The sequence below is a fragment of the Ruegeria sp. CH11 genome (assembly GCF_056537105.1).
The window spans coordinates 55252-111108 of sequence record NZ_JBQFQX010000003.1 but is presented as its reverse complement, the minus strand read 5'-3'; the positions used below and the strand labels follow the sequence as shown (position 1 = coordinate 111108).

The window sequence follows — 55857 nt, the reverse complement described above, 5'->3', positions numbered from 1 at the left end:
CTGATGGCTGTGGGTGAGGCCGGATGCGCCTCGGTCCATGGTGCGAACCGTTTGGGATCGAACTCGTTGATCGACCTTGTGGTCTTTGGCCGTGCGGCAGCGATCAAGGCGGGCAAGGTTGTGGATGCGGATGCACCGAACCCGGTGCTGAACCAGGCATCGGTCGATAAAGCGTTCGATCGCTTTGACGTGGTGCGCAATGCCAGCGGCGCGATTCCAACTGCCGATCTACGGCTTGAGATGCAGCGCACCATGCAGGAAGACGCAGCCGTGTTCCGGACCGCCAAGACTATGGCGGAAGGTGTCGAGAAAATGACTGCGATCGCCGCCAAGATGGACGATCTGAAAGTCTCGGACCGCAGCCTCGTCTGGAACAGCGACCTGATGGAGTCGCTGGAGCTGACCAACTTGATGCCAAGCGCGCTGGCTACCATCGTCGGGGCCGAGGCGCGCAAAGAATCGCGCGGCGCGCACGCGCATGAGGACTTCACCGAGCGTGACGATGAAAACTGGCGGGTCCACACTGTCAGCCGCGTCGAGGGCAACAAGGTAGACCTCAGCTATCGCCCTGTGATCGTTGATCCGCTGACCACCGAAGACGAAGGTGGCATCAGCCTCAAGAAGATCGCGCCCAAGGCGCGGACGTTCTAAGGAGAGGAACTTATGGTACAACTGACCCTCCCCAAAAATTCCCGGATCACAACGGGCAAGACATGGCCCAAGCCAGAAGGCGCGACCAACGTGCGCAAGTTCCAGATCTATCGCTGGAACCCGGATGACGGCCAGAACCCGCGCGTCGATACCTATTTCGTCGATATGGATAGCTGCGGCCCGATGGTTCTGGATGCGCTGATAAAGATCAAGAACGAGATCGACCCGACTCTGACCTTCCGCCGGTCCTGCCGCGAAGGCATCTGCGGCTCCTGCGCGATGAATATCGACGGGATCAACACGCTGGCCTGTATCTACGGCATGGATGAGATCAAGGGCGACGTGAAAATCTATCCGTTGCCGCATATGCCGGTGGTCAAGGACCTGATCCCGGACCTGACGCATTTCTATGCGCAGCACGCCTCGATCATGCCGTGGCTGGAAACCAAGACCAACCGCCCCGCAAAAGAGTGGAGACAGTCCATCGAAGACCGCAAAAAGCTGGATGGTCTGTATGAATGTGTGATGTGTGCCAGCTGCTCAACCTCGTGCCCCAGCTATTGGTGGAACGGCGACCGCTATCTCGGCCCCGCCGCGTTGTTGCATGCCTATCGCTGGATCATCGACAGCCGGGATGAAGCCACAGGCGAGCGTTTGGACGAGCTTGAGGACCCCTTTAAGCTGTATCGTTGCCACACCATCATGAACTGCGCCAAGACCTGTCCCAAAGGTCTGAACCCGGCCAAGGCGATCGCCGAAATCAAAAAGATGATGGTCGACCGCGCAGTTTGATCACAGTGCCAGAAAATTCTAAACCCGGGGTGGAAACGCCTCGGGTTTTTTCGTGTTCTGCGAGCATTGAATAATCGGAGACCTTCAATGACTCAAAAATCAATCTTCGTCCTTTGCGCCATCGCAATCACTTTTCTTGCGGCTTGTGGTGGAACGAGCAGCAATCGGGCAGATCTTGTATTCAAACAAGTGGACTGCGCCGCGCAGGCGGGGATCAACGGCTCATTTACCACGCAGTACGAATTGCGGGACGGCAAACAAACCGAAGTATTTGTGCCCGGTAATGGCGTAACCGAAGCACAAGCGGCCAAGGCAAACGCCTGCATGGCGGCATAAGCGCGGCAACAAACGGGGCTGGCACAAACAACTGCCAGCCTCTTGCGTTCTGATCATATCAAGACTGCAAAAAGATGCGGTGAACTCGGCGGATTTCCGGCTTACCATTCAAACAGGGAGGGGTGACTGGTTTAGAACAGGAACTCTTCGATGGAAAAGAAAGACAGCAAATCCGAGGCGCTTGAGGCGCTGGAACAGGCTTGGGCTTATTATATGCCAGAACCGGCGCCAGCAACAAACGAACGTACGCCCGACCTGTTCGAATACGCCAACGCAGCCTGACACTTGAACTTGGTCGACGAATGGGCAAAGCATAAGCATGCCCATTCTGCTGCTGATACTGGCCGCTGGTGTATTTGCCTATTTCGTCTGGCGATCCAGAACGACATCCCTGACCCGCGATTGCCGCTGGCGGCAACACCGACAGGAGGGTGTCTGGACCTGCGCCTATTGCGGGGCGCAGCAGGCCGGGTCGGATGCCCCAACTGCCTGTCTGCGCGGCGCGCCAAAGTGAAAGGGCGGCGTTTCGCCCTGTCCTTGGTCTAGGCGTTCGGAAAGGCCGCCTGTAGAGCAATCTCAACCATGTCGCCAAAGCTACGCTCACGCTCGGACGCGGGCAGGGCTTCGCCGGTAAGCAAATGATCCGATACGGTCAGAACCGCCAGTGCACGGCAGTTGTGGCGCGCGGCAAGGATGTAAAGCTCGGCGGCTTCCATTTCGACCCCAAGGATGCCGTGGCGCACCATCTGTTCGTTCAGGTCGGGCCGTTCATCGTAGAACACGTCCGACGAATAAATCCCGCCAACATGGGTCGGCGTACCTTTGGCACGTGCGGCGGCGACGGCCGCCTCAAGTAAATCGAAATCGGCACAGGGCGCGAAATTCAGCTCTTTCATGATCCCGCGCGACGGGGTGCTGAGCGTTGTCGAGGTCATCGCCACAATCACGTCCCGCACTTTGACGTTTTCCTGCATTCCACCGCAGGACCCGATACGGATCAGCGTTTTGGCGCCATAATCGCGAATCAATTCGTTGGCATAAATCGACAGCGAGGGCATTCCCATTCCGCTGCCCTGAATAGTGACAGGGTTTCCCTTCCAGCTACCGGTAAAGCCAAGCATGCCCCGCACGTCGTTAATTTGCCGAACATCGTCAAGAAATGTTTCTGCCGCCCATTTCGCGCGATATGGGTCGCCCGGCAGCAAAACTGTTTCTGCGATTTCGCCTTTTTCAGCGCCAATATGAATTGTCATTTCAAATCCGCCCGTCAGATTTCTAGATCAGAGATATCGGCGCCGGATTGCAAAGCGTCATGAATCCATTGCGGTTTCCGGCCACGGCCGGTCCAGGTTTGCACTGGATTTTCCGGATTGCGGTACTTCGCTTTCGCCTTGGTGCCTTTTGCAGAGAATTGCGAATCGGGCGAAAGCTCTGACAGGGAAAACCCAAATTCGGCGGCAGCCTTTTCAGCCGCTTTCAAGGCCGCTTTCCGTTCGCGGACTTCGGCGTTTTTTATTGCTTTTTCAACTTGCGCGCCTAATTCCAGCAGTTCTTTGCGCGACATGTTTTCCAGATTGATCCCCATCATTCCCTCCGTGTGTCAGGGTTGCCCAATGCAAAACCGCTTGGACAAAACCGCATTCGCCCAAGTTGTCTATCCCTTTCAAGGGGGAATTAGAATCGAAAAAGATCAGCGCGGATTTTCCGCCTATTCAGCGGCAAGAGTTTGCGGATCAACCAGTGTAACGATATCGCCCATAATTGCGTTCAATTCGAAATTCTTGGGCGTGTACACTTTTGCGACGCCCATGGATTTCAACTGCTCGGCATCCTCGTCCGGGATGATGCCGCCGACGACCACTGGGATATGGTCCAGCCCCTCTTGCGCCAGACGTGTCATGACATCCTTGACCAATGGCAGATGGCTGCCGGACAGGATCGACAGGCCGATTACATGTGCGTCGTCCGCTGCTGCTGCCGCGACGATTTCCTCGGGGGTAAGGCGGATGCCCTCATAGCTGACGTCCATGCCGCAGTCACGCGCGCGGAATGCGATCTGTTCGGCGCCATTGGAATGGCCGTCCAATCCGGGTTTGCCGACCAGGAACTTCAACCGGCGGCCCAGCTTGTCGCTGACTGCGTCGACCGAGGCGCGCAGGTCCTCCAGCCCTTCGGTCTTGTTCGATACCGACCCAGACACGCCGGTCGGGCCGCGATAGGTGCCGTAAGCCTTGCGCATTTCCTCGGCCCATTCCCCGGTTGTCACGCCAGCCTTTGCTGCCGCAATGGACGGCTCCATGACATTGGCACCGGTTTTCGCCGCATTGCGCAGGTCCGCCAGCGCCCGGTTCACAGCAGCTTCGTCCCGTTTGGCGCGCCAATCGCTCAGGCGCGAGATCTGTTCCTGTTCGACCGCCGGGTCGACTACCATGATGCCGCCATCTTCGGTTTGCAGGGGCGAGGGCTCGCCCTGTGTCCACTTGTTCACGCCGACAACAACCGTTTCATTGCGTTCGATCCGGTTGAGACGCTCGGCGTTGGAATCCACCAGCCGCGACTTCATGTATTCGATGGAGGCGACAGCGCCGCCCATCGAGTCCAGATTGGCCAGTACCGCGCGGGCCCCGGTCTTGAGCTCCTCGACCTTGGTATCCACCGTCGGGTTGCCGTCAAACAGGTCTCCGAATTCCAGCAGGTCGGTCTCATAGGCCAGGATCTGCTGCATCCGCATCGACCATTGCTGATCCCATGGGCGCGGCAGGCCAAGCGCTTCATTCCAGGCGGGCAATTGCACCGCACGGGCGCGGGCCTTTTTCGACAGAGTCACGGCCAGCATCTCGATCAGAATGCGATAGACGTTGTTTTCGGGCTGTTGTTCGGTCAGGCCCAGCGAGTTCACCTGAACGCCATAGCGGAAACGGCGGAACTTGGGGTCTTCGACACCATAACGATCTTGCAGAATTTCATCCCAAAGATCGACAAACGCCCGCATCTTGCACATTTCGGTGACAAAGCGGATGCCGGCATTCACAAAGAATGAAATCCGCCCGCAGAGTGCAGGGAAGTCTTCCGCCGGGACACGCGGGCGCAGTTCGTCCAACACCGCGATGGCAGTGGCCAACGCATAGGCCAACTCCTGCTCGGGTGTCGCGCCCGCCTCTTGCAAGTGATAGGAACACACATTCATCGGGTTCCATTTCGGCACGTTGGTATAGCAATACTCGGCCACATCCGCGATCATCTTCAGCGATGGTTTCGGCGGGCAGACATAGGTTCCACGGCTCAGATACTCTTTGATCAGATCGTTCTGAACGGTGCCTTGCAGTTTCGAGATATCCGCGCCCTGTTCCTCGGCCACGGCAATGTATAACGCCAGCAACCAAGGCGCTGTGGCGTTGATTGTCATCGAGGTGTTCATCTGTTCCAGCGGTATCTGATCGAACAGCACGCGCATGTCGCCCAGATGGCAGACCGGAACACCAACCTTGCCGACCTCGCCGCGCGCCAGGGTATGATCGCTGTCGTACCCGGTCTGGGTCGGCAGGTCGAACGCCACAGAAAGTCCGGTTTGACCCTTTGCCAGATTGTTCCGGTAGAGCGCGTTTGACGCCCGAGCGGTCGAGTGACCGGCATAGGTGCGGATAAGCCAGGGGCGATCTTTCTGCGTCTGCGTCATGGTGCAATCCTAGTGAGTCCAAGGGTAACAAAATTACGTACTCAGGTTCTAAAGCGCAATTTTTGGGATATGTCAATTCGCTGCATTGCGGCATTCTCCGGTTTCTTCAGATTGTGGGCGATGCAGATTAGTGGCACTGTGCGCCCATGACGCAGAGCGTGGAAATTCCGTTATGGCTGTTTGTGCTGATCGTGGTGTTTGCCACGGTCACCTTTGCCTCGCATTTCCTGTTCCCTTCGGTGCGCTGGTTCTTTCGTCGGCGACTGGAACGCGCAGTGGCGCGGCTGAACCAGCGCCTGCAACGTCCGATCCAGCCATTCAAGCTGGCCGGGCGTCACGACATGATCCAACGGCTGATCTATGACCCTCAGGTCAGCAAGGCGGCACAGGAATACGCGCGAGATACCGGCGTGCCCGAGGCCGTCGCCTCAGAGCAGGTGCGGCGCTATGCGCGCGAAATCGTGCCATCCTTTTCCGCATTCGCCTATTTCGGTTTGGCCATCCGTCTGGCCCGGTTGCTGAGCAATTCGCTCTATACGGTAAGGCTCGGCTATGAGGATGAGGCAGCGATCAACGAGATCGACCCCGATGCAACGGTGGTCTTTGTCATGAACCACCGCAGCAACATGGACTACGTTCTGGTGACCTACCTTGCGGCCAGCCGGTCGGCCTTGTCATACGCGGTTGGCGAATGGGCCCGGGTCTGGCCCCTCAGCCGTCTGATCCGTGCGATGGGCGCGTATTTTATCCGGCGCAGGTCGGGCAACGATCTGTACCGACAGGTTCTGGCCAGCTATGTGCGCCACGCGACCGAGGCCGGGGTAACGCAAGCGATGTTTCCCGAGGGCGGGTTGAGCGTGACCGGTCATCTGGGTCGCCCGAAGCTGGGTCTTCTGAAATACATTATCGATGGGGCAGGGGCGAGTGATCGGGATGTGGTGTTCGTCCCCGTGGCATTGAACTACGACCGTGTCCTCGAAGACACCATTCTGACCGCCGCTGCTCAGGACAGCGAAAGGCGTTTCAGGGCCCGGATTGGTGTGGTCACGCGATGGACGCTCAAACAGATCTGGCGGCGGTTGATTGGTCGGTACAAGCGTTTTGGTCTGGCTTCGGTCCGATATGCCAAGCCGATTTCGCTGAACGCGTTCCGACAGAAGCATGAGCGCGATCTGACAACCGATCTTGCGCGAGAGCTTATGCGGCGCATTGGCGGTGGGATTCCCTATGCTCCGTTGCCCGAAGCGTGTCGCATCCTGTTACAGGATGGTCCGCTTTCGGAAGGGGAATTGAAAGCCCGGCTGTTAGAGCGCGCCAGGCCCGAAATGGCGGACGACGCCGAGCAGGCCATTTCGGATGCCATTGATCAACTTGTTGATCGCCGCTTGCTGGCCCGCAAAGACGGACTGCTGATGCCGACCGGGGATAGATCCGACTTGTTGACATACTACGCTGCCTCGTCGTCGCAGGGATCTGTGGTGGATGCTGCGAGTGCGAAAGGCATTTCTGCACCTGCTGGGTCATAAAATTACAAAAACGACACCAAAAACGGTTGCATTATTTCTCAGCCGTCAATATTCCATCTTTCAGAAACCGCGATTCTGCATCGCGGCAAGACAGTCAGCATAAGGAGGCCAGCATGGCTTTGGACACCGACAGCGGTATCGCGTCATACGAGGCGCCGGAAAAGGACCTCTACGAGATGGGCGAGATCCCTCCGATGGGATATGTGCCGAAACAGATGTACGCCTGGGCGATCCGCAAGGAGCGTCATGGCGAACCGAACACCGCAATGCAGCTGGAAGTCGTCGATGTTCCGAAGCTGGACAGCCACGAAGTGCTGGTTCTGGTGATGGCTGCAGGCGTCAACTATAACGGTGTCTGGGCCTCGCTGGGCAAACCGATCAGCCCGTTTGACGGTCACGGTCAGCCTTTCCACATCGCTGGTTCGGATGCCTCGGGCATCGTCTGGGCCGTTGGCGACAAGGTCAAGCGTTGGAAAGTGGGCGACGAGGTCGTGATCCACTGCAACCAGGATGATGGCGACGACGAAGCGTGTAACGGTGGTGACCCGATGTATTCGGACAGCCAGCGCATCTGGGGTTACGAGACGCCGGACGGTTCGTTTGCACAGTTCACCAACGTGCAGGCTCAGCAGTTGATGCCGCGCCCCAAGCACCTGACCTGGGAAGAAAGCGCCTGCTATACGCTGACGCTGGCCACCGCATATCGCATGCTGTTCGGCCATGAACCGCATGACCTGAAACCGGGTCAGAACGTTCTGGTTTGGGGCGCTTCGGGTGGTCTGGGGTCTTATGCGATCCAGCTGATCAACACTGCTGGTGCCAATGCGATTGGTGTGATCTCGGACGAAAGCAAACGTGATTTCGTCATGGGCCTTGGCGCGAAAGGCGTGATCAATCGCAAAGACTTCAACTGCTGGGGGCAACTGCCTACCGTCAACACGCCGGAATATGCCGATTGGTTCAAAGAAGCCCGCAAGTTCGGCAAAGCCATCTGGGACATCACCGGCAAGGGTGTGAACGTCGACATGGTGTTCGAACACCCCGGCGAAAGCACGTTCCCGGTTTCGACCTTCGTGGTGAAGAAGGGTGGCATGGTCGTGATCTGCGCCGGAACCACCGGTTATAACCTGACCTTCGACGTGCGTTACATGTGGATGCACCAGAAGCGTCTGCAGGGCTCGCACTTTGCGCATCTGAAACAGGCGTCCGCCGCGAACCAGTTGATGGTCGAACGCCGCCTGGACCCTTGCATGTCCGAAGTGTTCTCGTGGGATGATCTGCCCGAGGCGCATATGAAGATGATGCGTAACGAGCACAAGCCCGGCAACATGTCGGTTCTCGTTCAGGCACCCCGTACGGGTATGCGAACGCTGGAAGAAGTTCTGGCTGCGCGCGACTGATACCGTTCAAATTGAACCGAAGCATCCGCAAGGCGTTACAGCGCTTTGCGGGTGCTTTTGCGTACAAAATACCGAAGTGCGCAAATTCAAAGACTTGTGCGTTCGCCCTCCGCTATTTCTGGGGAGTAGAAAGCGGTGAATAGGCCACACTGGCGCATACATGTTATGGTTGTGTTAACCCTTCGTTAACTATTTCGGGGACACCTTTGATGGCGAAAAATGAGTGGATATTGGACGTTTTGTCGGATCTCAACGCCTTTGCGGTGGCGAACGGGATGAGCGCGCTGGCCGAGCAGCTGGATGACACCCGGCTGATCGCAGCGGCCGAGATTGCGTCCAAGCAGGATGAGGCACGGTCGCCAGCGAATGGGAACAAAATTCGATTTGAGCCAGGTCCCGGAGGATTTGGAAAACACCAGCACGCTTGACGAGCTGACAGATGTCGCGGTCCGGATGCGCGACAATCTGGAACTGGACCACATCACATATCATTGGGTCGATGGGGCAGGTGATCAGTACGGCTTTACGACCTATTCTGACGCCTGGAACGATCAGTACCGAGACAGAAACTATCACCGGATCGACCCGGTTATCCTAGGCTGCTTCCAGCGGTTTCACCCGGTGGATTGGAAACAGCTTGACTGGTCCTCGAAATCCGTTCGCGCCTTTTTGCAAGATGCCCGCGACCATGGTGTCGGAAATCAGGGCTATTCGATCCCGCTGCGCGGTCCTGGTGGTCAGTTCGCCCTGCTAACCGTCAACCACACCTGTGACGACGACCAATGGCAATTTTTCATTTCGACCTATGGCCGCGATCTGATCCTGATCGCACATTACCTGAATCGTAAGGCTCTGGAATTTGCACGTGACCGCCAGCCTGAACATCAACGTGCCCTGTCGCCGCGTGAAATTGACGCCATGACCCTGCTGGCGCTGGGATACAGCCGGGCGCAGGTGGCGCATTCCCTGTCGATCTCGGAACATACGTTACGCGCCTATATCGAAAGCGCCCGGGCCAAGCTGGGCGCGCAGAACACAACTCATGCCATCGCAACCGCACTCAGCAGAGGTTTAATAGTCGTTTAACGACCGCGCGTTGCTCATACGCATAATTAACCACGTGTCCGTACTCCCTTTGTTCCAAGCATGGACGACAAGGGGAACAAGTCATGTTGCGTTATCTGTATGCCGACGAGTTGCATAAATTCCCGGCTCTGGCCGAAGGCATGTTTCGGGACCGCGCCGATCAGTTCAAAATCCGGCTGGGTTGGGACGTGACAGTGGATGAAAACGGTGAGGAGCGGGATCAGTATGACGCCATGAACCCGCTCTATGTCATCTGGGAAGAGGAAGACGGCAGCCACGGTGGATCCATGCGGGTCATGCCAACAACCGGGCCGGTGATGGTAAACGAGGTTTTCGGGCACTTGAACGGTGGCGCGCCGATCCACAGCCCGCTGATCTGGGAGGTGACGCGCTTTTGCCTGTCACGCACAGCCAGTCCGCACACGGCCGGAGCGATCATGCTGAGCGGTGGCGAGATGATGGAGGGGTTTGGCCTGACCCATATCGCCGGTGTGTTCGATGCGCGGATGATCCGGATCTATCGTCTGATTGGATCCTCGCCAATTGTGCTGGGATCACAAGGCAAGGGACGCGATCAAATCTCGGTGGGTTTGTGGCCTTATTCTGCCGATGACTGCAACCGTGTCGCCGAGCGGGCCGGTATCCCGCGCGAGCTGTCGCGCCTGTGGTTCAAGACCGCGTTTGGCCATGTTGCACGACACCGGTTTGCGTTGTCGGCCTAGCATATCGAAAAACGAATTCCGCATCTGGCCGAGGGTGGCGCGGCCCTGTAGGGTCGCGCCATGTCCTTGCCCCAAGTCACCTTTTCCGAAGATCAGGCCGCCGCATTCGACAGCATTGCCGAAATGCTGCGCACGGCTGGCGTAGACCTTGAAGACGACGCTTTGTTGAAGCTTCCGGGAAACGGAAAATCGGGTGTCATGGCCGTTATCGGCAAAGCGGGCTCGGGGAAAACCCTTTTACTGGCAGAGCTTTACAAGGCTTTGGCGGAAACAGGCGTCAATCTTGTGTCCGGCGACTTTGAAAGCCGCAAGTCGCGTGATAAGCGCAGCCTCGCGATACTGGCCCCGACCAACAAGGCCGCCAGCGTTTTGCGTCTGCGCGGCGTACCCGCAACCACAATTCACCGCATTCTCTATACCCCGGTCTACGACCCGGAATATGAACGCATCGCCGAATGGCTGGCCGGAAATGACGAACGCCCCGAGATCGAAGGCCTCACGGATGAAGCGCTGGACCGCGCTGCGGCGTTTTATGCCAACAACAAGTCTATTCCTGGGGCTTTGGCGGCGGCGGGGCTTCGGGGATCGGACTTTATCACTGGCTGGAAACGACGGGATGAGCCGCTGGATATCGGCTTTGTCGATGAGTCGTCGATGCTGGACGACCGGCAGTTCGAAGATTTGCAAGAGATCTTTCCGACCCTGCTGTTGTTTGGCGACCCCGCGCAGTTGGCACCGGTGAACCAGTCCGGCTCGATGGTGTTTGACGGTCTGCCCGAGCCACGCAAGCTGGAATTGCACAGGGTACACCGGCAAACGGCAGACAATCCGATCCTCGACCTCGCACATGCGCTGGCTGATCCGGCCTTGGGGTTCGAGGATTTCGAACGTTTGGTCGAAGACACCGCCCGGCGGGATGATCGAGTGGTCTGGGGGCAGCGGGTCGAGGTCGATCTGATGGCACGCAGTCCCGTGCTGGTCTGGCGCAACGCAACACGTATTCGCCTGATTCAGGCGTTTCGGAATGTGCATGGCGCGCCCGAAACCGAATTGCTGGAAGGCGAACCGCTGATCTGCGACGGCATCGAATTGCCACTTAAGCACCGCAAGAAACGACTGGATCTTGAGGCGCGCGGCCTGATCAAGGGGGCTCAGGTGATCTATCTCGGCCCTGGCCGCAAGCCCGGGTTTTCGCGTCTTCATGTGATGGGGGCAGAGGACCCGCAAGTCAGCGCCGCCTCGATCGTGCAGATCGAAAAGCCTGACGAAGAAGAGCCTTTCATCCCCTACGCCGCCCGGATGGGGGCAACGTTTCTGCACGGTGCGGCGGTGACCATTCACAAGGCACAGGGCTCGCAATGGGATACGGTGCAGGTGTTTGCACCGGATATCTATGCCGCAGCCCGCATGGGCCGAACCGAGGCCGGGCAACCGTTATGGAAACGGCTGGCCTATGTGGCCATCACGCGCGCACAAGAGCGGTTGATCTGGGTGGTTCGGAACCGCCTGTCCAAGCCGACCCACCCGTTGCGTGTGGATGACCTGCGGGCGGTTCCGGCCGCATCCCTGACATTGGAGGCAGAAGAGCCATGAAAACAATCATCGTAACCGGCGCAAGCTCGGGCATTGGCCGCGCAACGGCCGAATTGTTTCTGGACGAAGGGTGGACTGTCGGCATTCTGGCCCGCAGCGCCGATACGCTCAAGGACATGGCAGCGCAGAACGGGAACGCAATCCCCTTGGTTGCGGACGTCACCGATCCAATCGCGGTTGCGCGGGCCTTTCGGTCGTTTCTGAACGAGGTCGACCGGCTGGACGTTCTGTTCAACAACGCGGGCATTTTCGCACCGGGTGGCACGATTGATGAGATCGCGCTGGAGTCCTGGTTTCAGACGGTAAATGTCAATCTCAACGGCATGTTCCTGTGTGCACGCGAGGCGTTCCGGATCATGCGAAACCAATCTCCACAAGGTGGGCGCATTATCAACAATGGCTCGATCGCGGCCTATGTGCCGCGCCCGAAATCGGTGCACTATACGGCAACGAAACACGCCATCACCGGGCTGACGCGCAGCCTGTCGCTGGATGGGCGCGATCTTGGGATCGCTTGTGGCCAGATTGATATCGGCAACGCCAATACGCCAATGGTTCAGGAGCTTGTGAATAACGCCAAAGCCGAGGGGCGCACACCCGATCCGACGATGCCAGTCGAAGACGCTGCCCGGTCGGTGCTGCATATGGCAAATCTTCCGCCCGAGGCGAATGTTCAGTTCATGACCGTGATGGCCACCACGATGCAGTATATCGGCAGGGGTTAGGTCTACTTCTCGCGCAGCAGGCGGAAGGCTGTCGAGGCACCCCAACCGGCGGCAATCGCGATGACCAGCGACATCAGCCCGTACCAGATCGGTTGCTGGCGCGACATGTTGTACAGGAACCGCTCCAACCCGACCTTGCGGACGTCAATTGCCGTCTCGAACTGAGAAACAACGCGCCCGCCCCGTGTCAGGAAGATGCGCGCCTGATAGTCGCCTTCGGTCAGATCGGCGGGCATGTCGATCGAGGTACGGAATAGGGTCTGTTCATCGACAGCAACGGTGTTCTCGCGTACGGAATACAGGCCCTCGTGCTCGCGAATGCGGATGACTGCGGCGGCGAACTCCTGTGCGCCTTCGACGTCCATATCTGCACCAACGGACCGAATGGCGCGTTCGATCGAGACGCGGTGTCGCAGGTCTTCGGTGCTCGACAGAACTTCGCGAAACGGCGCACTTGTGGCCACTGCATAAAAGCTGGGGGCCAGATCGACCTCGATACTGTCGGTGTTCACCCAGATGCCGAACTTTCGTTCCTTGCGCCGCACGGTGACGGGCTCGGACGGGCCGACGACCGAAACGATCACCTCAAGCGGCGGGCCATCGGGAATGGGGGCTTCGCGTTTCACCGCGCCGAAGATCAGGATCTCGGATCCGTCGAAATTGGCGGTGATCGAAACCCGGTCCTGGCTGAGACCAAGCACGACCTGTTCCTGCGCCGCATGCGCTGGCAGGCACAACAGGAAGAGTGCGAAGATCATGCGGATCATGATCAGTGCCCTCCTGCAGCGCCAAGCGAATACAGCTCGGTCGGTTGTAGCAGAAGATCCAGTGCAAGCTTGCCGCAGACCACCAAGACAAGCGCTGCCAGAAGGACGCGCAATTGTTCGGCAGGCATACGTGCACCGATCACGGTGCCGATCTGGGCGCCAACCACACCGCCGACAAGCAGCAGAACCGCCAGAACAACATCTACCGTATAGTTCGTGGTGGCGTGCAGCATGGTGGTAAAGGCGGTCACGAAGATGATTTGGAACAGCGAAGTTCCAACCACGACCTTGGTCGGCATACCTAGCAGATAGATCATTGCGGGCACCATGATGAACCCGCCTCCCACACCCATGATGGCGGACAGGATGCCGACGAATACGCCCACGATCAGCGGTGGAATGACCGAGATGTAAAGGCCCGAGGTGCGAAACCGCATCTTGAACGGCATCGCATGCACCCAGCCGCGCTGGCGTCGTTTAGCCGTCGCCGTGCCTTTGCGGGACTTACGTATGGCGTTAAGGCTTTCAACAAACATCAGGCTGCCGATGATGCCCAGAAACACGACATAGCAGAGCTTGACCAGCAGATCGACCTGCCCAAGACTTTTCAGGTAGTTGAAGACAACAACACCCAGCGCCGCACCGGTCAGACCCCCGATCAGCAAAACTGTCCCCATCTTCAGATCGACTGTTCGCCGCCTGAAATGCGCCAACACGCCTGAGAAAGACGAGGCCACGATCTGATTAGCCTCGGTCGCAACGGCAACTGCGGGCGGGATGCCGATGAAGAACAGCAAAGGTGTCATCAGGAACCCGCCACCGACGCCAAACATGCCGGACAGGATGCCGACCATCCCCCCGAGGCCGAACAGCAAAAATGCATTCACAGAAACTTCGGCGATCGGTAGGTAAATCTGCATGGCTTCTTCTGAACGGGGTTTGCCGCGCCGGACGGCGCAGCATGACTGGATGGGTTTGCGCTTTGACTGACAGAACGTGGGGCGCCGCTGGTACGAACCTGCTCGCCCCGATCTGGGTCCTATCCCTTAGAAGAACCCGTTCATATCAGAACTAAGTCGGACGATTCCCTCTTCCTTTAGAACGGTTGCGATCCGAAAATCAACCGTTCATGCCGCTTTGCAGCAATCAGGACTGAGATGCCGTTGCAATCTGGACTTATCAACGCTCTTTCACATAGGGTTCGCCACCTGCGCGGGGCGGTACAGCCTTGCCAACAAACCCGGCCAGAATGACCACAGTCAGGATATAGGGCAGGGCGTCCATCATCTGTACCGGGATCACGATCCCGCCCAGATCGATATTCTGGAACCGCAGCGCGATGGCTTGCAGCAATCCGAACAGCAAACAGGCCCACATCGCATGCCAGGGTCTCCATTTGGCGAAGATCAGCGCCGCCAACGCGATGAATCCCCGTCCCGCGGTCATCTCTTTGACGAAGCCCGCTTGCAGCGCCGTGGCCAGATACGCACCAGCGACCCCGCACAAGATGCCGCAGATTGCGACTGCAGCGAACCGCAGACCAACGACGGACACCCCGGCCGTGTCAACGGCAGCAGGGTTTTCGCCAACCGCCCGCAAGCGGAGGCCAAATCGGGTGCGATACAAGATCCACCACGTCGCCGGAACCATCAAGAAAGCGACATAGACCAGAATGGAATGGCCCGAGAGCAGCTCGGAATAGATCAGATGAACGATGTTTGCCTCGGACATGAGCTCAGATACCGAGCGCCCGGTTTCTTCGGCATCCTGCGGGCCGATGGCCAGCGGGAACTCGGCGGATTCAAAGCGCCCGCCGCCGAACAATGACGGTGTTCGCCCACCCTGCTGAAACCAGCTTTGCGCCACCAGAACTGTCATCCCTGACGCCAGGAAGTTGATAGCGACGCCCGAAATCAGCTGATTGCCGCGGAAGGTGATCGACGCGACCCCGTGCAGACCCGACAGGATCAGCGACGCGGTAACCCCGGCCAGCAGACCCAGCCAGACCGATCCGGTCACAGCTGCCACCGCCGCCGAGAAGAATGCCGACATCAGCATCTTGCCCTCGAGACCGATGTCGAAAATACCGGCGCGTTCCGAATATAGCCCGGCCAGACAAGCCAGCAGCAGAGGTGTGGCCAGACGAATGGTCGAGTCAAGGACCTGAATGAGTGTGACAAATACCTCCATCAGTCCGCCCTCGCCCGGAAGGTCAGGAACAGCTTTTCAAGCGGTATGCGCACCATGTTGTCCAATGCTCCGGTAAACAGAATGACCAATGCCTGAATGACGACGATCAGCTCGCGCGGGATCTGGGTCCACAACGCCAGTTCCGCGCCGCCTTGATAGAGGAACCCGAACAGCAGCGCTGCAAGAAACACCCCGAACGGGTGCGACCGGCCCATCAGCGCAACGGCGATACCGATAAAGCCAGCACCTTCGGTCGGGTTCAGCACCAGACGCTCGGCTTCGCCCATGACGTTGTTGATGGCCATCATCCCGGCCAGCCCGCCGGATATCAGCATCGCGATGATCGTGATCCGTACCGGCGAGATACCGGCATAGACCGCGCCGGTTTCGGAAAAACCATAGGCCCGGATTTCATATCCCAGCCGGGTCCTCCAGATCAGAGCCCAGACCAAAACGCAGGCCAGAATTGCGACGAAGAATGAGATGTTTGCGGGTGCGCCCCGGAATACGACATTTTCCGCAGTCGAGAACATCGACTGGAAACTCGGCAGGTGCGTCGCTTCGGGGAAGCGCGCGGTTGCAGGGTCCTGCGAACCGGCCGGTTTCATCACATTGACCAGCATGTAGTTCAGGAAGGCCGCAGCGATGAAGTTGAACATGATCGTGGTGATCACGATATGACTGCCGCGCTTGGCTTGCAGATAAGCCGGAATTGCGGCCCAGGCCGCGCCGAACAAGGCCGAAGCGGCGCAGGCGGCAAGCAGAGCGATGCTCCAGTGTGGCCACGGCACTGAAAGGCAGATGATGGCAACACCCAGCCCGCCCAGCATGGCCTGACCCTCACCGCCGATATTGAACAGCCGTGCGTGAAAGGCAACGGCGACCGCAAGACCGGTGAACATGAAATTGGTCGCATAGTAGAGCGTGTAGCCCCAGCCATAGGTCGACCCCAGCGCGCCGGTGACCATCAGGTTTACCGCTTCAATCGGGTTTTCGCCGATGGCAAGGATCACGATCGCCGATAGGATTGCGGCCAACAGAAGGCTGATCAAAGGGATCAGAACCACGTCGGCCCATTTGGGCATCTTTTCCATGTTACGCGGCCTCCCCGGCAACACCGGCCATCAACAGGCCCAGTTCTTTTTCATCTGTTTCGTGGGGCAGGCGTTCGCCCATGATATGTCCGTCAAACATCACTGCGATCCGATCGGATAGCGAGAATATTTCTTCCAGCTCGACCGAGACCAGCAGGATTGCCTTGCCCTGGTCACGCAGGGCAACGATCTGCTTGTGAATGAACTCAATCGCACCAATATCCACGCCGCGTGTGGGCTGGCCCACCAGCAGCAGATCCGGATTTCGCTCAATCTCGCGCGCGACGACAATCTTTTGCTGGTTGCCGCCCGAAAAACTTTTGGCCGTCAGCCATGCGTTGGGCGGGCGGACATCGAATTTCTCGATCTTGGCTTCGGTATCGGCGCGCAGCGCCGCGTTGTCCATGAATAGCCCACGTTTGTAGGCTGGATCGCGGTGATAGCCGAAGGCCACGTTTTCCCAAGCATGAAAGTCCATGATTAGACCTTCGCGCTGCCGATCTTCGGGCACGTGCGCGATATGCTGCGCCCGCCGGGCCTGACCGTCAGAGCCATGACCGCTGAGCGGCAGCGACTCTCCATTCAGTTTGATCGAACCCTGTCCGGGACGCATCCCGCCCAGAACCTCAAGCAGTTCGGATTGGCCGTTTCCGGCGACACCAGCGATGCCGACAATTTCGCCCGCACGAACGGTCAGGTCGATACCTTTGACCCGCTCGACGCCCGACGAGTCAAAGACCTGCAGGTTTTCGATTTCCAGAATCGGTTTGCCGGGTTGGGCCGGAACCTTGTCGACCTGCAACAGCACTTTGCGGCCAACCATCAGTTCGGCCAGCTCTTCCGGGTTCGTCTCGGCTGTTTTGACGGTGGCGGTCATCTGCCCACGACGCATCACCGACACCGTGTCGGTATTCTCCATGATCTCTCGCAGCTTATGCGTGATCACGATGATCGTTTTGCCCTCGGCCCGCAGCCGGTCAAGGATGCGGAACAGCTGATCGGCCTCGGCCGGGGTCAGCACGCCGGTAGGTTCGTCCAGAATCAGAATCTCGGCCTTGCGGTACAGAGCTTTGAGGATCTCGACCCGCTGTTGCATGCCGACGCCAATCTCGTCGATGCGTTTGTCGGGGTCGACGAACAGCTCGTATTCTTCTTCAAGCTCTTTCAGTTCTTTGCGGGCTTTGGCCAATGAAGGGGCAAGCAGCCCGCCATCCTCGGCGCCCAGAACGATGTTTTCCAGAACGGTGAAATTCTCGACCAGTTTGAAATGCTGGAATACCATCCCGATGCCCGAGGCGATGGCCGCCTGGCTGTCAGGGATGTCGGTCTTGGTGCCGTTGATCCAGATCTCACCTTTGTCGGCCTTGTAGAATCCGTAGAGAATGCTCATCAGCGTGGACTTGCCCGCGCCGTTTTCACCGATGATCCCGTGGATCGTACCGGGGGCGACGCTGATCGAGATGTCCTTGTTGGCCTGAACCGGCCCAAAGGCTTTGGAAATCCCTTTGAGCTCAATGGCGGGGACGGTCATGTCTTGTCCTCAATTGCCGAAAAGGGCCGCGCAAATGCAGGGCGGCAGAGTGGAAGCAGGGCGGGGGAGCCCCCCGCCCCACGCGATATCAGAACTGAAGTGCAGGGCAGCTGTCGTTCTCGTAGTAGCTGACGACCGTGATATCACCATCGATGATGTCGCTGCGTGCGTCGCTTACCGCGTCGCTCATCTGGGGCGAAACAAGTGCTTCGTTGTTTTCGTCCATTGCGACGCCAACACCATCTTCGGCCAGGCCCATGGTGAATACACCGGTTTCTACGTCTTCACCGGCCTTCATGGCTTCGTAAACAGCAACGTCGACGCGCTTGAGCATCGAGGTCAATACCTTGCCCGGATGCAGATGGTTCTGGTTGCTGTCCACGCCGATCGACAGGATGCCTTCGTCTGCAGCAGTTTGCAGAACGCCTACGCCGGTACCGCCGGCGGCGGCATAGATCACGTCAGCACCCTGACTGATCTGGGCTTTGGTCAGCTCCGAGCCTTTGACCGGGTCGTTCCACGCCGCAGGGGTGGTGCCGGTCATGTTGGCGATCACGTTGACGTCCGGGTTCACCGCCTTGGCACCCTGAGCGTAGCCGCATCCAAAGTGGCGGATCAGGGGCACGTCCATGCCACCGATAAAGCCAACGGTGCCTGACTTCGATGCCATCGCCGCCATCATGCCAACAAGGTACGATCCTTCATGCTCGGCAAAGCCAACCTGACGCAGGTTGGGTACGTCCAGCCAGGTCACGTCGACAACGACAAATTTCGTGTCAGGGTAATCCGGTGCAACCGTGCTGAGCGGATCTGCCATGGCAAAGCCCATGGTGATGATCGGGTTTGCTCCTGCTTCGGCAAAGCGGCGCAGCGCCTGTTCGCGCTGGGCTTCCGATTGCAGTTCGATCTCGCGGTATTTGCCACCGGTCTCGTTGGCCCAACGCTGCGCGCCGTTATGCGCTGCTTCGTTGAAGGATTTGTCGAACTTGCCACCCAGGTCAAAGATCAGGGCCGGTTCTGCCAAGGCGGCGCCGGCTGTCAGTGCAACCGCGGTGGCCGCGCCCATCAAGGATTTCATCAGGGTCATTTGTTACTCCCGTTGGTTTTTTGTCGGTCCAAGGCCAAGATAGCCCCGTTTACCCACTCAGAGCGAGCATAACCGTTGTGATGGCGGGAATTAAGAGCGTTTGCAACACCGGGGGTCAACTGAAATTTGACCATATGGTCCAAAAATTACGTTTGACCCGTGGATAACAGGCATTCCATCACGATCGCGTCCATGTTCGGAGCGTTCTCGCGCAGATAATACGCATGTCTGGACCCGCACTGCACATAGCCGCAGCTTCGATACAGCGCGAGGGCCGGGATATTGTCTGCGGCGACGTCCAAGACCGCGCGCGTCGCCCCCAGCCGGAGCGCCTCGTTGTGCCAGGTTTGCATGATCTTGCGGGCCAGGCCTTGATTCTGGTGATCCGGGTGCGTGGCGATTGTCAGCAACTCACCCGCGTCTGCAATCACCTGGTAAACGGCGAAAGAGGCTTTGTTCCCAACAACATGGGTGAACCGATTTGACAAAAGGTCGATAAATTCATCCGCCGTCCACGGACGGGACTGGGTGAAGGCCGCAGCGTGGGTCGATGCCATCTCCTGCGGTGTCATCCGTCCAAAAGTACCGGCGGTACGTCGCTGGAAGGCGCGGCGTCAGCAGGGCGAACGTAGCAGGGGGCAGGTGCGGGCAGGACCTCGGACCGGCGATTCGCGGCGACGTGGGCAATGGCCTGCACTTGCAACGCCGGGTCGTCGCACAGGTACAAAGGCCCAAGCGCGTCGGCTTCGTTGCGACTGATCAGGCGCGGCTCGTCACCCGCTGCTTGAACATAGACCTGATCGCGGGGGGCCGGTATGGCCGGGATGCGCGCGGGCTCTAGGAACGCAAGGGCCTCAAATCCGGTTACCCCGACGGCAGGGACCGACAGCCCAAGTGCAAGGCCACGCGCTGCCGAGACAGAGATTCGGATGCCCGTGAAATTACCTGGCCCGACGCCAACGCCAATGGCATCCAGATCCTGCCACGTGCATTGCGCTTCGGCCAGAACCTCTTCCAGCAACGGCATCAACCGTTCCGCCTGCCCGCGTCGCATCGTTTCTACGCGCGTGGTCACGATTTCAGTGCCGCGCAACAAAGCGGCCGCGCAATGCGCGGCCGATGTATCAAACGCCAGTATGGTCGGGTCAGGCGACAACCGGGCGCACCTCGACCACTTCGGGGATATAGTGGCGCAGCAGGTTTTCGATCCCCATTTTCAGCGTTATCGTTGACGAGGGGCAACCCGCGCAGGCGCCCTGCATATGCAGATAGACAATACCGCGGTCAAAGCCATGGAACGTGATGTCGCCACCATCTTGCGCCACAGCAGGACGGACGCGGCTATCCAACAAGTCTTTGATTTGGTGAACGATTTCAGCGTCCTCTCCGGTGTGCTCGGCATGGCCGGCAGCCGCGGCCACGTCGGCGCCCATCACCGGTTGGCCGGATTGGAAATGCTCCATCACCGCGCCCAGAATAGCGGGTTTGATGTGGTCCCATTCGACATCGTCGGACTTGGTCACGGTGACGAAATCGTTCCCGAAGAACACGCCGGTGACGCCATTGACTGCAAAAATGCGGCTTGCCAGCGGTGATTTCTCGGCCGCATCGGCGGACGGAAAATCTGCGGTACCTGCATCCAACACGGTCTGGCCGGGCAGGAATTTCAATGTGGCCGGATTCGGTGTGGATTCGGTCTGGATGAACATGGCGCGTCTCCGATTTGGGTGCCACAGATATGCGCCCGGACACGGCGGAAGTCAAGAATTGGAACGATTCTAAATTGTCGCCGCGTGAGATATCGCGGCATCCAAACGATCATCTCCCCAAAACAGCTCGTCACCCACGACAAAACTGGGCGCGCCGAAAATGTCCAGAGATTTGGCGCGCGCCACCTGCGCGAACAGTGCCTGTTTGATGTCCGAATCGCCCGCACGGGCCAGCATGTCCAAAGACACATCGGACGCAGTCAGGCATTCGGTCAGAACCGAAGTGTCGGATATGTCTCGCCCAGCCCCGAATTGCGACGAAAACACCGCGCGCGCAAATCTTGCGCGCTCGCCATCATCGGACAGGGCCAAGGCCAACCGCGCGGCCGTCAGGCTGTTGGCCGGAAAGACGTCCGGACAATGCAAGGGAAGATCACGCGCTGCACAGAGCCGTTCCATATCGCGCCACATGTAACGGCCTTTGGCGGGGTAGATATTGAACGGCGAGTTGTTCCAGCCCTGTTCCGCGAAAATCGGTCCCAGCAAGAAGGGTTCCCACAGCACGGAAACCCCTTGCTCTTGGGCCGCTTGTTCAATGCGCATCGCGCTGAGATACGAGTAGGTCGATGCAAAATCGAACCAGAACTGGATTTGCGCGCCCATGTGAATACCGTCAGGTGATTTCTTCCAGCTTTTCCTTGCTCAGATCACCCGGCACGATGGTGATCGGTATGGGCAGGCTGCCCGAGTTCTTGGTCAATTGCGTGACCAGAGGACCCGGACCTTTCTTGTCGGTACCCGCGCCCAGAACCAGAACCCCGATCTCGGGATCCTGCTGCACATGCTCAATGATCTGAGGCACCGGGTCGCCTTCGCGAATCGCCAGGTCAGGGTCGATGTTCTGCTTGTCCCGCATCCACTTCGCGAACACTTCGTAATGGGCATGGATGCGTTCACGTGCTTCTTCGCGCATGACTTCGGCAACACCGATCCAGTGATTGAACTCATCCGGCGGGATCACCGACAAGATTGTCACACCACCACCAGTATGGGCTGCGCGCATAGCGGCAAACCGCATCGCGTTCAGGCATTCGCGGCTGTCATCCAGAACGACAAGGAATTTGCGCATGATTTTCCTCTATGATTTTCGGGGATCATGCCCGACTGCCAGCGCGCTGGCAACCAAACTGCACAGGTTCAACCTAACCTTCGCCTGCGGCCCAGTCCCAATACATCTCGCGTGCGCGTCGGGCAACCGGCCCGATCTGGTAGTGCGTGTCATCCAGGGCGGTAACGGGTGTCAGTTTGTTCATATTGCCGGTCATGAACACCTCGTCCGCGCTGTGGAAATCGTCAAAGCTCAGAACGGTTTCATGGACCGTGACACCATCGGCGCGCAGGTTCCTGATGTGGCGCGCGCGGGTGATGCCAGCCAGAAAGGTTCCGTTGGGGATCGGGGTGAACACCTCACCATCGCGAACCATGAAGATATTGGCAGTCGCCGTTTCCGCCACATGTCCCATCGCATCCGCCACAAGCGCGTTGGAAAAGCCCTTTGCACGCGCTTCCTGCAGCATGCGGGCGTTGTTGGGGTAAAGGCACCCGGCCTTGGCATTGACCACGGCGGATTCCAGAACCGGGCGGCGAAAGCGTGTGGTCGTCAATGTAATCGAGGCGGTCTCGGGCGCCATCGGGATCTCTTCCAGACAGATGGCAAAGCCGGTGCTGTTTTCCTGCGGAACGATCGCGGTTCGGTCGCCGTCGATACCCCAGTACATGGGGCGGATATAGACGGCCGCGTCCTCTGCGTAGCTCGTCAGCCCCTCGCGCACGATGTCGACCATTTGCTCGGGCGTCACGGTTGGCGTCAGCATCAGCGCCTCGGCCGAGCGGTTCACACGGGCGCAATGCGCCTCCAGATCCGGGGACATACCATCGAAAAAGCGTGCGCCGTCAAAGACCGACGAGCCCAACCAGGCACCGTGGTCGGCCGCGCGCATGATCGGGGTGTCGCCGTTATGCCAATGGCCCTCGAAATAGGTGCGAATATTTTTGCCGACTGCCATGAAGCCCTCCCAAGCTTTGGGCAAACCTAGGAGGGCATCCGGCGCAGGTCCAGAAGATTGTAAGGTCGATCAGCCCTGACCGGAACCGACCATCCCCACAATTTCATATGTCTGGCGCAGGATCGGAGAGGTTATCTCACGCGCCCGTTCCGCACCACGCGCCAGAATGCGGTCGATCTCGGACTGATCGCCCATCAGACGCGCCATTTCAGACGTGATCGGTGACAGCTTTGCCACCGCCAGATCCGCAAGCATCGGCTTGAATTCACCAAATTGCTTGCCACCAACCTCGGCCAGTACCTGCTGAGGTGTCTGATCGCTGAGCGCGGCGTAGATATTCACCAGATTGCGCGCCTCGGGGCGGCCTTCCAGCCCGTCGACATCCGAGGGAAGCGCATCCGGGTCGGTCTTGGCCTTGCGGATCTTTTTGGCAATTGTGTCGGCATCGTCGGTCATGTTGAGCCGGCTCATGTCGGACGGGTCGGATTTCGACATCTTCTTGGCCCCGTCCCGCAAGCTCATGATACGGGTTGCGGCCCCTTCGATCACCGGCTCGGTGATGGGGAAGAAATCGACGCCGAAATCGTTGTTGAACTTGATCGCGATGTCGCGGGTCAGTTCAAGGTGCTGTTTCTGGTCATCGCCAACCGGAACATGTGTCGCGTGATAGACCAGAATGTCCGCAGCCATCAACGACGGGTACGCGAACAGACCCAACGAGGCGTTCTGCTGGTTCTTGCCCGCCTTGTCCTTCCATTGCGTCATCCGTTGCATCCAGCCCATGCGGGCGACGCAATTGAAAATCCAGGCCAGCTGCGCGTGTTCAGGCACCTGGCTTTGGTTGAACAGGATCGACCGTTCCGGGTCGATGCCCGCAGCAATGAACCCGGCGCACAGTTCGCGGGTCGAATGCATCAGTTCCTTGGGGTCTTGCCAGACGGTGATCGCATGCAGATCGACCATGCAATAGACCGTCTCCATCTCGGGTCCTTGCATGTCGACAAAGCGTTTGAGCGCACCCAGGTAGTTACCGAGATGCAGGTTTCCCGAAGGCTGGATGCCGGAAAACACGCGGGGCGTGAATTTGGTTTCGGTCATCAAAGGGAACTCCCGTCTGGAAAAATCAGCCCCCGTCGCTTACCCATGAGGCCAAGGGACGTCAACAGCCGCGAAAGGCCGCCCAATGAGCAGTGAGCACAATACACATGCCGTGAACCCCCTGCCGCCCGTTGTCGTGGCGCTGGTTTTGTTCATCATGGGGATTGAACTGGCGTTCACGTTTGGCTCTCGCGGGCTTGTCGGCGGGCCGACCGCAGTTGGGTGGCGGCTGGACGCAATCCAGCATTATTCCTTTTCGCCCGATATCTTCGACTGGATGATCCAGAATGGCCGCTGGCCGTTGGAGCATGTGATGCGGTTTGTCACCTACCCGTTTGTCTCGGTCAGCTTCACGCAGGCGATCTTTGTCAGCGTCTTCGTTCTGGCCATGGGGAAAATGGTTGGCGAGGTGTTCGGCGGGTTCCCGATGCTGATCATCTTTGTGCTGTCGGGTGTTGGCGGCGCGCTGGTCTATGCGTTGCTTTTGAACCCGCAATACCCCCTGATCGGAGGGTTCCCACCAGTCTACGGGTTGATCGGCGCGTTCACGTGGTTGCTGTGGCGCAAACTGTCATTGGTGGGCGAAAACCAAAGTCGCGCCTTTCAGCTAATCGCCGTTCTGATGGGCATCCAGCTTTTGTTCGGGCTTTTGTTTGGCGGAACCTTGGATTGGGTCGCCGATCTGGGCGGGTTCGCAACCGGGTTCGTGTTGTCATTCTTTCTGGCCCCGGGGGGTTGGGCGCGGATCGTCGGTCGCATTCGTCGCGATTGATCAGGACCGGCGCAGGGCCTTGCGGAACTCGGACAGTTCAAACGCGCCGAGCAGGTGGCCCAGGAAGAAATATGTGGCCGCAGCAATTTTGATCAGCAGGATCAGCGCCAGATACCGCCATCCGGACATGTTGAACGCCCATCCGAACAGATGAATGGCTGCGAACAGAACCGCCCCCATACCCAGCGACGCCGCCACGATCCGCCAAGCCTTGTGCCGGAAACGTTCGTCGAACCGGGCTTCGTCGCCCATCTGGCGCGCGCCCAGGGCCAGCAACAGAACCATCGCCCACCCGGCGACCGAGGCCGCGATTGCAGGCGCGATCCAGCCGACCAGCGGAAAAAGACCAAAGGCAAGGGCTGCGTTCACGATCATTGCGACCACAGCATAGTGGAAAGGCGCTCGGGTATTTTCCCGCGCGAAATACAGCGGCTGCAGCAGTTTTTGCAGCATGAAGGCAGGCAAACCCAATCCGTAGATCGTCACGGCCAGAGCGGTCGCAGCTGTGTCTTCGGCCGTAAAGTGCCCGCGTTCGAACAGAACCGAAACCATTGGGTTCGGGATGATCACGAAGGCCACGGTCGAAGGGATGGTCAGCAGTAGCGTAAACTCACCGGCGCGGGAAAAGGCGTGGCGCGCACCGTCTTTGTCACCGGCGCGCAGGCGGCGCGACAGGTCGGGCAGCAGGACGATGCCCACCGCAATGCCGACGACGCCCAGCGGCAGTTGATACAGACGGTCCGCCGCAAAAAGCCAGCTGACCGCCTTTTCGGTCTTCGATGCCACAAGCTGCCCGACCACTAGATTGACCTGCGTCACCCCCATGGCAAGCGCTGCAGGAACCGCGATACGGACCATTCTGCGCATCTCGGGGCTGAGGCGCGGCACGCCGGGACGGATCGGAATACCCGCCCGTTCCGTTGCCACCCAGACCAGCGCAAGCTGCGCAATTCCTGCGATCGGGATGACGGCGATCAGCCAGCGGATCACCTCTCCGCCAGACATTGCGCCAAATATCAGGGCTGAGCAGGCAAAGATGTTCAGCAGAACCGGTGCGGCGGCAGCGGCGGCGAAACGCCCGGTCGCGTTCAGAACACCCGAGAACAGCGCCGCAAGCGCCATGAACAGGATATACGGAAAGACCACGTATCCGTAGTCGACCGCCAGATCGAACCGTTCGTCGCCGTAGAACCCCTCGGCGGTGATCCAGACCAGCGCGGGCATGAACACCATCGCCAGACCGACCAATGCCAGTACGGCAATGGCCAGCAGGTTGAACGCATCCTGCGCAAAACCCTGCGCGTTTTCATCCGCTTCAAGCCGTTTGGAAAACATCGGTACGAAGGCGGCGTTGAACGCGCCTTCGGCAAAGAACCGGCGGAACATGTTTGGCAACCGAAAGGCGGCGACAAACGCGTCCATGACCGGCCCGGGGCCGATATAGGCGGTCAAAAGGATTTCCCGCAGAAACCCCAGTATTCGGCTGGCCAGAGTCCAGAAACCCACGGTGAACAGGCCCGAGAACAAACGGATCTGCTTCATGAGGCCGCCCGCTCGGCACCTTCGGTGATGGCTTTGCGCAGTTTGGCTTCAAGCCCGCGCTGTTTGCTTTCCGAGTGATATTTCAGACCGAACATGTCCTTGACATAGAAGGTATCAACCACCTGCTCGCCGTAGGTCGCGATGACCGCATTTGCGATATAGACATTGCCGCTTGCCAGCGTTCGGGTCAGATCGAACAGCAGGCCGGGACGATCGCGGGTGTCGACTTCGATGATGGTGTAAATCTCGGAGCCATCATTGTCGAAGGTGATATGCGTCGGAACGTTGAAGGCGCGTTCGCGCTTTTTGATCTTGTCGCGCGATTTCAGAGCGTCGCCCGCGACAACTTCGCCCTTGAGTGTCTTGTGGATCATTTGGGTCAGACGCGGCAAGCGGCTGGCCTCGAACGGGTGGCCTTCGGCGTCCTGAATCCAGAACGCATCCGTCACATATCCGTCCTTGGTGGTATAGCTTCGGGCATCAACCACATTGGCACCAACCAGCGCCAGCGCACCGGCGATCCGGGCAAAGATGCCCGGGTGGTCCGCCATCGCGAAACAGGCGCGGGTGGCGTCGCGGTCTACGTCGGGATGCAGGCGGATCTCCATGTCGCCCGGATTGCCGCTTTGCTCCAATGCGCGCAGCATTTCGGCAAACTCGACATGAGTCGCCAAGTTCAGACCCTGCCAATACGGCTCATAATGACGGCCGGTTTCCGTTTTGAGGTCACCCTTGGACCAATCCGCCAAAGCCGCGCGCAGGGCCTTTTTCGCCCCGGCCCCGCGATTGGCGCGGTTCAGGTCTTCCATACCTGTTTCGAGCGCCCGCTTTGTTTCCGCATGCAGCGCCCGCAACAAGGTTGCCTTCCAGTTGTTCCAGGTGTTTGGGCCAACCCCCCGAATGTCACAGACCGTCAAAACGGTCAGCAGGTCTAGCCGTTTCACCGTTTCGACCGCTTTGGCAAAATCGCGCACCGTACGCGGGTCCGAGATGTCGCGCTTCTGCGCCATATCCGACATCAGCAGGTGATAGCGCACCAGCCATTCGACGGTCTCGGCATCGGATTTGTTCAAGCCCAGGCGAGGGGCAACCTTGCGCGCGATCTGCGCGCCCAGGATCGAGTGATCCTCGGGCCGGCCCTTGCCGATATCGTGCAGCAACAACGCCACATACAGGACCTTGCGATTGACACCGCGCTTCAGAATCGACGAGGCCAAGGGCAATTCCTCGATCAACTCGCCCCGTTCGATCTGAGCAAGATTGACGATGCATTGGATCGTATGCTCGTCCACCGTGTAGCTGTGATACATGTTGAACTGCATCATCGCGACGATGGGTTCGAACTCGGGCAAGAACGCCGACAAGACGCCCAATTCGTTCATCCGGCGCAAGGCGCGTTCGGGATTGCCGTGTTTCAGCATCAGGTCCAGAAAGATGCGCCGCGCTTCTTTGTCGTTGCGCATGTCATCGTCAATGAGGCTCAGGTTGGCGGTCACCAGACGCATGGCATCCGGGTGGATCAACATACCAGTGCGCAAGCCTTCCTCGAACAGTCGCAGCAGGTTCAGCTTGTCGGACAGAAAAGTCTTGGGATCGCTTACATCCAGGCGACCGTGCACCACTGCGAACCCGGGTTTGACCCGCGGCCTTCTGCGGAAGATACGTTCAAGCAGCGCTGCGCCCTTCACATGCGCCGCTTCCAGCTTGGTCAGGAAAATGCGCGTCAGCTCGCCGACCTTCGTCGCCTCGCGGAAATAGCGCTGCATGAAGACCTCGACCGCGCGCCGTCCGGCATGGTCCTGATAGCCCATGCGGTCGGCCACCTCGACCTGAAGGTCAAAGGTCAACTGCTCGGTGGCGCGCCCAGTGACCAGATGCAGATGCGAGCGGACCGCCCACAGGAAATCCTCGGCTTCGCGGAATGTTTGAAATTCTTCAGGGGTGAACAGACCAAGCGGCACAAGCTCGGCCACGTCATGTACGCCATAGATGTACTTGGCGATCCAATACAGCGATTGCAGGTCGCGCAGACCACCCTTGCCCTCTTTGACGTTGGGTTCGACCATATAACGCTCACCCTGCTTTTGGTGGCGGGTGTCGCGCTCGGCCAGTTTGGCCTCGATAAATTCGCGTTCGCTGCCTTTGAACAATTCGTCCTTCAGGCGCTGTTCAAGCTCGTCCGCCAGCGCTTTGTCGCCGGCCAGATAACGCTGTTCGAGCATGGCTGTGCGGATGGTGAAATCCTCGGCCCCCAATCGCAGACAATCCCGGGTCGTGCGCGAGGAATGGCCAACCTTCAACCGCAAATCCCACAGGATGTAGAGCATGGATTCAATCACGCTCTCGGCCCAGGCGGTGATCTTGTAGGGTGTCAGAAACAGAAGATCGACATCCGAAGCCGGTGCCATTTCTCCCCGGCCATAGCCACCAACCGCAAGAACGGCGATCTTTTCGCCCTGCGTGGGCGTTGCCAGCGGATGCAGATGTTCGTTTGCGACCTGCAGGGCGGTGCAGACCAGTTGGTCGGTCAGATAGGTGTACGACCGGGTCAGGGGTCGCGCATCAAAGGGGCGGGCAGCAAAGGCATCGGCAATCGCGCTGCGGCCCGCCTTTTGCGCATCACGCAAAACACGCACGGTGGCCGCGCGCATCTGCGAGTTGTCCGAGCAGTCCGCAAAGGCGTTCATAAGCTGGGCACGCACCCCGGCGCTGTCGAAAATCAAATGATCCGGGCAGATCAGGGTGCCGCCAGGCGTCACACCTGTCCCGGGTCGATCAGAATCCGGCACCCGAGAAACTTTGTGGGGCAGGGTCAATCACAACCACCTGTTTGTTCTGGATCGTGGCAACCGCCAGACCGCGTTCGTTGGTGCCGTTCGGGCGCAATCTGAAGATACCGCCAACGCCCTGGAAACCGGCATTCTGCGTCAGCGCCGCACCAGTCAGGGCGTTCGACTTACCCTGGCTCACCAACGCGCCGATGGCGGCGATGCCGTCATAAGCCAGCCCGCTGATCGGATGCGGTGCCTCTCCATAGGTGGCGTTGTATCTCTGCCGGTAACCCGCCGCTTTGGCCGGATCAGGCAGCGCAAACCAGCCGCCCTGTACTCCCGGCAGCTCAAGCGTCTGCGGTGGAATATCCCAGCGGGTCAGGCCGACAAACTGCGTTGTCGATGGCGATACACCTGCCTCGGGCAGCAACTGGCTGAACAGAGGCAATGCACCAGCTGTGGTCGCGGTCAGAAAGATCGAATCCGCACCCGACGAATCGATGGCGGATTTGATGGTCGGAACCGAGCTTATGACGCCCTGTTGCGACCGCTCGAACCCGACCGATCCGGCGTTGTTCACGCGGCTGTTGCTCAACGCTCCGGCGATGGCGGATTGACCAAGCTGGCCCGAGGCATCGTTGCTGTGTACGATTACCATCCCGGACTTGCCCTGTCGGCCCGCATAGTTGACCAGGCGGTTCGCCGTGTTGTCGAAAGTTGGGCCCAGCACATAGACATTGCCGCCTGCAATGGTGGTGTTGTTCGAAAAGGACAGAACGTTCACGCCCTTGTCCAGAACCGCCAATCCGGCGGCATTCGCTGCTTGGGCATAGACCGGACCAAGAATGATCTTTGCCCCGTCCGAGACCGCTTGCTGCGCCGCCGTTGATGCTGCTGTCGCGCTGCCAGCCGTGTCGTAGACCCGCAAGTCGATATTGACATTCGGCAGATCAGACATCGCCAAACGGGCAGCATTTTCAAGGCTCTGAGCCAGTGCAGCATCACCGGATTGACCTGATCCGCGCGGCACCAGCAGGGCAACCGGGACCGGTTCCGAAGTGTTGATCGATGGCCCGCCGGAGTTCAGCCCCGGTTCGCAGGCCGCAACGAACGCGGCGGCTGTCAGCGCAAAGGCCAATCTGGTTAGTTTGCGGGCGGGCTTGCAAACGCTAAACATCTAAATGAAAACTCCCTGATCCGGCGGCCTAGGACGCTGCTGTTCTATGCGCCGCGATAATAAACGTCATGCTGTGAGGGTCCAGCTTTGAATTTTCAAAAGACCAGATTGGGCGCAGGTCTGTACTTTGTTGCCACTCCGATAGGCGCGGCCCGTGACATCACGCTCAGGGCGCTGGACGTCTTGGCTTCGGCCGAAGTGATCGCCGCCGAAGACACGCGCAGTCTGCGCCGATTGATGGAGATCCATGGCGTACCGCTGGAGGGGCGGCGCATCTTGGCCTATCACGACCATTCCGGCGCAGGCGCGCGCGGGAAAATATTGGATGCGCTGGATGCGGGAAAATCAGTTGCCTATGCCTCCGAGGCGGGAATGCCGCTGATCGCCGACCCGGGCTATGATCTGGGCAAACAGGCGGCTGAGGCCGGTCATGTGGTCACCTGCGCTCCGGGTCCATCGGCAGCTTTGATGGCATTGACCTTGGCGGGATTGCCGACGGATGCGTTCTTTTTTGCCGGGTTCCTGCCCAATGCCACAGGTGCAAGGCGGGCTCGGATCGAGGCCCTGCGCGATATTCCTGGCACTTTGGTCTTTTACGAGTCCCCCAAGCGCGTGGCGGCCTGTCTGTCTGATCTTGCCGATGTCCTCGGCGAAAACCGGCAGGCTGCAATGTGCCGCGAGTTGACCAAGAAATTCGAAGAGATCCGACGCGGGTCTTTGGCGCAGCTGGCTGCCGCGCTGAAAGACGAGACCGTCAAAGGCGAGATCGTTCTGTTGGTGGATCGGGGGCATTCCGAAACTGTTAACGATTCCGACATAGAAGAGGCATTGAAACAGGCGCTTGAGACACATTCGGTGCGCGATGCGGCCGATCTGGTGTCGCAAATGTTCAAGTTGCCACGCCGCCCGATTTACCAAAGGGCATTGAAACTGGGAAAGGAATGACATGTCCGCACGATCGGCCCGTAGCAGTGTTTCCTATCATGCCGGTCAATCTGCCGAGCTGAGCGTGGCCGCCGATTATGAACGGCGGGGCTATAGCATCGATCAGCGCCGTTGGCGCGGGGCTGGGGGTGAGATTGACCTGATCGCCCGCGACAATAACGGGCTTGTTTTCATTGAGGTCAAGCAAAGCTCCAGCTTTGACCGGGCTGCCGCCCGGATCAGCCGCCGACAGATCGACCGCATCTGTGCCTCGGCGGCCCAGTATCTGGAGACCGAACCGGACGGCCAACTTACAAATGTGCGCTTTGATGCGGCGCTTGTGGATGGCTCGGGTGCTGTTCAAATCATAGAGAACGCGTTTGGGCATGTGTGATCCCCATTGAACACAAGGCTCGGCTGGGCCATGTAACTGGCGTGAGAACGAAGGACACGCCATGAAAATCGCCTTTCAGATGGACCCGATCGGGGCCGTGGACATCAATGCCGACAGCTCGTTCCGGCTGGCCGAAGAAGCGCAGGCGCGCGGTCACACGTTGTTTTTCTACAGCCCCGACCAACTGGCCTATCAGGAAGGGCGCATTACGGCGCGCGGTCAGGACATGAGGGTTCAGCGTATCTCCGGTGACCCGGCAGTTCTCGGTCCCGAACGCGAGGTTGATCTGGCTGAGTTCGATGTGATCTGGCTGCGTCAGGATCCTCCGTTCGACATGCATTACATCACCTCGACCCATCTGCTCGACCGGCTGAAGGGTCAGGTTCTGGTGGTCAACGATCCGTTCTGGGTGCGCAACTACCCGGAAAAGCTGTTGGTTCTGGATTTCCCCAACCTTACGCCACCCACAACGATCGCGCGGGATTTGCAAACCATCAAGGCGTTCAAGGAAAAGCATGGCGATGTGATCCTGAAGCCGCTTTATGGCAATGGTGGCGCCGGTGTTTTTCGATTGGATGCGAACGACCGCAACCTGACCTCGCTGCATGAGCTATTCACCGGTTTCTCGCGTGAGCCCTTGATCGTTCAGAAATTCCTGCCGGATGTCAGCAATGGCGACAAACGGGTGATTCTGGTCGACGGAAAGCCGGTTGGTGCCATCAACCGCGTCCCGGCGAAGGGGGAAACCCGATCAAACATGCATGTCGGTGGTCGTCCCGAAAAGATTGGCCTGACTGACCGCGACCTCGAAATCTGTGCCAGAATCGGTCCGCTTCTGAAAGAGAAGGGGCAGATTTTTGTCGGTATCGATGTGATCGGCGATTACCTGACCGAGATCAATGTAACCTCGCCCACGGGTATTCAGGAACTGGAGCGGTTCGACGGCGTCAACATCGCCGCAAAGATCTGGGGCGCGATCGAAGCCAAAATCTAGGACGCAGCTTTGGCGCTGATGCGAAAGCTCAGCGCCTCGGCCACATGCGGGCGGCGGATGTTTGCGGCACCCTCCAGATCTGCGATCGTCCGGGCGACACGAAGGATGCGGTGAAACGCGCGCGCGGACAGGCCGAACCGGTCCGCAGCTTTCAGCAACAGGTCCTTGCCCTCGGCATCTGGTGCGGCGACTTCTTCCAGCAGTTTCCCCTCGACATCGGCGTTTTGGCGGGTTGCAGGTGTGTCCCGAAACCGTTCCGCCTGAATGCGGCGGGCATTCTCGACCCGTTCCGCGACCGTGGCAGAGCTATCGCCAGATGGCGGCAGGTCCAGATCGGTGAATCCGACCGGAGGCACCTCAATGCGCAGATCGAACCGGTCCATCAACGGACCTGAAATACGTCCGAGATAGTCCTCGCCACAGACCGGCGCGCGCGAACAGGCCCGCGCCGGATCAGTCAGATATCCGCATTTACAAGGGTTTGCCGCCGCCACCAGCATAAACCGGCAGGGATATTTCACGTGGGCGTTGGCGCGCGCGACCATGACTTCGCCTGTTTCGATCGGTTGGCGCAGGGTTTCCAGAACCGTACGCGGGAATTCGGGAAACTCATCCATGAACAAAACGCCGTTATGCGCCAGCGAAATCTCTCCGGGTTTGGCCCCTTTTCCACCGCCGACAATAGCTGCCATCGAGGCCGTGTGGTGCGGTTCGCGAAACGGGCGCGCGCGGCTGATACCGCCTTCGTCCAGCAAGCCGCACAGGGATTGGATCATCGAGGTTTCCAATGCCTCGGCGGGGGTCAAAGGGGGTAAGATACCCGGCAAACGCGCGGCGAGCATGGATTTGCCCGATCCGGGCGTTCCGATCATGATCAGATGATGCCGTCCGGCAGCGGCGATCTCGAGCGCACGCTTGGCCCGTTCCTGGCCTTTGACGTCGCGAAGGTCGCGCTCGGTTGGTGGCAGCAGGACCTCGCCGGGCATAGCCGCGTCCAAAGGAGCTTGGCCGGAAAAATGGCGTACCACATCGCCCAGGGACTCCGCGCCGATAACCTGCGCTGCGTCGACCCAGGCGGCCTCAGCACTCGAGGCGCGGGGGCACAGCAGGCTGCGATCTCCGGTCGCAGCGGTCATCGCGGCGGGCAAGGCTCCGACCACAGGCACCAGTGAGCCGTCCAGCGACAACTCGCCCAGTGCGACCGCGCCCTCGGCGGCGTCGGCGGGGATGATGTCGAGGGCCGACAGCAAGGCCATGGCGATTGGCAGGTCGAAATGACTGCCCTCTTTCGGCAGGTCGGCGGGGGACAGATTGATGGTGATCCGTTTCGACGGCAATGCGATAGCCATCGAACTGAGCGCGCTGCGCACGCGGTCGCGCGCCTCGGACACTGCCTTGTCGGGCAGACCGACAATAGAAAACGCCGGAAGGCCGGGCGAGACGGCGCATTGCACTTCGACAGGGCGGGCATCAACCCCCTGAAACGCGACGGTATGGGCGCGGGCAACCATGGCTTTCCTGCTCTTGGCCTGTTCTTGGTTAACAGGACGTTGCTGCCATGAATGCGGTTTAGGATTCGTTAACGGCGCGCGTCATTGTTTGGAATTTCGGCCAGGCCCCCGGATCGGCAACGGTCTTGTCGCGGCAGAAGGCGTTGCAAAACCCCCAGATCTGCCCGTTGAGTTCCAGATTGTGCGTCACAGCATCGCCGGAATAGGGGCAATTGGCGTTGATCGCAGGCCCGGCCTCTGTCGCGGTGGCCCCTGAGTTGCCGCCAATGGGCCAGGGCGACGACGGCAAATCCTGTGGGTAGGGGAACGGGTCATACTCTACTGTCAAACCCATCGCGCGCCATTGGCGGACAGCTGTATCCGACAGAAGGTCGAGGCAATAGGCGCGGTTTGCGTCCGATACTGGCAGGCCGTATCCGATGATCCGCGCGGCTACCGGCGTGTAGAACACGTCGGCCAGAGAGTAGGATCCAAACAGAGGGCCAGACTTCGCCCCGGAAATGGTGCGGGCGTGTTCCCACAAAGCCTCGATCCGGGCCAGATCGGCGATGGTCTCGGCGGATGGGGTAAAGCCCTCCCAGCGATGCATCAACTGCATCGCACATTCGCCGCGCAGCGACAAAAATCCCGCCACCATTTCCGCGCACAGCCACCGGGCGGTGGCTCGGGCAGCAGGGTCGCTGGGCCAAAACCCGGCATCCGGGTGCCGCTCGGCCAGGGTTTCGGCCATGGCAAGGCTTTCGCCGACCACGGTTCCATCCGCAAGGCGTAGCGCTGGCACAAGCCGGGCGGGCGCAAGAGGTGCCATATCCTGCGCCATCGTTCCCGAGTAAAGTCCCACCAAATGCGAGCGATAGGGCAGGCCGAACTTTTCCAGCATCAGCCAACCGCGCAAGGACCAGCTGGAAAACAGGCGGTCGCCGATAAAGAGATCATAGGTCATGACCAAACGATGACCGACCAAAGCATTGCCGTAAATCAGAGATTTGTGCGCCCGTTGATCACGGACAATGATTGATGCGCTCGACCGACCAGCCCTCTGGATGACGGGTGATTTCAGTGACCGACAAATTGTCGATGCGGTGCGAAAACGCCTGTTGTGCATCCACGTTCAGCGCCCGTTGTACCTGCGTCAGTATCACCCCGAAATGCACGACCACGATCAGGTCATGACCGGGAAATTCCGCGATCAACCCGTCCAGTGTAGCATCGACACGCGCCCTCACCTGGTTCCAGCTTTCCCCGTCGGGCGGGCGCACATCCCCGGGATTGTCCCAATAGGCGAAGGCGAGGTCTGGATCCTCGGCCTCAATCTCGGCGAAGGGACGCAGCTCCCACGCACCGAAATTGATCTCGCGCAGATCGGTATGATGCGGCAGTCGGCGGCGGTCGCCTTGAATGGCCGTGGCCGTGTCAGCCGCGCGCGAAAGATCTGAGGATACGACAATCCCGCCCAGCGGTAGATGGGCTTGCAACCGGTCAATCGCGGCCTGATCGCTCAGGTCCGCGGGCAGGTCGGACCACCCTACCATGGTCTTGGCATGGGTCGGCCCATGACGAACCAGATGCAACCGGGTCATGGCAGTTGCCCTTTCAGAACCTGCGGCAATCCGGCAGTGACCTGAACGACCAGATCGGCCTGCGCGGCGAGTGCGATATTCAACCGCCCCTGTGCCTCGCGGAATCTGCGCGACAGAGCGTTGTCGGGCACAATGCCCTGGCCGACCTCGTTTGAGACGACGACCAGATCCGCAGGACAGCTGCGCAGGGCGTTCAGAAAAGAGGCCTGTTCCTGTTCCAGGTCATGCTCGGCCAGCAGGTGGTTGGTCAGCCACATTGTAGCGCAATCGATCAGGCCAATCTGATCGCGTGTCATAGCCGCCAGGGCTGGTGTCAGGTCAAACGGAGCTTCAATTGTCGCCCAACCGGCGCCCCGTTGTGCAATATGTTGCTTAATTTTTAGGCGCATCTCATCATCAAACACTTGTGATGTTGCGAGATACAGGCGATTTTTCCCCGATGAAACAACGAGCTGCTCGGCAAGAGCCGACTTTCCTGATGCTGCGCCGCCAAGAACAAAGGTTAAATTGGGACGCACTATTCTTACCTTTCTGGTGATCCACCCGGTACCGTCCTGCGTATCGACCACAGATCGGCAAGGCAAGCCCGGCCAGCGCCGAGCAAAAATGGGAGAGTTGCATGGCACTGGACAATGCGCGTGATTTTTCGATGTCCCGACAGGCGATGAAGGCCGAATTGCTGGATGCCGAGACCGAGCTGCGCCTCGCCTATGCCTGGCGCGATGACAGGGACGAGCAAGCCCTGCACCGACTGATCACGGCCTATATGCGATTGGCCATTTCGATGGCCGCCAAATTCAAACGCTACGGCGCGCCGATGAACGACCTGATTCAAGAGGCTGGTCTGGGTCTGATGAAGGCCGCCGACAAGTTTGACCCCGACCGCGGGGTGCGCTTTTCGACCTATGCCGTGTGGTGGATCAAAGCCAGCATCCAGGACTATGTCATGCGCAACTGGTCGATGGTGCGTACCGGCTCGACCTCCTCTCAGAAATCGCTGTTTTTCAACATGCGCCGGGTTCAGGCCCGATTGGAGCGCGAAGCCGCAACAGACGGACAACGGTTGGACCGACACCAGTTGCATCAGTTGATCGCCGCTGAAATCGGCGTTCCGTTGCGCGATGTCGAGATGATGGAAGGCAGGTTGTCGGGTTCCGATTTTTCCCTGAATGCGGTGCAGTCAGCGGACGAAGACGGGCGCGAATGGATCGACGCGCTTGAGGATGAGCGCGAGCAGGCCGCCGAGACCGTCGAAAACGCTCACGATACGCAGCAATTGCGAGATTGGCTGGTGTCGGCGATGCAGGCGTTGAACGAGCGTGAACGGTTCATCGTCCGCGAACGCAAACTGCGTGAACCGGCCCGGACGCTTGAAAGCCTTGGTCAGGAACTGGGGCTGTCGAAGGAACGCGTGCGCCAGCTTGAGGCGGCAGCCTTCATCAAGATGCGCAAGAGCCTTGAAGCGCAGTCGCGTGAGGTGCAACACTTCTTCGCATGAGACATCTTGCGATTCTGCTTTGTGCACTTGTGGTTACGGTCAGCCCGGGCCATGCGGGCGATCTGATACCTGACGACATTCTGGCCGAAATGACCGCGGCGGACGTCGTCATTCTGGGCGAAATTCATGACAACCCGGACCACCATCTGGTGCAGACCGAAGCGATCGAGGCGATCTCGCCCTCGGCCGTTGTCTGGGAAATGGTGACGGAAGAAGGTGCGCAACGCCTTGCGCAGAAGGCGGCGACAAGCCCCGAGGAACTGTCGAAGATTCTGCGCTGGGCAGAAACCGGCTGGCCTCCGCTTAGTATGTATTATCCGGTATTTCAGGCATCGAATGCACCGATCTACGGCGCCATGGTGCCGCGTGCAGCGGCTCGGGCCGCGATGGAGCGCGGGGCAGCCACCACTTTGGGCGCAGATGCGGCGCGCTACGGGTTGACGGTGCCTCTGGCCCCCGAAGATCAGGCCGCGCGTGAGGCTGATCAGCTTGCCGCCCATTGTGACGCGATCCCCAAGGAGTCGTTGCCGCAGATGGTTGCCATTCAGCGTCTTCGCGACGCGGTTCTGACACGGGCCATACTGACGGCAGCTGATGAAACCAGCGGGCCGGTGGCCGTCATTACCGGCAACGGGCACGCCCGCAAGGACCGTGGCATCCCCACCTTTCTGTCGCGCCTGCGTCCGGGTTTGAAGGTGTTTGTTCTGGGCCAATCCGAAGAGGGCCAGCTGGAAGGCACCTTTGATGCGGTCATCGATAGCCCGGCGGTCGAACGTGAGGACCCCTGCAAGGCGTTTGAGGCCCAGAATTAACCGCTGGAACTCGGGCCGGGCGTTGCCTAATGTCAGGGCCGACCGCGACCGGAGGCGATGAACATGCTGGCATCAAAACGTATTCTGCTGATCATCGGCGGTGGTATTGCGGCCTATAAATCTCTGGACCTCATTCGCCGGCTGAAAGAACGCGGTGCCGCTGTGACACCCGTACTGACACGCGCTGCGGAAGAGTTCGTCACACCTTTGTCAGTGTCCGCGCTGGCGGGCGAAAAGGCCTATCGCGATCTGTTCGATCTGACGGATGAGGCTGAGATGGGGCATATCCAATTGTCGCGCTCGGCGGATTTGATCGTGGTGGCTCCGGCTACGGCGGATCTGATGGGCAAGATGACCGCAGGGTTGGCGGGCGATCTGGCCTCGACCCTGTTGATGGCCACGGATACGCCCGTACTGTGCGCGCCCGCAATGAACGTACGGATGTGGGATCACCCGGCGACGCAGCGCAATCTGGCGCAGCTCAAGGCCGATGGCATCACCTTTGTCGGCCCGAACGAGGGCGACATGGCGTGCGGAGAATATGGGCCGGGCCGGATGTCAGAGCCATTGGAGATCGTCGCTGCAATCGAGGCGCAGCTTGCCGATGGTCCGTTATCCGGCAAACGTATCCTCGTCACATCCGGCCCGACCCATGAACCGATTGATCCGGTGCGCTACATCGCCAACCGATCCTCGGGCGCGCAGGGCGCGGCCATTGCCCGCGCCTTGTCCGCGTTGGGGGCCGAAGTTGTGTTTGTAACCGGACCTGCGGATGTTCCTCCGCCAGACGGGGTTCAGGTGGAGCGCGTGGAAACCGCGCAGCAGATGTCGGACGCGGTCGATGCGGCCCTGCCTGTCGATGCTGGTGTTTTTGCGGCGGCTGTGGCGGACTGGCGGGTTGCCGGTGCATCAGACCGCAAATTGAAGAAAAGCCGTGATGGTATGCCAGCGCTGGAATTTGCGGAAAACCCTGACATTCTGAAACGCGTGTCCAATTTGTCCGGCGGACGACCGGGTCTTGTCGTCGGATTTGCCGCCGAAACCGACAACGTGATCGAACATGCGACAGCCAAGCGCGCGCGCAAAGGGTGCGACTGGATCGTCGCCAACGATGTCAGCCCGTCAACGGGGATTATGGGCGGGTCCGAGAACGCAGTTGTTCTGATCTCGACCGAGGGCGCCGAGGAATGGCCCCTCATGGGCAAGGACATGGTCGCAAGCCGATTGGCGCAGAAAATAGCCGAGGCGTTGGCGGGCTGATCCGATTGGTCGACGAATTATGAAAGGTTCAAACATGGTCGCAATTCGTGTCATTCGCGAGGATTGGGCGGATCACTCGGTCGCGTTGCCTGCCTATGAAACAGAGGGTGCTGCGGGTGCGGATGTGCGAGCCAATCTTCCTGATGGTGTCTCGATCATATTGCAACCGGGCGCGCGTGCTCTGGTGCCCACCGGGTTGCGGATCGAAATCCCGCCGGGATACGAGGTGCAGGTCCGCCCGCGCTCGGGACTTGCACTGAAGCATGGGATCACCCTGCCAAACACGCCCGGCACGATCGACAGCGACTATCGCGGGCCATTGGGCGTGATCGTGCTGAACGCAGGGCATGAGGCGTTCGAGGTCACGCATGGCGAGCGCATCGCGCAACTTGTTGTTGCCCCGGTGGTTCAGGCTGCGTTTGAGGCCGTTGAAACACTTGGTGACACGGAACGCGGTGCGGGCGGCTTTGGCTCGACCGGTCGCGGCTGATGCTGCTGGTTCTTTTTCTTTCAGCGGGTCTCTGGGGCGTTGGATACCTTGCGGGCGTGTCCAGAACCGCACGTGTCACGTCGGTTTCGGTTCTGCTGTTGGGCGTGATCCTGGCGCATCTGGTTTTGCCCGATGGGCACCCGTTGCGTCAGGCGACCGGCGGATCGGCGGCGATGTGGCTGATCCTGGCTGGCTTTGCGGCATTGGTTCTGGTCTATGGGCGGGCGTTGAAAGCGTTGCGCGCCCGTGCGGCACCCGCGTTGCCCGAGACGCAAGCATCGTCTTCTGACAAGTTCAGCGAGACTGAGCTGGAGCGCTACGCGCGTCACATCGTGTTGCGCGAACTGGGCGGGCCGGGTCAAAAACGGTTGAAAAAGGCGCGGGTGCTGGTGATCGGCGCCGGTGGGTTAGGGGCTCCTGCATTGCAATATCTTGCGGCAGCGGGCGTCGGCACAATCGGCGTGATCGATGATGACGTTGTCGAGAACGCCAACCTGCAACGGCAAGTGATCCATCGTGACCCCGATATCGGCATGCCTAAGGTGTTTTCAGCGCAGCAGGCGATGCTGGCGCAAAACCCGAATGTAGCTGTCCTGCCATATCACCGCCGCCTGAACGAAGAGATCGCGTCCGACCTGTTCAGTGATTTCGACCTGATCCTTGATGGAACCGACAATTTCGACACCCGCTATCTGGCCAACCGAACCGCCGTTGCGCTGGGCAAACCGCTCATCTCAGGCGCACTATCGCAATGGGAAGGGCAGCTGAGCGTCTTTGATCCGGCCACGTCAGGCCCCTGTTATCAGTGCATCTTTCCCGAAGCCCCGGCGGAAGGGCTGGCCCCCTCCTGTGCCGAGGCTGGCGTGATTGGCCCATTACCCGGTGTGGTGGGATCGATGATGGCGGTCGAGGCGATCAAGGTGATCACAGGCGCAGGGCAGGCGCTGCGCGGCGAGATGCTGATCTACGATGCACTCTATGGGGAAAGCCGCAAGATCTCGCTGACAAAGCGGCCCGATTGCCCGATTTGCGGCGCTTCTGAATAAGCGGCCTCTGGACCCTCGGTCCCGGCGATCTTAGCTATACGGTCAAAGGAGACCTGAATGACCAATCCCATCCTGTCCGATTGGACCACCCGGTTCGAAATCGCACCCTTTGCCGATATCAGCGACGAAGATTTTGCCCCCGCTTTGGAACAGGCGATGCAGGCCCATACTGCGCAGATAGATGCGATCGCCACGGCCTCGGACTCCCCATCATTCGCCAACACGATCGAGGCGCTTGAAGCGGCAGGCGAACAGATGGACAAGGTCCTGTCGGTCTTCTTCACCGTCGCCGGTGCGGACAGCAACCCCAAACGGGAAGAGTTGCAGCGCGACTTTTCTCCCAGGTTGGCGGCGCACTATTCGGCAATTTCGTCCAACAAGGCCCTGTTTCAGCGCGTCGCTGATCTATGGGATCAGCGTGACGAACTGGACCTGACCGACGAACAAGCGCGGGTATTGATGCTAACGCATCGCGGATTCGTGCGGGCCGGTGCGGCCTTGCAGGGTGATGCGGACGCGCGGATGCAAGAGATCAAGGCGAGACTGGCCTCGCTGGGGACATCTTTTACCCAAAACCTGTTGGCAGATGAGCGGGACTGGTTCATGGAACTGACCGAAGGCGATCTGCAAGGGCTGCCCGAATTTGTAGTGGACGCCGCCCGTGCGGCGGGTCAGGAAAAGGGCGCAGCTGGGCCCGTTGTGACCCTGTCGCGGTCGTTGATCGTACCGTTCCTGCAATTCTCGCCTCGCCGTGACCTGCGAGAAAAAGCCTATCGTGCGTGGACGGCGCGCGGTGCGAATGGCGGTGAGACGGATAACCGTGACATTGCCTCGGAGATTCTGACCCTGCGGCAGGAGCGCGCCAGGCTGCTGGGCTACGACAGTTTTGCCGATTTCAAACTGGAAACCGAAATGGCCCGCACACCGGATCGGGTGCGAGATCTGCTGATGCAGGTCTGGTCTCCTGCAAAAGCACGGGCCGATGCTGATGCCGAAATCATGACGGCCATGATGCAGGAAGACGGTGTGAACGGGCCGCTGGAAGCCTGGGACTGGCGTTATTATGCGGAGAAGCGGCGCAAGGCCGAGCATGATCTGGATGAAGCCGCGCTGAAACCCTATTTGCAGCTGGATCGGATGATCGAAGCCGCTTTTGCCTGCGCCAATCGCCTGTTCGGGCTGGAATTTGCACCGCTGGACGTGCCGCTCTATCACCCCGACTGCCGCGCGTGGGAAGTCACACGCGACGGGCGACATGTAGCCGTCTTTATCGGAGATTACTTTGCGCGCGGATCAAAACGATCCGGAGCTTGGTGCAGTGCCATGCGCGGGCAGGCGAAGTTCCCGAAGGAACAAGCCCCCGTCGTGATCAATGTTTGCAATTTTGCCAAAGGCGATCCGGCGCTGCTGTCGTATGACGACGCACGCACATTGTTCCACGAGTTCGGTCATGCGCTGCATCAGATGCTGTCCAACGTAACGTATGAAAGCATCTCGGGCACATCTGTCGCGCGGGATTTCGTCGAGCTGCCCAGCCAGCTTTATGAGCACTGGCTTGAAGTGCCCGAGGTTCTTGCCGAATTCGCAACCCATGCCGAAACCGGAGAACCGATGCCGCCTGAGATGCTGAAAAAGGTGCTGAAGGCCGCCAATTTCGATCAGGGGTTCCAAACGGTGGAATATGTCGCCTCGGCCCTGGTTGACCTGGCGTTTCACGACGGCGACGCGCCCGCTGATCCGATGGTGAAACAGGCCGAAGTGCTGCGGGAAATGGGCATGCCATCAGCCATTGGTATGCGCCACGCCACTCCGCATTTCGCGCATGTCTTTGCAGGCGACGGTTATAGCGCAGGCTACTACAGCTATATGTGGTCCGAGGTCATGGATGCAGACGCGTTTGCAGCCTTCGAAGAAGCGGGGGGTGCCTTTGATCCCGAACGTGCCAAAGCGCTTGAGGACAACATCCTTTCCACCGGCGGCTCACGCGAGGCGGAGGATCTGTATCTGGCTTTCCGGGGTCGCTTGCCGGGGGTCGAAGCTCTGTTGAAGGGGCGCGGCCTGATCGCGGCCTAATAGCCCAGTTCGCGGTCCACAAGGTGCAGGAAGGGCTCGCCTGCCTCGCCGCGTCGGATGTTCTCGCAAATGACCTGCGCTGCTGTGGCGGGGCGGGTTTCCGAGGCGATATGCGGCGTGACGGTGACATTGGGATGCGCCCAATACGGGTGCTCCTGCGGCAGCGGTTCGATGCGGAACACGTCCAGCGTGGCATGACCGACCTGACCTGAATTCAATGCGTCCAACAGGGCGTCGTCGTCAATCAGAGGCCCGCGCCCGGGGTTGATGATCCGCGCACCTTTGGGCAGCAGGGCAAGGGTTTCCGCGTTCAGCGTGTTCTCGGTTGCAGGCGTATCGGGCAGCAACAGCACAACGATCTCGGCTTGGGACAGCGCCTGTTTCAATCCCTCGGGCCCGCTCGGGCAGGTGACACCGGGAATGTCCTTTGATGTGCGGCTCCAGCCCGTGACAGAAAAGCCCAGCGCGACAAGCGCATGGGCGGCTGCTTCGCCCAAGGCGCCCAGTCCCAGAATGCACACGTTCCGTTCTGAAGCGAGCGGAGGGGCCTCGGGCTGCCAGGTACCATTCTGCGTGGTGATGTGCGTGTCCATCCCCAGATGATAGCGCAACACATGTCCCACGACCCATTCGGTCATCCCCTTGGACAGCCCGCCATCGACCATCCGCGCCAACGGCACAGTCAGCGTTGCGTTGTCGGCAATTTTCTCGACCCCTGCCCACAGGCTGAGCACTGCCTTTAGCCGCGTGAATGGGGTGAAATCCATCAAACCGCCGGACGGAGCGTAGACGATGTAGTCAACCTGATCCGGCGCGATATCCGTCGTCAGATGAAAGTCCAGACCTGCATTTTTCAGACACCGTGTCAGGAGCGGTTCGTAGATCGGCCACTGTTCAGGGCGAGCGGAAAACAGGACGTTCACGGGCATGGGTTCCCTTTCGGATCAACGGGGACGGTGAATATGAGCGCTTTGGACAATGCCAAAGGCGGCCATCAGAACCAGCATCGCCGAGCCGCCATAGCTGACCATTGGCAGTGGTACACCCACGACAGGGGCCAGACCCATCACCATCGACATGTTGACCGCGAAGAACAGAAAGAAGTTCAGTGCGATGCCCAGCGTCACCAGAGACGAGAACCGGTCTTTGGTCGACAGCGCCGTGACCATGCAAAAGACAAGGATCAGCCCATAAAGGACTAACAAGGTGATGCCGCCGACAAAGCCGAACTCTTCGGCAAGGGTGGTGAAGATGAAATCAGTGTGCTTTTCCGGCAGAAAGTTCAGCCGTGACTGCGTGCCCTGCATGAACCCGCGTCCGTTCCAGCCGCCCGACCCCAGGGCGATCTTGGATTGGGTGATATGATAGCCCGCGCCCAGCGGGTCGGTCGAAGGGTCCAGAAACGTATCGATGCGCCGGAACTGATAGTCTTTCAGCAACTGCCAATCGGTGCCGCGGCTTTGGAACACTGCGGTGACAAGGCCGATCCCCGCCGCGATTACGGCAGCGAAATAGGCCCAGTGGACGCCTGCAAGGAACATCAGGCCACCACCTGCGGCCAGCAACAAGATCGAGGTGCCCAGATCAGGCTGGCGCAAAACCATGAAGGTGGGGATCAGGATCAACACAACAGGCAGGATCACCCAAATTGGGCGAGAGGTCTTATGCGCGGGCAACCAGTCGTAGTAGGCCGCCAGAAGCATCACCAGCGTGACCTTCATCAACTCGGACGGTTGCAGGCGCATGAAGCCGAGGTCAATCCAACGCTGCGCCCCCATGCCAACCGTGCCGACCAGTTCCACAAGGATCAGCAGGCCGATGGATCCCAGGTATGCCACAACAGACATGTTGCGCCAGAACCAGATGGGAACGACCGCTATGATGAACATCGCGGCCATGCCCAGCCCGAACCGTTCCATCTGTGGCTCGGCCCAGGGGGTCCATGACCCGCCCGCAACCGAGTAAAGCATCAGGAATCCAGCACTGGCCACGCTGATCAGCAACAGCGTCAGCGGCCAGTTCATGTACAGAACCTTGCGGAAGCCGGACGGCGTGGATTTTACCGCATATTCAAGATAGCTCATGCGCGGTCCTTTTCGTCAGGACGCGCTTTGGGGCGGCGGTCACCTTCCAACCGCTTTTGCTGCTCTTTGATACGCTCGCGATCACCCGTGGGATAGGCCTCGAGCGGTGGCGTACCGTCATAGAGCGCCTGAAGCATGATGTCGCGCGCAACCGGGGCGGCCGCCTTGGACCCGCCGCCGCCGTGTTCCACCACCACGGCCACGGCGTATTTTGGGTTGCCATAGGGCGCAAAACTGACGAACAGCGCGTGGTCGCGGCGCTCCCAAGGCAGATCCTCGTTGCGGATCACACCAGCGGCGCGTTCTGCTTTGGTGATGTTGCGCACCTGGCTGGTACCGGTCTTGCCGGCCATGCGAAACTCATCAGCGATGATGCGGCTGCGATAGGCCGTCCCGCGCCGGTCATTCGAGACCGAAAACATCGCTTTGCGCACCTGTTCCAGGTTGTACGGATTGATGTCGAGCGCCTCACCGGCGCCCGAGGGCTGTTCCACCCCATTGACCGACCTTACGAGCCGCGGCGAAACCGCGCGACCTGTGGCAAGCCGCGCTGTCATGACCGCCAGTTGCAGTGGTGATGCCAGCATGAAACCCTGACCGATCGAGGCGTTCGCGGTGTCGCCTACCAGCCAGTCCTCGCCATGAACACGTTGTTTCCACACCTGGTTCGGGGCCAAACCGGCCGCGACTGCGGACATGGGAATATCGTGTTTGACCCCCAGGCCGAATTTGCGTGCCATTTCGGAAATCTTGTCGATGCCGACGCGCAACGCCACGTCGTAATAGTAGACATCGCAACTGCGTTTCAGCGACAGCCCCAGATCGACCGTGCCATGCCCGCCGCGTTTCCAGCAGTGAAAGCGGCGGCTGCCCACTTTCAGGTGACCGGGGCAGTAGACCGTGTTGCCTGGTCCGATCACTCCGGCCTCAAGCGCGGCCATGGCTGTGATCATCTTGAATGTCGACCCAGGAGGATAAGTGCCCTGAACCGTCTTGTTGGCCAGGGGGCGGTAATTGTCGTTGGTCAGCGTGCGGTAGTCCGCGACCGAGATGCCACGGACGAACAGGTTCGGGTCAAAGCTGGGTGCAGAGCTAATGGCGCGGATATCGCCCGTTTCGCAGTCGACAACAACGGCGGCGGCGCTTTCGCCCGCCAGTCGCGCCTGGGTGTATTGCTGCAGGTCGGCATCGACCGACAATTGCAGGTCGGCGCCTGCGGTGCCTTCCTGCCGGTCGAGTTCGCGCATGACCCGGCCGGTCGCGTTGACCTCGACGCGCTTGGCGCCTGCCTTGCCGCGCAATTCGATCTCTTGCTTGGCCTCAAGCCCGACCTTGCCGATCTGGAACCGGGGGATCCGCAGCACCGGCTCGGGGTCGGTGATCTGGCTGAGGTCATAGTCGCTGACCGGGCCGACATAGCCGACCACGTGGGCAAAATCCTCGTACCGGGGGTATTGCCGGGTCATCCCGACCTCGGGCGTGACACCGGGCAAGGCTGGTGCGTTGACGGCGACTTTCGAGATATCTTCCCATGTGACCTGATCGGCCAGCGTGACCGGCAAGAACGGGGCCGAGCGCCGCATCTCAGTTCTTGCACGCTCGATTTCGTCCTGCGTCAGCGGGATAATCTCGGACAGTTTGGCAATGACCTTGTCGATATCGCCTGCGTCTTCGCGCACGATAACGATGCGGTATGACGGCGAGTTCTGCCCGATGATCTGGCCGTTGCGGTCATAGATGCGACCTCGGGTTGGCGGGATCAGTCGGATGTTGATGCGGTTCTCTTCGGCCAGCAGGCGGTATTCGTCGGCCTGATCGACCTGCATGAACCGCATCCGCGCGGCCAACCCGCCGACGAAGGCGGCCTGCAAGCCACCCAATAGCAACGCGCGGCGCGGCAGTCGCTTGTAGGCAAGACCTTGGGCTTTGGGCTGGCGAGGTTTCATGTCCGCGCTCCCGCTGTTGTGGTGTCTGCGGCCGAGGCGCGCCGGACACCAAGGACCGTTTGGCTAAGAAGGACAATCACGGGATAGATCGCTATTGTTACAATGATCTGGATCGCCGTTCGGGTCATTACGGCCTGTTGTACGGACAGGATACCCAAAATCAGACCGTTCAGAACAAAAATCGCTGTGATGACCGCCGCGACCGAGGTCCATTCGGCCACAAACCCCGCGTCACGCATACCCGGTGCAGCCGAGCGCAGATAGGCGGCCCCCAGAACCACCAGCGCGGCCATCAGACCTGGGGGGCGTTGAAGCAGCAGGTCCGCCATCAACATAACCACCGCGATGCTGAGAACCGGTACGTATTCAGGCCGGCGCAGAACCCAGGCAAAGGTCAGTGCAATCAGAAGGTCGGGGAACGGCCAGCGGTCAGGCCGCGTATCCAGCGGCAGCAGATGAAGGAACAGCACAAAGACAGCCAGCAGGACATACAAACCGCGCTTTACCCACAGCGTTGAGGCCGAGCTATCCATCGCCAGCCTCCGGAGTGGTCAAGGCTGCCTCGGGCTGTCTTGGTCCTACGATGCCTCCCGGGTCACGTATCGTGGGCGCGGATTGAAAACGCAGGACGCGCAGGAATTCCAGCCGTTCGAAATCCGCCGACAGGCGCACCCGTAGCCTGCCGCCCGGGTCCATGGCGATCTGGCCGATCAGCAAGCCACCCGGAAAGACGCCGCCATCCCCCGAGGTGACAACCCGGTCGCCCGGTCGCACAAGTTCACGGTTTTCCAGAAACTCCACCGCCGGGGCAGGCGTGTTGTCACCGGTGATCAGCGCGGTCTGGCCCGAAGGTTGGATCGTTGCCGGAATGGCGCTTGAAGCATCGGTCAGCAGGATCACGCGCGCTGTGTCCGGGCCGACGCCCGAAATGCGCCCGACCACGCCAATCCCGTCCATGGTGGCCCAGCCATCGACGATACCGTCGCGCTCACCCACATTCAGCAGGACCGACTGCCGGAAGGGCGAGCCGCTATCGGCCATCACAACACCGGTGATATAGGTCAGACGGGCGTCTAGCCGAACATTGTTCAGATCCAGCAACCGGGCGTTTTCCTGTTCCAGTTGCAGCGCGGCCTCTTTCCAGGCGCGCATCAGACGCAGCTCGCTGCGCAGTTCCTGGTTCTGCTCGCTCAGGCGTTGATAGCTTTGGAAGTCGCGGAACAGATTGACCGTCGCAGTGACGGGAACCATTGCCCAGTCCATCGACGGAACCACCTGATCAACCACCTGCGCGCGGAACCGTTCCACGCGCGGGCTGTCGATGCGCCAGACGATGAAGATACCCAGCAGGCACAACACGACGATCCCCAGCAGCAGGCGGCGCAGAGGGGTCGTGTATTCGTCGCGCTGTGATCGGTCCTTTGCCACAGGTTACCTTCCCGTGCTGCTCGTGCCCGAGTGTTCGCCCCTAAAGGGTGCGCGCCTTAGCTTTCGTAGTCAATCGCGTGGCGCAGCTGTTTTTCGTATTCCAGCGCCTTGCCGGTGCCCAAAGCCACACAATTCAGGCTTTCATCGGCAATCGACACGGCCAAGCCGGTCTGTTCGCGCAGCGCCAGATCCAGATCACCCAGCAGTGCGCCACCGCCGGTCAGCATCACGCCCCGGTCCACGATGTCTGCCGCCAGATCGGGCGGTGTCGTTTCCAGCGCGGTCATCACCGCCTCGCAAATCTGCTGGACCGGTTCCGACAAGGCCTCGGCCACCTGGGCCTGGCTGATCTCGATTTCCTTGGGCACGCCGTTCAGCAGGTCGCGACCGCGGATATGCATCGACTGGCCGCGGCCATCGTCGGGCATCCGCGCGGTGCCGATGGTGGTTTTGATGCGCTCGGCGGTGGATTCACCGACCAGCAGGTTCTGTTGACGACGCAGATACGAGATGATTGCCTCATCCATCCGGTCTCCACCCACGCGCACCGAGCGCGCGTAAACGATGTCGCCAAGTGACAGAACCGCAACTTCGGTCGTACCACCGCCGATATCGACAACCATGTTGCCGGTCGGGTCGGTGATTGGCATGCCTGCGCCAATCGCAGCCGCAATCGGTTCGGCAATCAGACCAGCACGGCGCGCCCCGGCAGACAGAACCGACTGACGGATAGCGCGTTTCTCAACGGGTGTCGCGCCATGGGGAACGCAGACGATGATCTTCGGTTTCGAAAAGGTCGAGCGTTTGTGCACTTTGCGGATGAAGTGCTTGATCATCTCTTCGGCAGTGTCGAAGTCGGCAATCACGCCTTCGCGCATCGGGCGGATGGCTTCGATGGAACCGGGGGTCCGGCCCAGCATAAGTTTAGCATCTTCGCCGACGGCCAGAACCTTTTTCACGCCGTCCTTGACGTGATAGGCGACAACCGAAGGTTCCGACAGGATCACGCCGCGCCCCTTGACATATACCAGCGTGTTTGCAGTCCCAAGGTCGATAGCCATGTCCGCCGTGAACAGGCCGCCCAGATTGCCAAAGATGCCCATATTTTTCCCTGATCCTGTATGTCAGTTTTCTACTGCCCGCGACTCGACGGTTCCGGGACGGATGACTTATAGGGTGCCAACTCGCCCGGTAAAAGGGCTGATTCCGTTACAATCAGCACCTTTTCGCCTCATTGGTAGGGACTTTAGAAGGCAAAATGCTCTCATATCAACATATTTACCACGCCGGTAACCTAGCGGACGTCCATAAGCACGCAATTTTGGCAGAAACGCTCGCCTATCTGACCCAAAAAGACAAACCGCTGACCTATGTCGAAACGCATTCCGGGCGCGGGCTGTACCAGTTGGATTCCAAAGAAGCCGTTCAGACCGGAGAGGCAGCCGCCGGGATCGAGCGTGTTCTGGTAGACGGCTGGTTCGACGATGACCATCCGTTGAACCGGGCGATATCCGCAGTCAAATCGCGTTATGGCAAATCGGCCTATCCCGGATCACCGCTGATTGCGGCCAATCTTCTGCGTCCGCAGGACAGGTTGCATCTGGCCGAGTTGCACCCGCAGGAATACCGCGCGCTGACCGATGCATTGAAAGCGACCCCAGCCAAAACCTATCAACAGGATGGGTTCGAACTGGCGCAGTCCTTGTTGCCGCCCACGCCACGTCGCGGAGTTCTTCTGATCGATCCCAGCTATGAGGTGAAGACGGATTACGACCGCCTTCCCGGTATCATCGGCTCCCTACATCGCAAATGGAATGTCGGGGTGATTGCGCTGTGGTATCCGATCCTGTCCAGTGGCCGCCAAAAAGCGATGTGCGATGCGTTGCAGAAACGGCAGTTTCCCAAGGTTTTGCACCACCAGGTGCATTTTCCTGCCGCGCGCGAGGGTCATGGCATGATCGGCTCGGGCATGTTTGTGGTGAATGCGCCCTTTGGTTTGGGTGATTCCGTTTGCAAGTTGGACGAACTTTTCGGCGGGCTTCGCCGTTAGGTCCTGTGCCAACAGCGGTGTGAGCAGGAATCGCCGCTTAAAATTTCAATGAAATCAAGCTGTTTGTGCAGATCCGTTGGCAGGGTTGCGCGTACCTGTCTATCTGTGCCTTGAATTTCAGACCTGCATGCGTAAATACATTGTCACAAATGACAATAAACAAGAGACCCTTTGATGGACTTTCTCAACCAACACATCAGTGACTTTCACCTCAGTTACTGGGAAACGCTGATCGACGACTGGTTCTTCGTCTTCGCCCTGGCCTTTCTGGCATTCGAACTGCTGCGCTATGCCGTCGTCAAGAAACTGAACTGGAAAATGCTTGGCGATACGGCCACCAATTTCGTGACCTTGGTGTTTTTCATCGGCATCAGCTTTGTGCTGCTGGCCGGGTTCTATATCGGCGCCTATGTCTGGGCCTATCAGTTCGCAGTATTCGATATTCCCACCACATGGGCGTCGTTCATCATCGTTCTGATCCTTGCCGATTTGGCCTATTACTGGGAACACCGGATCTTGCACCGGATCAATTTCCTTTGGGCCACGCATTCGGTTCACCACAGTTCGCCTTTTTTCAATATCTCGGTCGCCTATCGCCACGGGCCGCTGGATGGGTTCTGGCCGCTATTCTTCCACCTGCCGCTGGTTCTGTTGGGCTTTAATCCGTTCATGGTTCTTGTCGCGGAACTGTTGGTTCAACTTTATCAGACCGCGCTGCATACCGAGGTCATCAAAAAGCTGTGGCGACCGATCGAATACATCTTCAACACGCCGTCGCATCACCGGGTTCATCACGGGTCGAACCCCAAATACCTGGACAAGAACTATGCCGGGATTCTCATCATCTGGGATCGCGTGTTCGGGACGTTCGAAGAAGAAGCCGAGGATGTGGTCTACGGGCTGGTCAAGCCGATTGACTCGGTCAATCCCTTCGTCGCGTTCCTGCATGGGTTTGCTCGACTGTTTCGAGATGTGTGGACGATGCCCGGAATGCGGAACAAGCTGGGCGTGTTCTTTGGCCCGCCGGGCTGGCAACCCAAAAGCGGGCGCAATCACCAAAAGCCAGCGGAATAGAAGGAGCGCAACAGATGCCAAGCAATTCTCAACGCATATTTGCCGCCCTTGTGACCGCAGGGCTATTCGTCGGCGGGGCCTGGGTCGCGTCAGGGTTTGGTAATGGTACCGACCAGGCGTCGGCCGCAACCCCCGAGCATCAGGGGCTGGTCGTCAACCTGCACGGTGCGCGCAGTGCCAAAGGCAATCTGATCGTCATGGTGTTCGATCAGCAAGCTGCCTTTGATGCGATGGATTACACAAACGCAGCCGGATATCAGGAAACGCCTGCAACTGGGCGGTCGCAAAGGTTCGACTTTGCCAGTCTGGATGGCAGTTACTATGCCGTTATCGCCTTTCACGACGAAAACGGGGATTACGATTTGAATCTGGATGAGGCGTACATTCCGACCGAAGGCTATGCGGTGTCGGGGATGAATGATCTGAACGAGAATCCGGTGTTCGAGTACTCTCTGGTCGCGCCCGGCAAGCCGTCAGACCTGACACTGTTTTATTGGCCTTAGCGATAGGTTGGCGGCGGTCGACAGGCGACCGCCGCGCTTGAAATCAGGACAGGTCCTTATACGAAATCTCACGCGTGTCCGCTCCGGGACCGGCCTTTGCCCGCCGCACGATCAGGCGGTTCAGCGCGTGGATATAGGCTTTGGCCGAGGCCACGACCGTGTCCGTATTTGCTGATTGCCCGGTGGCGATCATGCCATCCTCTTCCAGACGCACCGAAACCGTAGCCTGCGCGTCGGTTCCTTCAGTGACCGCATGCACCTGATAGAGTTGCAGATGCGCGGTGTTGGGATGCACGATCCGAATGGCACGGAATGCGGCATCGACCGGGCCATCACCGGTTTCCGTGGCGATAACCTCTTTGCCGTCAACTTCCATCTCGATGGTGGCTTCGGCCTTGCCGACGGTGCCGCAGGTCACTTTCATCGACACCAGCTGCAGGTGGTCGTCCCCATCATCGTCATCCAGTGTCATCAGGGCGATGATATCGTCGTCAAACACCTCTTTCTTGCGGTCGGCCAGTTCCTTGAACCGCACAAAGATGTCCTTGAGCTGGTTGTCGCCAACCTCATAACCCAGCGTGTTCAACTTGTCGCGCAGCGCAGCGCGGCCCGAGTGCTTGCCCAAGGGCAGCGAGGTGCCGGACAGGCCGATATCCTCGGGGCGCATGATCTCGAAATTCTCGCGGTTCTTCAGCATCCCGTCCTGATGGATGCCGCTTTCGTGGGCAAATGCGTTCTTGCCGACGATGGCCTTGTTGAACTGCACGTTAAAGCCCGACACCGTCGCGACCCGGCGCGAGATATGCATGATCTTCGTTGTGTCGATGGCGGTGTGCCAGGGCATGATGTCGTTGCGGGTGCGCAGCGCCATCACGACTTCTTCCAGCGCTGTGTTGCCTGCGCGTTCGCCCAGACCGTTGATGGTGCATTCGATCTGACGCGCTCCGCCCGCAACAGCAGCCAGAGAGTTCGCAGTCGCCATGCCAAGGTCGTTGTGGCAATGGGTGGCAAAGACCACCTCATCCGCGCCCGGTACGGTCTCGATCAGACGCTTGATCAGATCAGCGCTTTCGACCGGGGCGGTGTAGCCGACTGTATCGGGAATATTGATCGTGGTGGCACCAGCCTTGATCGCAATCTCGATCACACGGCAGAGGTAATCCCACTCGGTCCGCGTTGCGTCCATCGGCGACCATTGCACGTTTTCACACAGGTTGCGCGCATGGCTGACCGTTTCGTGGATCTTCTCGGCCATCTCGTCCTGGGTCAGGTTCGGAATGGCGCGGTGCAGGGGTGAGGTGCCGATAAAGGTGTGGATGCGGTTTTGACCAGCGTGTTTCACCGCCTCCCAACAGCGGTCGATATCAGCGAAATTGGCGCGGGCCAGTCCGCAGATGCGGCTGTTTTTCGAACGCTGTGCAATCTCGGACACAGCCTTGAAATCGCCCTCGGAAGCAATGGGAAAGCCGGCTTCGATGATATCGACGCCCATTTCGTCCAGCAGCTCGGCAATCTCGAGCTTTTCGTCATGGGTCATGGTCGCGCCGGGGCTTTGTTCGCCATCGCGCAAGGTTGTGTCGAAGATCACGACGCGGTCTTGGTCGGTCACGTTGTTCATGGGATACTCTTTCTTCTTCTGTCCTAAAGCCAATGGCGCGCGGGCGTCCTCCTCTGAGCGGGCGCGCCGAATGGCACGCTCAGAGGCGGATTAGGATCAGTAGGCCACGCAGCGACGCACCGCCAAGGGCGGCATCGGCAAAAGGGATATCTGCGCGGTTGATCATGGCGCTAGGTTATACAGGTCCGTTTGGGAATGAAAAGCAGGAATTTCAACTTGCTGAGTCCGGCGCTGTCGCGCGGTTGATCGGGCGATGATTCCAGCTAGGTGGCAGCCCATGAAAACAGCTTTGATCATAGGTGCAACCGGTGGCATCGGCGCCGCGATTCAGGCCCGGCTTGAGGCGCGCGGGGTCATTGTGACCGGCCTGTCTCGCTCGGCCAACGGCTTGGACCTGACGCAGCCTGACGGCGCCGAGAACATTCTTTCCACGGTCGAAGGCCGGTTCGATCTGGTACTTGTGACCACTGGCGCGCTCGAGATTCAGGGGGCAGCCCCGGAAAAGACCCTGCGCGCATTGTCGCCGCAGGCGATGATGGATCAATTTGCGCTCAACGCCGTTGGCCCGGCATTGGCATTGAAACACGCTGGCCGTTGGCTTCCGCGAGACCGGCGGGCGGTTTTTGGTGTGTTGTCAGCGCGGGTTGGATCAATTGGCGACAATCATCTGGGTGGATGGGTCAGCTATCGCGCCGCCAAAGCAGCGGTGAATCAGATCGTCCATACGACCGCGATCGAGCTTGCCCGGACCCATAGACACGCAATTTGCGTCTCGCTTCATCCGGGAACGGTCAGAACCGCGTTTACCGAAAAATACCTGTCGCGCCACCCAGCCGTCGCGCCCGAGGAGGCCGCGCGGAACTTGCTTGCTGTGATCGAAGGGCTGACCTCAGACGACACGGGCGGGTTTTTCGATTGGGCCGGAAAGCGGGTTCCCTGGTAGCAGGATTCAGCCGTCCGAGGCAGGCTCGGCCGTTTCCTCAGCCGAGGCGGGCTCGGCGGTATCATCGGTGGGTGCTGTATCTGCGGGCGCGGATCTGTCTGCCTCTGGCAGTTCGCCGTTTTCCCAGACGCCGGTTTCTTCTTCACCATTTGCATAGCGCATTGTGCCGTCACCGTGGCGTTTGTTGTCCAGAAAGTTGCCTTCGTAGACATCGCCGGTGGCATAGGTTGCAACGCCAGTGCCACTGATCTTGCCGTCTACCCAACCGCCTGTATAGGTGAACCCGCTGGGAGTTTTGAGCGTGCCCTGTCCGTGGCGTCGGCCGTCTTCGAACCCGCCTTCATAAACAGTGCCGTCGGGAAAGCTGGCTTTGCCGATGCCGCTCCGGATACCCTCGACCCAGTCGCCGTCATACCGGTATCCGTTTGCAAGTGTCAGCACGCCGGTTCCGTGGCTGACGCCGTTCTTGAACTGACCCGAATAGACCACACCGCTGGGATAGGTTGCAGTGCCGGTTCCCTCGAACACGCCCGCGATCCAGTCGCCGTCATAGACCGTGCCGTCCGGGGCGGTCTGGATCCCCTTGCCGTGGGGCAGGTCGGCGCTGAAATCTCCGACATAGGTCGTGCCGTCCGGGTAGGTCAGCTCTCCTAGCCCTTCGATCTGGCCTTCAGCCCATTCGCCGGAATAGTCGAACCCATCCGGCCCCAGATAGCGCCCCTGGCCGTGGCGGCGGTCATCCTGAAAGCTGCCTTCATAGGTGGTGCCATTGGCATAGGTGGCCTTGCCCTTCCCCTGGCGGCGTGCGTTCACAAGCTCACCTTCATAGACGTCGCCATTGGCTTGTGTCAGACGGCCGGTGCCTGTGATCTGGCCCTCGGTCCAGGTGCCGTCATAGATCATGCCGTTGGCCATGGTCAGAACGCCTTGACCGTGACGTTTGCCGTCCAGAACATCACCATTATAGATGTCACCGGTTTGGTAGGTGATGACTGCCTTGCCCTGTTTGACTCCATCGACCCAGTCACCGTCGTAGGAATACCCGTCAGGAGTGGTCAGGATGCCTTTGCCGTGTCGCAGGTTGTTGCGAAAGTTGCCCTCGTATCGCATGCCGCCCAGATACTCTGCGACGCCTGTTCCGTTGATTGCACCGCCGGACCATTCGCCTTCAAAGCTGCTGCCATCACTGTAGGTGATCTTGCCGGATCCGTCCGGTTGCCCCTTTGCAAATCGACCCTCATAGATCGTGCCGTTGGCATAGCGCGCCGTTCCTTGACCCTGGATTTCGCCCTCGACCCATTCGCCTGTGTATTCGAAC

At 59.5% G+C, this 55857-nt stretch carries 57 protein-coding genes (2 of these 57 cut by a window edge); 26 read left to right on the top strand and 31 right to left on the bottom strand.

Annotated features, from left to right (window positions below; genetic code table 11):
* From sdhA to ACR0LX_RS06340, 5 genes are all read left to right on the top strand, one after another.
* Positions 1–651, top strand: partial view of a succinate dehydrogenase flavoprotein subunit gene (gene sdhA / locus ACR0LX_RS06360; RefSeq protein ID WP_480783002.1) — the end only. The gene continues 1155 nt to the left of window position 1, outside the view; 651 of the gene's 1806 nt are visible here — the last part of the coding sequence; its start codon lies beyond the left edge, outside the window; its stop codon occupies positions 649–651.
* 12 nt (positions 652–663) lie between these two features.
* On the top strand, positions 664–1443 hold the full coding sequence (locus ACR0LX_RS06355) for a succinate dehydrogenase iron-sulfur subunit (RefSeq protein WP_480783001.1): 780 nt from the start codon (positions 664–666) through the stop codon (positions 1441–1443).
* 87 nt (positions 1444–1530) lie between these two features.
* Positions 1531–1779, top strand: a complete 249-nt coding sequence (locus tag ACR0LX_RS06350) for a hypothetical protein (RefSeq protein WP_480783000.1) — start codon at positions 1531–1533, stop codon at positions 1777–1779.
* Between the two features lie 150 nt (positions 1780–1929).
* Entirely contained in the window at positions 1930–2061 is a 132-nt protein-coding gene (locus ACR0LX_RS06345; RefSeq protein WP_480782999.1) for a hypothetical protein, read from the top strand.
* Positions 2062–2098: 37 nt separating this feature from the next.
* Positions 2099–2293: a hypothetical protein gene (locus ACR0LX_RS06340; protein ID WP_480782998.1), complete on the top strand. Its 195-nt coding sequence runs from the start codon at positions 2099–2101 to the stop codon at positions 2291–2293.
* 28 nt (positions 2294–2321) lie between these two features.
* On the opposite strand, the gene deoD is transcribed toward ACR0LX_RS06340, so the two are convergent.
* The 3 genes from deoD to ACR0LX_RS06325 form a co-directional block, all read right to left on the bottom strand.
* Positions 2322–3032 (bottom strand): purine-nucleoside phosphorylase, encoded by a 711-nt coding sequence (gene deoD / locus ACR0LX_RS06335; protein WP_480782997.1) that lies wholly within the window; start codon positions 3030–3032, stop codon positions 2322–2324.
* Positions 3033–3046: 14 nt separating this feature from the next.
* Positions 3047–3364: an H-NS histone family protein gene (locus tag ACR0LX_RS06330; protein WP_480574825.1), complete on the bottom strand. Its 318-nt coding sequence runs from the start codon at positions 3362–3364 to the stop codon at positions 3047–3049.
* 123 nt (positions 3365–3487) lie between these two features.
* Positions 3488–5455 (bottom strand): protein meaA, encoded by a 1968-nt coding sequence (locus ACR0LX_RS06325; protein WP_480782996.1) that lies wholly within the window; start codon positions 5453–5455, stop codon positions 3488–3490.
* Positions 5456–5601: 146 nt separating this feature from the next.
* Here ACR0LX_RS06325 and ACR0LX_RS06320 point away from each other — a divergent pair, with 146 nt between their 5' ends.
* The 7 genes from ACR0LX_RS06320 (at position 5602) to ACR0LX_RS06290 (ending at position 12507) form a co-directional block, all read left to right on the top strand.
* Positions 5602–6981 carry a 1-acyl-sn-glycerol-3-phosphate acyltransferase gene (locus ACR0LX_RS06320; protein ID WP_480782995.1) on the top strand — a complete coding sequence of 460 codons (1380 nt, stop codon included), beginning with the start codon at positions 5602–5604 and terminating at the stop codon, positions 6979–6981.
* 113 nt (positions 6982–7094) lie between these two features.
* On the top strand, positions 7095–8381 hold the full coding sequence (gene ccrA, locus ACR0LX_RS06315) for a crotonyl-CoA carboxylase/reductase (RefSeq protein WP_480574834.1): 1287 nt from the start codon (positions 7095–7097) through the stop codon (positions 8379–8381).
* A 209-nt stretch (positions 8382–8590) separates the two neighbouring features.
* The gene (locus ACR0LX_RS06310) at positions 8591–8809 is read left to right on the top strand and encodes a hypothetical protein (protein ID WP_480574836.1); all 219 of its coding nucleotides are present in this window, start codon (positions 8591–8593) and stop codon (positions 8807–8809) included.
* Positions 8748–9467: a helix-turn-helix transcriptional regulator gene (locus tag ACR0LX_RS06305; RefSeq protein ID WP_480782994.1), complete on the top strand. Its 720-nt coding sequence runs from the start codon at positions 8748–8750 to the stop codon at positions 9465–9467. The genes ACR0LX_RS06310 and ACR0LX_RS06305 overlap by 62 nt, the downstream gene beginning before the upstream one ends.
* Before the next feature lie 83 nt (positions 9468–9550).
* A complete protein-coding gene (locus tag ACR0LX_RS06300) occupies positions 9551–10189 on the top strand; it encodes an acyl-homoserine-lactone synthase (protein ID WP_480782993.1) in 639 nt (212 codons plus the stop codon).
* A 60-nt stretch (positions 10190–10249) separates the two neighbouring features.
* Entirely contained in the window at positions 10250–11782 is a 1533-nt protein-coding gene (locus tag ACR0LX_RS06295) for an ATP-dependent DNA helicase (protein WP_480782992.1), read from the top strand.
* Complete coding sequence (locus ACR0LX_RS06290) at positions 11779–12507, top strand: SDR family oxidoreductase (RefSeq protein ID WP_480782991.1); 729 nt, start codon at positions 11779–11781, stop codon at positions 12505–12507. Before ACR0LX_RS06295 ends, ACR0LX_RS06290 begins: the two co-directional genes overlap by 4 nt.
* Positions 12508–12509: 2 nt before the next feature.
* On the opposite strand, the gene ACR0LX_RS06285 is transcribed toward ACR0LX_RS06290, so the two are convergent.
* The 13 genes from ACR0LX_RS06285 to trpS all read right to left on the bottom strand — a co-directional run bounded on the left by ACR0LX_RS06285 (position 12510) and on the right by trpS (position 24049).
* Positions 12510–13274, bottom strand: a complete 765-nt coding sequence (locus ACR0LX_RS06285) for a TIGR02186 family protein (protein WP_480782990.1) — start codon at positions 13272–13274, stop codon at positions 12510–12512.
* Positions 13275–13276: 2 nt separating this feature from the next.
* Complete coding sequence (locus tag ACR0LX_RS06280) at positions 13277–14194, bottom strand: sulfite exporter TauE/SafE family protein (protein WP_480574854.1); 918 nt, start codon at positions 14192–14194, stop codon at positions 13277–13279.
* A gap of 259 nt (positions 14195–14453) precedes the next feature.
* Complete coding sequence (locus tag ACR0LX_RS06275; RefSeq protein ID WP_480782989.1) at positions 14454–15464, bottom strand: ABC transporter permease; 1011 nt, start codon at positions 15462–15464, stop codon at positions 14454–14456.
* Positions 15464–16558 (bottom strand): ABC transporter permease, encoded by a 1095-nt coding sequence (locus ACR0LX_RS06270; RefSeq protein WP_480574860.1) that lies wholly within the window; start codon positions 16556–16558, stop codon positions 15464–15466. The genes ACR0LX_RS06275 and ACR0LX_RS06270 overlap by 1 nt, the downstream gene beginning before the upstream one ends.
* Position 16559: 1 nt before the next feature.
* Positions 16560–18089: an ABC transporter ATP-binding protein gene (locus ACR0LX_RS06265; protein WP_480782988.1), complete on the bottom strand. Its 1530-nt coding sequence runs from the start codon at positions 18087–18089 to the stop codon at positions 16560–16562.
* Positions 18090–18177: 88 nt separating this feature from the next.
* Positions 18178–19176 carry a BMP family lipoprotein gene (locus ACR0LX_RS06260; protein WP_480574865.1) on the bottom strand — a complete coding sequence of 333 codons (999 nt, stop codon included), beginning with the start codon at positions 19174–19176 and terminating at the stop codon, positions 18178–18180.
* Positions 19177–19322: 146 nt separating this feature from the next.
* Entirely contained in the window at positions 19323–19748 is a 426-nt protein-coding gene (locus tag ACR0LX_RS06255; protein WP_480782987.1) for a GNAT family N-acetyltransferase, read from the bottom strand.
* On the bottom strand, positions 19745–20332 hold the full coding sequence (gene tsaB, locus ACR0LX_RS06250; RefSeq protein WP_480782986.1) for a tRNA (adenosine(37)-N6)-threonylcarbamoyltransferase complex dimerization subunit type 1 TsaB: 588 nt from the start codon (positions 20330–20332) through the stop codon (positions 19745–19747). Before tsaB ends, ACR0LX_RS06255 begins: the two co-directional genes overlap by 4 nt.
* The gene (locus ACR0LX_RS06245) at positions 20322–20885 is read right to left on the bottom strand and encodes a NifU family protein (RefSeq protein ID WP_480782985.1); all 564 of its coding nucleotides are present in this window, start codon (positions 20883–20885) and stop codon (positions 20322–20324) included. Before ACR0LX_RS06245 ends, tsaB begins: the two co-directional genes overlap by 11 nt.
* Before the next feature lie 69 nt (positions 20886–20954).
* Positions 20955–21548 carry a DsbA family protein gene (locus ACR0LX_RS06240; protein ID WP_480782984.1) on the bottom strand — a complete coding sequence of 198 codons (594 nt, stop codon included), beginning with the start codon at positions 21546–21548 and terminating at the stop codon, positions 20955–20957.
* 10 nt (positions 21549–21558) lie between these two features.
* Positions 21559–22014 carry a universal stress protein gene (locus tag ACR0LX_RS06235; RefSeq protein WP_480574880.1) on the bottom strand — a complete coding sequence of 152 codons (456 nt, stop codon included), beginning with the start codon at positions 22012–22014 and terminating at the stop codon, positions 21559–21561.
* A 73-nt stretch (positions 22015–22087) separates the two neighbouring features.
* Complete coding sequence (locus tag ACR0LX_RS06230) at positions 22088–22951, bottom strand: branched-chain amino acid aminotransferase (RefSeq protein WP_480782983.1); 864 nt, start codon at positions 22949–22951, stop codon at positions 22088–22090.
* Positions 22952–23020: 69 nt separating this feature from the next.
* A complete protein-coding gene (gene trpS, locus ACR0LX_RS06225) occupies positions 23021–24049 on the bottom strand; it encodes a tryptophan--tRNA ligase (protein ID WP_480782982.1) in 1029 nt (342 codons plus the stop codon).
* A gap of 85 nt (positions 24050–24134) precedes the next feature.
* Here trpS and ACR0LX_RS06220 point away from each other — a divergent pair, with 85 nt between their 5' ends.
* Positions 24135–24821, top strand: coding sequence for a rhomboid family intramembrane serine protease (locus ACR0LX_RS06220; RefSeq protein WP_480782981.1), 687 nt, complete (start codon positions 24135–24137; stop codon positions 24819–24821).
* Here ACR0LX_RS06220 and murJ read toward each other — a convergent pair whose 3' ends face one another.
* The 3 genes from murJ to ACR0LX_RS06205 are packed head-to-tail and all read right to left on the bottom strand — an operon-like array spanning position 24822 to position 30311.
* Positions 24822–26363 carry a murein biosynthesis integral membrane protein MurJ gene (gene murJ / locus ACR0LX_RS06215; RefSeq protein ID WP_480782980.1) on the bottom strand — a complete coding sequence of 514 codons (1542 nt, stop codon included), beginning with the start codon at positions 26361–26363 and terminating at the stop codon, positions 24822–24824.
* Positions 26360–29179, bottom strand: a complete 2820-nt coding sequence (locus ACR0LX_RS06210; RefSeq protein WP_480782979.1) for a [protein-PII] uridylyltransferase — start codon at positions 29177–29179, stop codon at positions 26360–26362. The genes murJ and ACR0LX_RS06210 overlap by 4 nt, the downstream gene beginning before the upstream one ends.
* Positions 29139–30311, bottom strand: coding sequence for a penicillin-binding protein activator (locus ACR0LX_RS06205; RefSeq protein WP_480574898.1), 1173 nt, complete (start codon positions 30309–30311; stop codon positions 29139–29141). The genes ACR0LX_RS06210 and ACR0LX_RS06205 overlap by 41 nt, the downstream gene beginning before the upstream one ends.
* 87 nt (positions 30312–30398) lie before the next feature.
* Between ACR0LX_RS06205 and rsmI the strand changes: the two genes are divergently transcribed.
* The 3 genes from rsmI (at position 30399) to gshB (ending at position 32623) form a co-directional block, all read left to right on the top strand.
* A complete protein-coding gene (gene rsmI, locus ACR0LX_RS06200; RefSeq protein ID WP_480782978.1) occupies positions 30399–31256 on the top strand; it encodes a 16S rRNA (cytidine(1402)-2'-O)-methyltransferase in 858 nt (285 codons plus the stop codon).
* A 1-nt stretch (position 31257) separates the two neighbouring features.
* Positions 31258–31629 (top strand): YraN family protein, encoded by a 372-nt coding sequence (locus ACR0LX_RS06195; protein ID WP_480782977.1) that lies wholly within the window; start codon positions 31258–31260, stop codon positions 31627–31629.
* A gap of 61 nt (positions 31630–31690) precedes the next feature.
* Positions 31691–32623 (top strand): glutathione synthase, encoded by a 933-nt coding sequence (gshB, locus tag ACR0LX_RS06190; protein ID WP_480782976.1) that lies wholly within the window; start codon positions 31691–31693, stop codon positions 32621–32623.
* Here gshB and ACR0LX_RS06185 read toward each other — a convergent pair.
* Genes ACR0LX_RS06185 through cobU form a run of 4 tightly spaced genes read right to left on the bottom strand, consistent with a single transcriptional unit; the run spans position 32620 to position 36232 of the window.
* Positions 32620–34134 carry a YifB family Mg chelatase-like AAA ATPase gene (locus ACR0LX_RS06185; protein ID WP_480782975.1) on the bottom strand — a complete coding sequence of 505 codons (1515 nt, stop codon included), beginning with the start codon at positions 34132–34134 and terminating at the stop codon, positions 32620–32622. The two genes, gshB and ACR0LX_RS06185, sit on opposite strands and share 4 nt — an antisense overlap.
* Positions 34135–34192: 58 nt before the next feature.
* Positions 34193–35077, bottom strand: a complete 885-nt coding sequence (locus tag ACR0LX_RS06180) for a glutathione S-transferase (protein WP_480782974.1) — start codon at positions 35075–35077, stop codon at positions 34193–34195.
* Positions 35078–35135: 58 nt separating this feature from the next.
* Positions 35136–35714: a histidine phosphatase family protein gene (locus ACR0LX_RS06175; protein ID WP_480782973.1), complete on the bottom strand. Its 579-nt coding sequence runs from the start codon at positions 35712–35714 to the stop codon at positions 35136–35138.
* Positions 35711–36232 (bottom strand): bifunctional adenosylcobinamide kinase/adenosylcobinamide-phosphate guanylyltransferase, encoded by a 522-nt coding sequence (gene cobU / locus ACR0LX_RS06170; protein ID WP_480782972.1) that lies wholly within the window; start codon positions 36230–36232, stop codon positions 35711–35713. Before cobU ends, ACR0LX_RS06175 begins: the two co-directional genes overlap by 4 nt.
* 101 nt (positions 36233–36333) lie before the next feature.
* On the opposite strand from cobU, the gene ACR0LX_RS06165 reads away from it, so the two are divergent.
* From ACR0LX_RS06165 to ACR0LX_RS06140, 6 genes are all read left to right on the top strand, one after another.
* Positions 36334–37212, top strand: coding sequence for an RNA polymerase factor sigma-32 (locus ACR0LX_RS06165; RefSeq protein WP_480782971.1), 879 nt, complete (start codon positions 36334–36336; stop codon positions 37210–37212).
* Positions 37209–38024 (top strand): ChaN family lipoprotein, encoded by an 816-nt coding sequence (locus ACR0LX_RS06160; protein WP_480782970.1) that lies wholly within the window; start codon positions 37209–37211, stop codon positions 38022–38024. Before ACR0LX_RS06165 ends, ACR0LX_RS06160 begins: the two co-directional genes overlap by 4 nt.
* A gap of 63 nt (positions 38025–38087) precedes the next feature.
* Positions 38088–39284, top strand: a complete 1197-nt coding sequence (gene coaBC, locus ACR0LX_RS06155) for a bifunctional phosphopantothenoylcysteine decarboxylase/phosphopantothenate--cysteine ligase CoaBC (RefSeq protein ID WP_480782969.1) — start codon at positions 38088–38090, stop codon at positions 39282–39284.
* A 34-nt stretch (positions 39285–39318) separates the two neighbouring features.
* Entirely contained in the window at positions 39319–39774 is a 456-nt protein-coding gene (gene dut, locus ACR0LX_RS06150) for a dUTP diphosphatase (protein WP_480783216.1), read from the top strand.
* Positions 39774–40820 carry a HesA/MoeB/ThiF family protein gene (locus ACR0LX_RS06145; RefSeq protein ID WP_480782968.1) on the top strand — a complete coding sequence of 349 codons (1047 nt, stop codon included), beginning with the start codon at positions 39774–39776 and terminating at the stop codon, positions 40818–40820. The genes dut and ACR0LX_RS06145 overlap by 1 nt, the downstream gene beginning before the upstream one ends.
* A gap of 57 nt (positions 40821–40877) precedes the next feature.
* Positions 40878–42893: a M3 family metallopeptidase gene (locus ACR0LX_RS06140; protein WP_480782967.1), complete on the top strand. Its 2016-nt coding sequence runs from the start codon at positions 40878–40880 to the stop codon at positions 42891–42893.
* Here ACR0LX_RS06140 and ACR0LX_RS06135 read toward each other — a convergent pair.
* The 6 genes from ACR0LX_RS06135 to ACR0LX_RS06110 are packed head-to-tail and all read right to left on the bottom strand — an operon-like array spanning position 42890 to position 49454.
* A complete protein-coding gene (locus ACR0LX_RS06135) occupies positions 42890–43822 on the bottom strand; it encodes a 2-hydroxyacid dehydrogenase (protein ID WP_480782966.1) in 933 nt (310 codons plus the stop codon). The genes ACR0LX_RS06140 and ACR0LX_RS06135 overlap by 4 nt on opposite strands.
* 15 nt (positions 43823–43837) lie before the next feature.
* Positions 43838–44977: a rod shape-determining protein RodA gene (gene rodA / locus ACR0LX_RS06130; protein WP_480574938.1), complete on the bottom strand. Its 1140-nt coding sequence runs from the start codon at positions 44975–44977 to the stop codon at positions 43838–43840.
* Positions 44974–46923, bottom strand: coding sequence for a penicillin-binding protein 2 (gene mrdA / locus ACR0LX_RS06125; RefSeq protein ID WP_480782965.1), 1950 nt, complete (start codon positions 46921–46923; stop codon positions 44974–44976). Before mrdA ends, rodA begins: the two co-directional genes overlap by 4 nt.
* A complete protein-coding gene (locus tag ACR0LX_RS06120; protein ID WP_480782964.1) occupies positions 46920–47456 on the bottom strand; it encodes a rod shape-determining protein MreD in 537 nt (178 codons plus the stop codon). Before ACR0LX_RS06120 ends, mrdA begins: the two co-directional genes overlap by 4 nt.
* Complete coding sequence (gene mreC / locus ACR0LX_RS06115; RefSeq protein ID WP_480782963.1) at positions 47449–48351, bottom strand: rod shape-determining protein MreC; 903 nt, start codon at positions 48349–48351, stop codon at positions 47449–47451. Before mreC ends, ACR0LX_RS06120 begins: the two co-directional genes overlap by 8 nt.
* A 56-nt stretch (positions 48352–48407) precedes the next feature.
* Entirely contained in the window at positions 48408–49454 is a 1047-nt protein-coding gene (locus ACR0LX_RS06110; RefSeq protein WP_039523195.1) for a rod shape-determining protein, read from the bottom strand.
* A gap of 155 nt (positions 49455–49609) precedes the next feature.
* On the opposite strand from ACR0LX_RS06110, the gene ACR0LX_RS06105 reads away from it, so the two are divergent.
* The 3 genes from ACR0LX_RS06105 to ACR0LX_RS06095 all read left to right on the top strand — a co-directional run bounded on the left by ACR0LX_RS06105 (position 49610) and on the right by ACR0LX_RS06095 (position 51978).
* The gene (locus ACR0LX_RS06105) at positions 49610–50401 is read left to right on the top strand and encodes a 23S rRNA (adenine(2030)-N(6))-methyltransferase RlmJ (protein WP_480782962.1); all 792 of its coding nucleotides are present in this window, start codon (positions 49610–49612) and stop codon (positions 50399–50401) included.
* 174 nt (positions 50402–50575) lie between these two features.
* Complete coding sequence (locus ACR0LX_RS06100; protein WP_480782961.1) at positions 50576–51475, top strand: sterol desaturase family protein; 900 nt, start codon at positions 50576–50578, stop codon at positions 51473–51475.
* A gap of 14 nt (positions 51476–51489) precedes the next feature.
* The gene (locus ACR0LX_RS06095) at positions 51490–51978 is read left to right on the top strand and encodes a DUF2141 domain-containing protein (RefSeq protein ID WP_480782960.1); all 489 of its coding nucleotides are present in this window, start codon (positions 51490–51492) and stop codon (positions 51976–51978) included.
* A 43-nt stretch (positions 51979–52021) separates the two neighbouring features.
* Here the strand turns inward: ACR0LX_RS06095 and ACR0LX_RS06090 are convergent, their stop codons facing one another.
* On the bottom strand, positions 52022–53596 hold the full coding sequence (locus tag ACR0LX_RS06090; protein ID WP_480574959.1) for a 2-isopropylmalate synthase: 1575 nt from the start codon (positions 53594–53596) through the stop codon (positions 52022–52024).
* Positions 53597–53873: 277 nt separating this feature from the next.
* Between ACR0LX_RS06090 and ACR0LX_RS06085 the strand changes: the two genes are divergently transcribed.
* A complete protein-coding gene (locus tag ACR0LX_RS06085) occupies positions 53874–54539 on the top strand; it encodes an SDR family NAD(P)-dependent oxidoreductase (RefSeq protein ID WP_480782959.1) in 666 nt (221 codons plus the stop codon).
* Between the two features lie 6 nt (positions 54540–54545).
* On the opposite strand, the gene ACR0LX_RS06080 is transcribed toward ACR0LX_RS06085, so the two are convergent.
* On the bottom strand, positions 54546–55857 hold the 3' portion of the coding sequence (locus ACR0LX_RS06080; RefSeq protein ID WP_480782958.1) for an MORN repeat-containing protein. The gene runs 176 nt beyond the window's last position; only the last 1312 of its 1488 coding nucleotides appear in the window; the start codon falls outside the window, past its right edge; its stop codon occupies positions 54546–54548.

Excerpts from the sequence above, each read along its gene's own strand:
- ACR0LX_RS06355 (WP_480783001.1), top strand. The coding sequence starts at position 664 with ATGGTACAACTGACCCTCCCCAAAAATTCCCGGATCACAACGGGCAAG.
- ACR0LX_RS06350 (WP_480783000.1), top strand. The coding sequence starts at position 1,531 with ATGACTCAAAAATCAATCTTCGTCCTTTGCGCCATCGCAATCACTTTT.
- ACR0LX_RS06345 (WP_480782999.1), top strand. The coding sequence starts at position 1,930 with ATGGAAAAGAAAGACAGCAAATCCGAGGCGCTTGAGGCGCTGGAACAG.
- ACR0LX_RS06340 (WP_480782998.1), top strand. The coding sequence starts at position 2,099 with ATGCCCATTCTGCTGCTGATACTGGCCGCTGGTGTATTTGCCTATTTC.
- deoD (WP_480782997.1), bottom strand. The coding sequence starts at position 3,032 with ATGACAATTCATATTGGCGCTGAAAAAGGCGAAATCGCAGAAACAGTT.
- ACR0LX_RS06330 (WP_480574825.1), bottom strand. The coding sequence starts at position 3,364 with ATGGGGATCAATCTGGAAAACATGTCGCGCAAAGAACTGCTGGAATTA.
- ACR0LX_RS06325 (WP_480782996.1), bottom strand. The coding sequence starts at position 5,455 with ATGACGCAGACGCAGAAAGATCGCCCCTGGCTTATCCGCACCTATGCC.
- ACR0LX_RS06320 (WP_480782995.1), top strand. The coding sequence starts at position 5,602 with ATGACGCAGAGCGTGGAAATTCCGTTATGGCTGTTTGTGCTGATCGTG.
- ccrA (WP_480574834.1), top strand. The coding sequence starts at position 7,095 with ATGGCTTTGGACACCGACAGCGGTATCGCGTCATACGAGGCGCCGGAA.
- ACR0LX_RS06310 (WP_480574836.1), top strand. The coding sequence starts at position 8,591 with ATGGCGAAAAATGAGTGGATATTGGACGTTTTGTCGGATCTCAACGCC.
- ACR0LX_RS06305 (WP_480782994.1), top strand. The coding sequence starts at position 8,748 with ATGGGAACAAAATTCGATTTGAGCCAGGTCCCGGAGGATTTGGAAAAC.
- ACR0LX_RS06300 (WP_480782993.1), top strand. The coding sequence starts at position 9,551 with ATGTTGCGTTATCTGTATGCCGACGAGTTGCATAAATTCCCGGCTCTG.
- ACR0LX_RS06295 (WP_480782992.1), top strand. The coding sequence starts at position 10,250 with ATGTCCTTGCCCCAAGTCACCTTTTCCGAAGATCAGGCCGCCGCATTC.
- ACR0LX_RS06290 (WP_480782991.1), top strand. The coding sequence starts at position 11,779 with ATGAAAACAATCATCGTAACCGGCGCAAGCTCGGGCATTGGCCGCGCA.
- ACR0LX_RS06285 (WP_480782990.1), bottom strand. The coding sequence starts at position 13,274 with ATGATCCGCATGATCTTCGCACTCTTCCTGTTGTGCCTGCCAGCGCAT.
- ACR0LX_RS06280 (WP_480574854.1), bottom strand. The coding sequence starts at position 14,194 with ATGCAGATTTACCTACCGATCGCCGAAGTTTCTGTGAATGCATTTTTG.
- ACR0LX_RS06275 (WP_480782989.1), bottom strand. The coding sequence starts at position 15,464 with ATGGAGGTATTTGTCACACTCATTCAGGTCCTTGACTCGACCATTCGT.
- ACR0LX_RS06270 (WP_480574860.1), bottom strand. The coding sequence starts at position 16,558 with ATGGAAAAGATGCCCAAATGGGCCGACGTGGTTCTGATCCCTTTGATC.
- ACR0LX_RS06265 (WP_480782988.1), bottom strand. The coding sequence starts at position 18,089 with ATGACCGTCCCCGCCATTGAGCTCAAAGGGATTTCCAAAGCCTTTGGG.
- ACR0LX_RS06260 (WP_480574865.1), bottom strand. The coding sequence starts at position 19,176 with ATGACCCTGATGAAATCCTTGATGGGCGCGGCCACCGCGGTTGCACTG.
- ACR0LX_RS06255 (WP_480782987.1), bottom strand. The coding sequence starts at position 19,748 with ATGACACCGCAGGAGATGGCATCGACCCACGCTGCGGCCTTCACCCAG.
- ACR0LX_RS06245 (WP_480782985.1), bottom strand. The coding sequence starts at position 20,885 with ATGTTCATCCAGACCGAATCCACACCGAATCCGGCCACATTGAAATTC.
- ACR0LX_RS06240 (WP_480782984.1), bottom strand. The coding sequence starts at position 21,548 with ATGGGCGCGCAAATCCAGTTCTGGTTCGATTTTGCATCGACCTACTCG.
- ACR0LX_RS06235 (WP_480574880.1), bottom strand. The coding sequence starts at position 22,014 with ATGCGCAAATTCCTTGTCGTTCTGGATGACAGCCGCGAATGCCTGAAC.
- ACR0LX_RS06230 (WP_480782983.1), bottom strand. The coding sequence starts at position 22,951 with ATGGCAGTCGGCAAAAATATTCGCACCTATTTCGAGGGCCATTGGCAT.
- trpS (WP_480782982.1), bottom strand. The coding sequence starts at position 24,049 with ATGACCGAAACCAAATTCACGCCCCGCGTGTTTTCCGGCATCCAGCCT.
- ACR0LX_RS06220 (WP_480782981.1), top strand. The coding sequence starts at position 24,135 with ATGAGCAGTGAGCACAATACACATGCCGTGAACCCCCTGCCGCCCGTT.
- murJ (WP_480782980.1), bottom strand. The coding sequence starts at position 26,363 with ATGAAGCAGATCCGTTTGTTCTCGGGCCTGTTCACCGTGGGTTTCTGG.
- ACR0LX_RS06205 (WP_480574898.1), bottom strand. The coding sequence starts at position 30,311 with ATGTTTAGCGTTTGCAAGCCCGCCCGCAAACTAACCAGATTGGCCTTT.
- ACR0LX_RS06195 (WP_480782977.1), top strand. The coding sequence starts at position 31,258 with ATGTCCGCACGATCGGCCCGTAGCAGTGTTTCCTATCATGCCGGTCAA.
- gshB (WP_480782976.1), top strand. The coding sequence starts at position 31,691 with ATGAAAATCGCCTTTCAGATGGACCCGATCGGGGCCGTGGACATCAAT.
- ACR0LX_RS06185 (WP_480782975.1), bottom strand. The coding sequence starts at position 34,134 with ATGGTTGCCCGCGCCCATACCGTCGCGTTTCAGGGGGTTGATGCCCGC.
- ACR0LX_RS06180 (WP_480782974.1), bottom strand. The coding sequence starts at position 35,077 with ATGACCTATGATCTCTTTATCGGCGACCGCCTGTTTTCCAGCTGGTCC.
- ACR0LX_RS06175 (WP_480782973.1), bottom strand. The coding sequence starts at position 35,714 with ATGACCCGGTTGCATCTGGTTCGTCATGGGCCGACCCATGCCAAGACC.
- ACR0LX_RS06165 (WP_480782971.1), top strand. The coding sequence starts at position 36,334 with ATGGCACTGGACAATGCGCGTGATTTTTCGATGTCCCGACAGGCGATG.
- ACR0LX_RS06160 (WP_480782970.1), top strand. The coding sequence starts at position 37,209 with ATGAGACATCTTGCGATTCTGCTTTGTGCACTTGTGGTTACGGTCAGC.
- coaBC (WP_480782969.1), top strand. The coding sequence starts at position 38,088 with ATGCTGGCATCAAAACGTATTCTGCTGATCATCGGCGGTGGTATTGCG.
- dut (WP_480783216.1), top strand. The coding sequence starts at position 39,319 with ATGGTCGCAATTCGTGTCATTCGCGAGGATTGGGCGGATCACTCGGTC.
- ACR0LX_RS06145 (WP_480782968.1), top strand. The coding sequence starts at position 39,774 with ATGCTGCTGGTTCTTTTTCTTTCAGCGGGTCTCTGGGGCGTTGGATAC.
- ACR0LX_RS06140 (WP_480782967.1), top strand. The coding sequence starts at position 40,878 with ATGACCAATCCCATCCTGTCCGATTGGACCACCCGGTTCGAAATCGCA.
- ACR0LX_RS06135 (WP_480782966.1), bottom strand. The coding sequence starts at position 43,822 with ATGCCCGTGAACGTCCTGTTTTCCGCTCGCCCTGAACAGTGGCCGATC.
- rodA (WP_480574938.1), bottom strand. The coding sequence starts at position 44,977 with ATGAGCTATCTTGAATATGCGGTAAAATCCACGCCGTCCGGCTTCCGC.
- mrdA (WP_480782965.1), bottom strand. The coding sequence starts at position 46,923 with ATGAAACCTCGCCAGCCCAAAGCCCAAGGTCTTGCCTACAAGCGACTG.
- ACR0LX_RS06120 (WP_480782964.1), bottom strand. The coding sequence starts at position 47,456 with ATGGATAGCTCGGCCTCAACGCTGTGGGTAAAGCGCGGTTTGTATGTC.
- ACR0LX_RS06110 (WP_039523195.1), bottom strand. The coding sequence starts at position 49,454 with ATGGGCATCTTTGGCAATCTGGGCGGCCTGTTCACGGCGGACATGGCT.
- ACR0LX_RS06105 (WP_480782962.1), top strand. The coding sequence starts at position 49,610 with ATGCTCTCATATCAACATATTTACCACGCCGGTAACCTAGCGGACGTC.
- ACR0LX_RS06100 (WP_480782961.1), top strand. The coding sequence starts at position 50,576 with ATGGACTTTCTCAACCAACACATCAGTGACTTTCACCTCAGTTACTGG.
- ACR0LX_RS06095 (WP_480782960.1), top strand. The coding sequence starts at position 51,490 with ATGCCAAGCAATTCTCAACGCATATTTGCCGCCCTTGTGACCGCAGGG.
- ACR0LX_RS06090 (WP_480574959.1), bottom strand. The coding sequence starts at position 53,596 with ATGAACAACGTGACCGACCAAGACCGCGTCGTGATCTTCGACACAACC.
- ACR0LX_RS06085 (WP_480782959.1), top strand. The coding sequence starts at position 53,874 with ATGAAAACAGCTTTGATCATAGGTGCAACCGGTGGCATCGGCGCCGCG.